The organism is Alteromonas sp. Cnat2-8 (assembly GCF_022348355.1).
In the GTDB taxonomy this organism is placed as follows: Bacteria; Pseudomonadota; Gammaproteobacteria; order Enterobacterales; family Alteromonadaceae; genus Alteromonas; species Alteromonas macleodii.
Genome location: NZ_JAKREX010000005.1, coordinates 230,686 through 288,356 on the forward strand (window position 1 = coordinate 230,686; position 57,671 = coordinate 288,356).

Annotated in this window: 46 protein-coding genes (1 of these 46 running past the window's edge); 30 read left to right on the forward strand and 16 right to left on the reverse strand. The window is 44.5% G+C overall.

Features of this window, described 5'->3' with window-relative positions; genetic code table 11:
- Positions 1–134: 134 nt before the first annotated feature.
- The 6 genes from MHN00_RS14595 (at position 135) to dkgB (ending at position 5,476) form a co-directional block, all read left to right on the forward strand.
- Complete coding sequence (locus MHN00_RS14595; protein WP_187446823.1) at positions 135–992, forward strand: PHP domain-containing protein; 858 nt, start codon at positions 135–137, stop codon at positions 990–992.
- 226 nt (positions 993–1,218) lie between these two features.
- Positions 1,219–1,839, forward strand: coding sequence for an L-threonylcarbamoyladenylate synthase (locus MHN00_RS14600; protein ID WP_014948946.1), 621 nt, complete (start codon positions 1,219–1,221; stop codon positions 1,837–1,839).
- Between the two features lie 224 nt (positions 1,840–2,063).
- On the forward strand, positions 2,064–2,927 hold the full coding sequence (locus tag MHN00_RS14605; protein WP_014976096.1) for a segregation/condensation protein A: 864 nt from the start codon (positions 2,064–2,066) through the stop codon (positions 2,925–2,927).
- Positions 2,914–3,507 carry an SMC-Scp complex subunit ScpB gene (scpB, locus tag MHN00_RS14610; protein WP_014948948.1) on the forward strand — a complete coding sequence of 198 codons (594 nt, stop codon included), beginning with the start codon at positions 2,914–2,916 and terminating at the stop codon, positions 3,505–3,507. The genes MHN00_RS14605 and scpB overlap by 14 nt, the downstream gene beginning before the upstream one ends.
- Before the next feature lie 40 nt (positions 3,508–3,547).
- Positions 3,548–4,444 carry a 23S rRNA pseudouridine(2605) synthase RluB gene (gene rluB / locus MHN00_RS14615; RefSeq protein WP_239301574.1) on the forward strand — a complete coding sequence of 299 codons (897 nt, stop codon included), beginning with the start codon at positions 3,548–3,550 and terminating at the stop codon, positions 4,442–4,444.
- 228 nt (positions 4,445–4,672) lie between these two features.
- Entirely contained in the window at positions 4,673–5,476 is an 804-nt protein-coding gene (dkgB, locus tag MHN00_RS14620; RefSeq protein ID WP_239301575.1) for a 2,5-didehydrogluconate reductase DkgB, read from the forward strand.
- Positions 5,477–5,698: 222 nt separating this feature from the next.
- Here dkgB and MHN00_RS14625 read toward each other — a convergent pair whose 3' ends face one another.
- Positions 5,699–6,262: a sugar O-acetyltransferase gene (locus MHN00_RS14625; protein ID WP_239301576.1), complete on the reverse strand. Its 564-nt coding sequence runs from the start codon at positions 6,260–6,262 to the stop codon at positions 5,699–5,701.
- 40 nt (positions 6,263–6,302) lie between these two features.
- Positions 6,303–6,974, reverse strand: a complete 672-nt coding sequence (locus tag MHN00_RS14630) for a hypothetical protein (RefSeq protein WP_239301577.1) — start codon at positions 6,972–6,974, stop codon at positions 6,303–6,305.
- A gap of 541 nt (positions 6,975–7,515) precedes the next feature.
- Here MHN00_RS14630 and MHN00_RS14635 point away from each other — a divergent pair.
- Together MHN00_RS14635 and MHN00_RS14640 are read left to right on the forward strand one after the other, a co-directional pair.
- Positions 7,516–8,010 (forward strand): arsenate reductase family protein, encoded by a 495-nt coding sequence (locus MHN00_RS14635; RefSeq protein WP_239301578.1) that lies wholly within the window; start codon positions 7,516–7,518, stop codon positions 8,008–8,010.
- A gap of 12 nt (positions 8,011–8,022) precedes the next feature.
- On the forward strand, positions 8,023–9,309 hold the full coding sequence (locus MHN00_RS14640) for a DUF445 family protein (RefSeq protein WP_239301579.1): 1,287 nt from the start codon (positions 8,023–8,025) through the stop codon (positions 9,307–9,309).
- Positions 9,310–9,424: 115 nt separating this feature from the next.
- Here MHN00_RS14640 and tmpT read toward each other — a convergent pair whose 3' ends face one another.
- The 6 genes from tmpT to MHN00_RS14670 all read right to left on the reverse strand — a co-directional run bounded on the left by tmpT (position 9,425) and on the right by MHN00_RS14670 (position 16,838).
- A complete protein-coding gene (tmpT, locus tag MHN00_RS14645; protein ID WP_239301581.1) occupies positions 9,425–10,078 on the reverse strand; it encodes a thiopurine S-methyltransferase in 654 nt (217 codons plus the stop codon).
- Between the two features lie 101 nt (positions 10,079–10,179).
- Entirely contained in the window at positions 10,180–10,536 is a 357-nt protein-coding gene (gene bamE / locus MHN00_RS14650) for an outer membrane protein assembly factor BamE (protein ID WP_071814311.1), read from the reverse strand.
- A 124-nt stretch (positions 10,537–10,660) separates the two neighbouring features.
- Positions 10,661–12,346 (reverse strand): DNA repair protein RecN, encoded by a 1,686-nt coding sequence (gene recN / locus MHN00_RS14655; protein ID WP_239301582.1) that lies wholly within the window; start codon positions 12,344–12,346, stop codon positions 10,661–10,663.
- Between the two features lie 412 nt (positions 12,347–12,758).
- Entirely contained in the window at positions 12,759–13,268 is a 510-nt protein-coding gene (gene dps / locus MHN00_RS14660) for a DNA starvation/stationary phase protection protein Dps (RefSeq protein ID WP_239301583.1), read from the reverse strand.
- Positions 13,269–13,529: 261 nt separating this feature from the next.
- Positions 13,530–14,405: an NAD(+) kinase gene (gene nadK / locus MHN00_RS14665; RefSeq protein ID WP_071814313.1), complete on the reverse strand. Its 876-nt coding sequence runs from the start codon at positions 14,403–14,405 to the stop codon at positions 13,530–13,532.
- A 90-nt stretch (positions 14,406–14,495) separates the two neighbouring features.
- Positions 14,496–16,838 (reverse strand): fatty acid cis/trans isomerase, encoded by a 2,343-nt coding sequence (locus MHN00_RS14670; protein WP_239301746.1) that lies wholly within the window; start codon positions 16,836–16,838, stop codon positions 14,496–14,498.
- Between the two features lie 237 nt (positions 16,839–17,075).
- On the opposite strand from MHN00_RS14670, the gene MHN00_RS14675 reads away from it, so the two are divergent.
- On the forward strand, positions 17,076–18,236 hold the full coding sequence (locus tag MHN00_RS14675; protein ID WP_239301584.1) for an iron-containing alcohol dehydrogenase: 1,161 nt from the start codon (positions 17,076–17,078) through the stop codon (positions 18,234–18,236).
- A 103-nt stretch (positions 18,237–18,339) separates the two neighbouring features.
- Here MHN00_RS14675 and MHN00_RS14680 read toward each other — a convergent pair whose 3' ends face one another.
- The 4 genes from MHN00_RS14680 to MHN00_RS14695 form a co-directional block, all read right to left on the reverse strand.
- Positions 18,340–19,107 carry a 3-hydroxybutyrate dehydrogenase gene (locus MHN00_RS14680; RefSeq protein WP_168533246.1) on the reverse strand — a complete coding sequence of 256 codons (768 nt, stop codon included), beginning with the start codon at positions 19,105–19,107 and terminating at the stop codon, positions 18,340–18,342.
- Positions 19,100–20,170, reverse strand: a complete 1,071-nt coding sequence (locus MHN00_RS14685) for a PHB depolymerase family esterase (RefSeq protein ID WP_187446826.1) — start codon at positions 20,168–20,170, stop codon at positions 19,100–19,102. The genes MHN00_RS14680 and MHN00_RS14685 overlap by 8 nt, the downstream gene beginning before the upstream one ends.
- A complete protein-coding gene (locus MHN00_RS14690; RefSeq protein ID WP_239301585.1) occupies positions 20,167–21,588 on the reverse strand; it encodes a homoserine O-acetyltransferase in 1,422 nt (473 codons plus the stop codon). Before MHN00_RS14690 ends, MHN00_RS14685 begins: the two co-directional genes overlap by 4 nt.
- 104 nt (positions 21,589–21,692) lie before the next feature.
- Positions 21,693–22,988 (reverse strand): SLC13 family permease, encoded by a 1,296-nt coding sequence (locus MHN00_RS14695; protein WP_014976110.1) that lies wholly within the window; start codon positions 22,986–22,988, stop codon positions 21,693–21,695.
- 263 nt (positions 22,989–23,251) lie between these two features.
- Between MHN00_RS14695 and MHN00_RS14700 the strand changes: the two genes are divergently transcribed.
- The 3 genes from MHN00_RS14700 to MHN00_RS14710 all read left to right on the forward strand — a co-directional run bounded on the left by MHN00_RS14700 (position 23,252) and on the right by MHN00_RS14710 (position 27,626).
- Positions 23,252–25,630 (forward strand): TonB-dependent receptor, encoded by a 2,379-nt coding sequence (locus MHN00_RS14700; RefSeq protein ID WP_014948966.1) that lies wholly within the window; start codon positions 23,252–23,254, stop codon positions 25,628–25,630.
- Between the two features lie 244 nt (positions 25,631–25,874).
- Positions 25,875–26,543, forward strand: a complete 669-nt coding sequence (locus tag MHN00_RS14705) for a response regulator transcription factor (protein ID WP_014948967.1) — start codon at positions 25,875–25,877, stop codon at positions 26,541–26,543.
- A gap of 189 nt (positions 26,544–26,732) precedes the next feature.
- Positions 26,733–27,626 (forward strand): aspartyl protease family protein, encoded by an 894-nt coding sequence (locus MHN00_RS14710; protein WP_239301586.1) that lies wholly within the window; start codon positions 26,733–26,735, stop codon positions 27,624–27,626.
- An 81-nt stretch (positions 27,627–27,707) separates the two neighbouring features.
- Here MHN00_RS14710 and MHN00_RS14715 read toward each other — a convergent pair whose 3' ends face one another.
- Positions 27,708–31,223: a PAS-domain containing protein gene (locus MHN00_RS14715; RefSeq protein ID WP_239301587.1), complete on the reverse strand. Its 3,516-nt coding sequence runs from the start codon at positions 31,221–31,223 to the stop codon at positions 27,708–27,710.
- A 246-nt stretch (positions 31,224–31,469) separates the two neighbouring features.
- On the opposite strand from MHN00_RS14715, the gene MHN00_RS14720 reads away from it, so the two are divergent.
- The 5 genes from MHN00_RS14720 to MHN00_RS14740 all read left to right on the forward strand — a co-directional run bounded on the left by MHN00_RS14720 (position 31,470) and on the right by MHN00_RS14740 (position 37,387).
- The gene (locus tag MHN00_RS14720; protein ID WP_049586796.1) at positions 31,470–32,375 is read left to right on the forward strand and encodes an SEL1-like repeat protein; all 906 of its coding nucleotides are present in this window, start codon (positions 31,470–31,472) and stop codon (positions 32,373–32,375) included.
- Between the two features lie 212 nt (positions 32,376–32,587).
- Positions 32,588–33,211 carry a nucleotide exchange factor GrpE gene (gene grpE, locus MHN00_RS14725; protein WP_014948971.1) on the forward strand — a complete coding sequence of 208 codons (624 nt, stop codon included), beginning with the start codon at positions 32,588–32,590 and terminating at the stop codon, positions 33,209–33,211.
- Between the two features lie 119 nt (positions 33,212–33,330).
- Positions 33,331–35,259, forward strand: coding sequence for a molecular chaperone DnaK (dnaK, locus tag MHN00_RS14730; RefSeq protein WP_014948972.1), 1,929 nt, complete (start codon positions 33,331–33,333; stop codon positions 35,257–35,259).
- Positions 35,260–35,459: 200 nt separating this feature from the next.
- Complete coding sequence (dnaJ, locus tag MHN00_RS14735; protein ID WP_014948973.1) at positions 35,460–36,590, forward strand: molecular chaperone DnaJ; 1,131 nt, start codon at positions 35,460–35,462, stop codon at positions 36,588–36,590.
- A gap of 311 nt (positions 36,591–36,901) precedes the next feature.
- On the forward strand, positions 36,902–37,387 hold the full coding sequence (locus MHN00_RS14740; RefSeq protein WP_014948974.1) for a cytochrome c: 486 nt from the start codon (positions 36,902–36,904) through the stop codon (positions 37,385–37,387).
- Positions 37,388–37,508: 121 nt separating this feature from the next.
- Here the strand turns inward: MHN00_RS14740 and MHN00_RS14745 are convergent, their stop codons facing one another.
- On the reverse strand, positions 37,509–37,655 hold the full coding sequence (locus tag MHN00_RS14745) for a hypothetical protein (protein ID WP_187289708.1): 147 nt from the start codon (positions 37,653–37,655) through the stop codon (positions 37,509–37,511).
- Positions 37,656–37,756: 101 nt separating this feature from the next.
- Here MHN00_RS14745 and MHN00_RS14750 point away from each other — a divergent pair, with 101 nt between their 5' ends.
- The 3 genes from MHN00_RS14750 to MHN00_RS14760 all read left to right on the forward strand — a co-directional run bounded on the left by MHN00_RS14750 (position 37,757) and on the right by MHN00_RS14760 (position 44,008).
- Positions 37,757–39,019: a hypothetical protein gene (locus MHN00_RS14750; RefSeq protein WP_239301588.1), complete on the forward strand. Its 1,263-nt coding sequence runs from the start codon at positions 37,757–37,759 to the stop codon at positions 39,017–39,019.
- A gap of 306 nt (positions 39,020–39,325) precedes the next feature.
- Positions 39,326–41,914: a bifunctional diguanylate cyclase/phosphodiesterase gene (locus MHN00_RS14755; protein ID WP_239301589.1), complete on the forward strand. Its 2,589-nt coding sequence runs from the start codon at positions 39,326–39,328 to the stop codon at positions 41,912–41,914.
- 189 nt (positions 41,915–42,103) lie between these two features.
- On the forward strand, positions 42,104–44,008 hold the full coding sequence (locus MHN00_RS14760; protein WP_239301591.1) for a propionyl-CoA synthetase: 1,905 nt from the start codon (positions 42,104–42,106) through the stop codon (positions 44,006–44,008).
- Here the strand turns inward: MHN00_RS14760 and MHN00_RS14765 are convergent, their stop codons facing one another.
- On the reverse strand, positions 44,009–44,692 hold the full coding sequence (locus MHN00_RS14765) for a cytochrome b/b6 domain-containing protein (protein WP_049586859.1): 684 nt from the start codon (positions 44,690–44,692) through the stop codon (positions 44,009–44,011).
- Between the two features lie 403 nt (positions 44,693–45,095).
- Here MHN00_RS14765 and dapB point away from each other — a divergent pair, with 403 nt between their 5' ends.
- From dapB to MHN00_RS14805, 8 genes are all read left to right on the forward strand, one after another.
- Positions 45,096–45,899 (forward strand): 4-hydroxy-tetrahydrodipicolinate reductase, encoded by an 804-nt coding sequence (gene dapB / locus MHN00_RS14770; RefSeq protein ID WP_014976121.1) that lies wholly within the window; start codon positions 45,096–45,098, stop codon positions 45,897–45,899.
- A gap of 371 nt (positions 45,900–46,270) precedes the next feature.
- Positions 46,271–47,401, forward strand: a complete 1,131-nt coding sequence (gene carA / locus MHN00_RS14775) for a glutamine-hydrolyzing carbamoyl-phosphate synthase small subunit (protein ID WP_014948979.1) — start codon at positions 46,271–46,273, stop codon at positions 47,399–47,401.
- 13 nt (positions 47,402–47,414) lie between these two features.
- Complete coding sequence (gene carB, locus MHN00_RS14780) at positions 47,415–50,636, forward strand: carbamoyl-phosphate synthase large subunit (RefSeq protein ID WP_075176286.1); 3,222 nt, start codon at positions 47,415–47,417, stop codon at positions 50,634–50,636.
- 117 nt (positions 50,637–50,753) lie between these two features.
- A complete protein-coding gene (greA, locus tag MHN00_RS14785) occupies positions 50,754–51,230 on the forward strand; it encodes a transcription elongation factor GreA (protein WP_014948981.1) in 477 nt (158 codons plus the stop codon).
- 408 nt (positions 51,231–51,638) lie between these two features.
- Positions 51,639–52,490, forward strand: a complete 852-nt coding sequence (locus MHN00_RS14790; protein ID WP_239301593.1) for a methyl-accepting chemotaxis protein — start codon at positions 51,639–51,641, stop codon at positions 52,488–52,490.
- A 124-nt stretch (positions 52,491–52,614) separates the two neighbouring features.
- Positions 52,615–54,465 carry a hypothetical protein gene (locus MHN00_RS14795; RefSeq protein ID WP_239301594.1) on the forward strand — a complete coding sequence of 617 codons (1,851 nt, stop codon included), beginning with the start codon at positions 52,615–52,617 and terminating at the stop codon, positions 54,463–54,465.
- 10 nt (positions 54,466–54,475) lie between these two features.
- A complete protein-coding gene (locus MHN00_RS14800) occupies positions 54,476–55,015 on the forward strand; it encodes an NUDIX hydrolase (protein ID WP_014976126.1) in 540 nt (179 codons plus the stop codon).
- Between the two features lie 91 nt (positions 55,016–55,106).
- Positions 55,107–55,499: a DUF3224 domain-containing protein gene (locus MHN00_RS14805; protein ID WP_014948986.1), complete on the forward strand. Its 393-nt coding sequence runs from the start codon at positions 55,107–55,109 to the stop codon at positions 55,497–55,499.
- 100 nt (positions 55,500–55,599) lie between these two features.
- Here the strand turns inward: MHN00_RS14805 and MHN00_RS14810 are convergent, their stop codons facing one another.
- Positions 55,600–56,049 carry an Hsp20 family protein gene (locus MHN00_RS14810; protein ID WP_014976128.1) on the reverse strand — a complete coding sequence of 150 codons (450 nt, stop codon included), beginning with the start codon at positions 56,047–56,049 and terminating at the stop codon, positions 55,600–55,602.
- A 389-nt stretch (positions 56,050–56,438) separates the two neighbouring features.
- Between MHN00_RS14810 and MHN00_RS14815 the strand changes: the two genes are divergently transcribed.
- Together MHN00_RS14815 and pta are read left to right on the forward strand one after the other, a co-directional pair.
- A complete protein-coding gene (locus MHN00_RS14815) occupies positions 56,439–57,620 on the forward strand; it encodes an acetate kinase (RefSeq protein ID WP_239301595.1) in 1,182 nt (393 codons plus the stop codon).
- A gap of 44 nt (positions 57,621–57,664) precedes the next feature.
- Positions 57,665–57,671, forward strand: partial view of a phosphate acetyltransferase gene (gene pta / locus MHN00_RS14820; RefSeq protein ID WP_075176291.1) — the start only. Its footprint extends 2,135 nt past the window's final position; only the first 7 of its 2,142 coding nucleotides appear in the window; it begins with the start codon at positions 57,665–57,667; the stop codon falls past the right edge of the window.

The following is a 57,671-nucleotide window of genomic DNA, read 5'->3' on the forward strand; positions in this document are numbered from 1 at the left end:
ATATTGTATGAATGCATGAATTACTCGTTGTTTTTCCAAACTTCAATAGGATTTGAAGCGGTTAGTACGTATACTTTGTGTGTATAGAAGAAAACAAATTGCCGTTTGTGTCAACCTAAAATTTGCATAAGACATTGAAAATAGATCTACACAGTCATACAAAATTCTCTGATGGCCACCTAACGCCAGAAGAATTAATCCTTCGCGCACACACCATGCAGGTGGATGCGCTTGCCGTTACCGACCACGATACCGTAGCCGGTTTGGAAGAAGCACATGCTACCCAATCGAAGCAAAAACGTGCTTTAACCATTATTGATGGTGTTGAAATTTCCACCACTTGGCACAGTTTCGATATCCATATAGTTGGATTAAATGTGGACAGACACTGCCCAACGTTTCTTGAGCGGCTGCAAGGCCAGTCTCAAACCCGAGAAGCCCGAGCTGAAAAAATTGCTGATAAGCTCGAAAAGTGTGGGTTTGAAGGTGTTCTAACGCGAGCAAAAGCGCTAGCGGGCGTTGGCCAGGTGACACGGGCGCACTTTGCGCGCGTATTAGTAAACAACTACGGTGTGCCAAGTATGGACGCCGCGTTTAAGAAGTATCTTGGCAAAGGCAAACGAGCTGCAGTTAAAGCAGAGTGGCCAAGTATCGAAACGGCTATCGAGTGGATACACGATGCAGGTGGACAAGCAGTACTGGCTCATCCTGCTCATTATGATATGACAGCGAAGTGGCTACGGCGTTTGGTGGCCTTGTTCGAACAAGCCGGTGGCGATGCCATTGAAACTGCGTTTCCAGGTATCAATAAAACCAAACAAGAGCTTATTAATGAGCTTGCACAAACCCATCAGTTACTAGCATCGGCGGGCTCTGATTTTCACTTTCCGTCTCGTTGGACTGAGCTGGGTAAGAACCTCGGCATTAGCAGTAAGCTCACACCCGTATGGCATAATTGGAAACAATTTGAAGGGCTGACGGCTGAAAGCTAAGAAAATCTAATTTGCTAAGCTCTGGGTATAAATGGGCAAGGTAAGGCAAATGGTTCACGTACGGTTGATGAGCGCTATAGCTAATTAAAATGCCGAGAGTTGGTTGGTAAAAAGCTTAAAAGCGAGTTTTACCCACGAGCTTAACCAGCAAGCTTTACGAGTGGACAGACACTTGCCTCGTTGGCAAAGTAGTATCGTTCTGCGCGTTTAAGAAAAGGAAGTAATTATGAGTCAATTTTTCTATGTGCACCCCGACAACCCGCAAAAGCGCCTTATTAGTCAGGCTTGTGAGTTAATTCGAGAGGGAGCAGTGGTGGTGTATCCGACAGACTCAGGCTACGCCATAGGTTGCCAAATGGAAGACAAAAAGGCGCTTGAGCAGTTGTGTCGTATTCGTCAAATCGATAAAGATCACAACTTTACCTTAATGTGTCGAGACATGTCTGAGCTATCAATTTACGCAAAGGTAGACAACACGGCGTTCAGGCAAATTAAGAACAACACACCAGGGCGATACACCTTCGTGTTGAAAGCGACCCGCGAAGTACCAAAGCGTTTGCAAAATCCTAAACGTAAAACCATAGGTATTCGCGTGCCCGATAACGCCATTGCACTTGCATTATTGGAAGAGCTGGGCGAACCATTGATGTCTACGTCTTTGATTTTGCCAGGTAACACCATGGCTGAGTCAGACCCAGATGTCATTCGCGACAACTTAGAAAAGCAAGTAGGGCTTATTATTCACGGTGGTTACATTGGAGAGCAGCCCACTACCGTGGTTGATTTGTCGGAAGACACGCCGGTAATTGTGCGACATGGCACGGGCGATCCGTCTCCCTTTGAGTAATTTTCGTTTTACTGTTTTTTTGAACAGATAGTTGTAGATAGCCTATTTTAACTAGTTTCTTTTGCTTGTTGCAGGTGAAAGTTATAGTAGGAAACCGTAAGCTATGTTGCGAGGGCCTGTAGCGCTTCGGTTTGCAGCGAAGCGCTGCAAGTTCTCGCGTGAACGCGTAAATAATAATATCAATAATCGCCGCTTTGCTAGCGCGTAAAAACGGTTGTGGAACTGTGTCAGAGCTTGTTGAAGAAAATAATAACGATAATGATGCCTCTGTTGAGAAGAGGCTTTCGACACCTGTTCAGCAGCCGTTGCCACTTGCGTTTATTAATGGCGAAGCGCTAATTGAAAAGCCTGAAGATCTCTTCATTCCCCCCGATGCCCTAGAGGTCATATTAGAAACCTTCGAAGGGCCGCTCGACTTACTACTTTATCTTATTAGAAAACAAAAGTTTGATATCACCACACTGCCCATCGCTGATGTTACCAAGCAGTATATGGAGTATGTGGATGCCATGATGTCGCTAAAATTAGAGCTGGCGGCAGAGTACTTGCTGATGGCAGCCATATTGGCAGAAATTAAGTCCAGGCTTCTATTGCCTAAACGCAGTGACGATTCCGACGAAGAAGAAGACCCTCGAGCAGAGCTTATTCGCCGATTAAAAGAATACGAGCTAGTAAAGCAAGCGGCAGAAGATTTAGATATTCAGCCTAGACTTGAACGGGATATTTTCACCACTCACGTTGAACTAAGTGAGAATGTGGCGCCAATTCGCATTGAGCCCGATGTATCTTTAGCTGAAATTGTATTGGCGTTCAGTGCGGCCATGAAGCGCGCTGAAGCGTTTGAACACCATACTATTGCACGGGAAGCACTGAGCACGCGAGAGCGCATGTCGCTCATCTTGTCGTTACTCACAACAACAGAATATACGCCACTTGAACGCCTATTTACCGTTGAAGAAGGTAAAGCTGGGGTAGTGGTTTGCTTCTTAGCAATTTTAGAATTAGTAAAAGAACAGCTAATTTTATGCATTCAGGCAGGTCCTTATGCAAAAATTCATGTAAAATTAGGTGCCCATGAAGAAAATTAACACGGCTCAGCTTAAACAATTGGTAGAGGCAGCAATATTTGTTGCTGATAAACCTATTTCAAAGCAGCATTTAAAAGAAACGGTACTCAATGAGTTTACCGTCGCTGATAGAACCTTGAGTAAGGTGATTAACGAGCTAAAGTTAGACTATCAGCCAAGAGGCATTCAGCTGGTGGAAGTAGCTAGTGGCTATCGCTTTCAATCGTTAGATGCGTTAAGCCCGTGGTTAAGCAAATTGTGGCAGGAAAATGCGCCAAAGTATTCTAGAGCAATGCTCGAAACCTTGGCACTCATTGCCTATCGTCAACCTATAACCCGCGGAGAAATAGAGCAGGTCAGGGGCGTGGCGGTAAGCAGTAATATTATAAAGACACTCACAGAACGAGACTGGGTAAAGGTAGTGGGCCACAAAGAAGTGCCTGGGCGACCAGCACTTTATGCAACTACCAAAGGCTTCTTAGACTATTTTTCGATGACGTCGTTGAGCGATTTGCCCAATGCTGATGCTTTCGAAAACATGGCTGAAAGCGTTGCGTCAGACTCGCCGCTTAAGGTGTTAAATGAGGCACCGTCCGAATAGACCGTGCGACCGTAAACAAGCAATTAAAGAGTGAAAACCCATGACTGAGAAGTTGCAAAAAGTACTGGCTAACCAAGGGCTAGGCTCGCGACGAGAAATGGAACGTTGGATTGAAGAAGGCCGAGTATCGGTCGATGGCACCAAAGCAACATTAGGAGATAGAGTCGACCACACCGCACAAATCCGTGTTGATGGTCATTTGCTATCTCGTCAAACAGAACAGCCAATTTGCCGAGTGTTGATGTACAACAAACCCGAAGGTGAATTGTGTAGCCGTCACGACCCTGAAGGTCGCGATACGGTATTTGACCGTCTACCCGCTATTCGACTAGGGCGCTGGATCACCGTTGGTCGTCTAGACATGAACACCAGTGGCCTGCTGTTATTCACTAACGATGGTGAACTAGCCAATCGCCTAATGCACCCTAAGTGCGAAGTAGAACGCGAATACGCAGTACGTGTATTCGGTGAGGTAACAGGCAAAACACTACATACCCTTCAAAAAGGTGTAGAGCTGGAAGACGGCGAAGCAAAGTTCCTGACAATTTCAGGTGCGCCTACGCCGCAGCATGCTGAAGATGAAAGCATGAACCGTTGGTACAACGTAACGTTGAAAGAAGGGCGTAACCGCGAAGTGCGTCGTCTTTGGGAGTCGCAGGGCGTGCAAGTTAGCCGCTTGATCCGCGTTAAATATGGCCCAATTGAACTGCAGAAGCGTCTACCGCAAGGTGCGTGGGTTGAACTAGGATTAGAAGACGTGAACGCGCTTCGTAGCCATGTTCAACTGCCGGATGAAACGCAAACTATGGTTAATGTACGCCAGGGCAAACTTGACCACGCGCGTTTAAGTCGCATGCGTCGCTCGGTTAAAAAGCATAAAGTGCGTAAGCAACAAGGCTTAAATAAACGGCCTGGGCGTCCCGCCAAACGTAAGTAATGTCTTATTTATCCATCACGTGTAAGTGATTACTCAAAGCCGCAAGCGTTCGCTAGCGGCTTTTTTATTTTAGTGACGTGTATTCTTCAACTTAATCACTAAGTTTGTTTCCCATTTAATTCTGATTTCAGTCTCGATGATTACGATCTTCTTTCTAAGCGATGGCGTAGCAAAGTGTGAAGCTGCTACGTCAAGTAGGTTAAGACCAACACGGAAAAGGAGAAAGTAATGAAAGATATGCCTCAGTTAGGAATGGGAACGTTTCGATTGAAAGGTGACGAGGCCCGTGAGTCAGTAAGTAAAGCGCTAGAGGTTGGTTTCAGACACATTGATACCGCACAATTTTATGACAACGAAGCACAAGTTGGCGATGCCATAAAAACCAGCGGGCTTGATAGAAGCGAACTGTTTGTCACCACAAAGGTGTGGCACGAGTCATTGGGCGATGCTCATTTTATTCCAAGTGTTCACGAAAGCTTAGAAAAGCTGAAGCTAGAATATGTTGATTTGCTTCTTATCCATTGGCCATATCCTGGTAATGATATTTCACTCGAAAGTTACTTAGGCAATCTTGCGAAGGCGAAAGAGCAAGGGCTTACTCGTCATATTGGGGGGTCTAATTTCACTATTGATTTGTTAGATAAGGCCGAAAAGGTTCTTGGTAAAGGCGAGATTTACACCAACCAAATTGAAATCCATCCTTTCATGCAAAATAAGAAAGTTGTTGAAGCGTGTAAGGAAAAAGGCATAAAAGCGACTGCATATATGCCATTTGCGGTAGGAAAAGTAATGAAGGACGAAACGTTATTGCGAATAGCGCAAAACCACGATGCGACGCCGGCGCAAGTTGTTCTGGCGTGGATGGAGAAACGTCACATTTACGCAATCCCTTCATCAACCAGTAAAGTACACTTGGCGGAGAATTTAGCTTACGGTGGTGTACATTTAACTGATTCAGAGCTCGCGCTTATTGATGATCTTGATAACGGCGACCGAATTGTAAACCCAGATTTTGCTCCAGACTGGGATTAACGATTTATAGAGCGCGTTTGTCTTTAGACTACTAACGGAATAGCGTTTAATTTTACCTAGCTCTGTGTACTAGGCTAAAACTAGGGGCCGCCTTTGAGGTACTAATGGCGGCCCTTGAAGAGTCTTTGAATTACGGTTCAGATTAAATCGATAGATGTGACTTGGTATGGACTCGTGTAAAGGTGCTTTTTAAGGCATGTGATACCGAAAACATCACATGCTCTATTCGGCTTGCTCTATTTCTTTGATGACTTTGGCAGGGTTACCACCAATGACCACATTGTCCCCAAAAGACTTAGTTACCACCGCGCCAGAGGCCACAACCACATTGTCTCCCAACGTTACGCCAGGGTTTATGACCGCCATACCACCAATCCAGCAATTGTCGCCAATAGTAATGGGCTTGGCGAACTCGATGCCGGTTGCCCTTTGTAAAGGATCTAATGGGTGCGTAGCGGTGTATAAACCGACTTGAGGCGCAATCATGCAGTTATCACCTATCGTGACCTTCGCTGCATCTAAAATCACACAATTGAAGTTAGCGAAAAAATTTTCGCCTACGTGAATATTTTCGCCGTAATCACATTTGAATGAAGACTCGATGTAAAGCCTTTTTCCAGTACTACCAAACAGCGCTTTTAGTAGTCTCGTACGCTTTTTGTGGTCACTTTGACAAGTTGTGTTGAGCTCGTCTAATTGCATACGGCATTGCTTGCGCAATGCCGATAATGTTTTGTCTGACGGAAAGTATAAATCGCCAGCAAGCATCTTTTCTTGTTCAGTCATGCATTTCCAGAATGTTAGCTTAAATGATTAAGCCAATACGTTACTGTGCACTGCCGTAGCTTACAATGACTTTTTGTTTTAGTTCATCGCTTTCAATGTCTAGGTTAACAGGGCGGTGCAAAACAATGCTGCCGTCTACAGTAACCGATGCACTAATCGATAGGGTTGGTTTGTTGTCTGATTTCTTGCCCCAAGCGCTTTCACTTTCCTTATATACGATATCGCCTAAAACGTGAGAAGAGCCAGATAAAGTAATATCGCCGTTGAGTGTTTTGATGTGTTTTTCAATGGTTGTATCGACGGCTGTTATGTCTCCATTCACTGTTTCAACGCTACCGCCAATTGCACTTTGCGTAGGAAGCGTAACATTTCCATTCACGGTCTCTACACCCTTAAGCACATTGAGGTGTGAAGCTGCACTTACATCGCCATTTACAATATCGATATTTCGGACAGACACATGGCTACCCATTTCAAGATTTCCGTTAACGATGCTGACTTCATCCGCGCCACCATGATCGCTAATTTCCACATTGCCATTAACAGAAGAAATATCACCAGCGTGTTTCCCTTCAGCTATGTCAATATTGCCTAGAATAGAACTGAAATCGCTGCCTTCTAATGCGCTAGCGTCGCCAACATGGATAACGCAGCCAGTAAGCAAAGAGGCTGAAAGCAACATAGCTGCACTAGCAATAATAGACTTTTTCATATTCTTTTATCCTTGATTGTTTCATAAATACTTAATAACACGCTTTAACGGTATTGATATCAAACACAAATTTTGTTGTGCATTTATAAAATACATATCACGTATCATGCCACTCTTAAAAAGCATTTAAAATCAAAAGGTTATTTTAATATGCTAAAGGGGGTAGACTGCATCAATGGTGTAATAACTAATTTTATAGTTTCATCTGCCACCGGATGGCGAATTTGACCATTTTGTACCACATGGCTCTAAGCTCAGAAGGGATTTCAGAAGGGGACAGACACTCGCTTGAAGAAATTATTTAAAGAAATGGACAGACACTCAATGTGAATACATCTTTTTGGTTACAAGCTGCTTTTTTGAGTGTGTGTCCGAGAAGTACAGGTAGCTATTTGAGTGTGTGTCCAAGAAGTACTGGTAGCTATTTGAGTGTGTGTCCAACGAGTACAGGCAAGGTTTTAGCCTTTGCGAGTGTCTGTCCTCGAATTTTAATAGTATGTTGGTATATGTGGTTTTTACTTTTTAGTGAGGTTAGGTGGAGATGATAAAGATTTATCACAACCCAGAGTGCGGCACGTCTAGGAATGTACTGGCGGTGATCAAGGCCGCTGGGTATGAGGTGCAGGTTATTGAGTATTTACGTGTTGGGTGGGAACGTGAACAACTAACTTATTTATTGAATGCAGCTAACCTTAACCCTCGACAAGCGCTTCGCACAACAAAGTCGCCTGCTGCTGAATTAGGGTTACTTGATGAAACAGTGAGTAACGAAATCATCTTTGAATTGATGCTGGAACATCCCGTTTTAGTGAATAGGCCTATTGTTTGCATTCCTCAAGATGAATATGAACACTCAGCTTCTTTGACCGAACAGCTGAAGAAGGGAAAGACGGTTTCTAATAACCTTAAAGAAACAGTAAAGCTATGCCGCCCAAGTGAGGTAGTACTGGATATTTTACCTTTATGGCCACAAGGCCCTTTTGCTAAAGAAGACGGCACATCACTTATAGATCAGTACGGTAGACGAGTAATTTAAACGGAGCAGTTTATGCAGGAAAAGTACACGCAGTTGAATAAGGCTAAAAGGCTCGCATTGGCCTGTTTGATTTTTGCCGCAAGTGTATTCGTCTTAACCGTATTACTCCCCAAGTTTTGCACGGGTTTGCAAGGTGTGTGGTGGTTAGGGCTTATTAAGATGGCGAGTGAAGCTGCCCTTATTGGTGGTCTTGCTGACTGGTTTGCTGTGACCGCCTTATTTAAGCCCATTCCTGCGCAGTACCCTATTCCTCACACCAATATCGTGGCTAGCAACAAATCCGTTATTGCTAATAATTTGTCATTGTTCGTTAAAGAGAAGTTCTTTCACCCCGAGGCAATAGAGAAGCTAATTCGGGATAGCGACCCTGCTAAGGGTGCTGGAAGGTGGTTGTCACAGGACAAAAACGCTACCCGTTTAAGCCGCTTTTTATGTGATGCTTTTGCAGGTGTTCTGCGCGTGCTTGATGATAAACCGGTAAAAGCATTTATCGCTAAAACCGCCCAAAAGGGCATTAACCAACTCGATCTTAGGCAATTAATGGCTACTTCGTTAGGCGCTGTAACAAAGGAGCGTCAGCACCAGGTCGTACTTGATAGGGTACTGGGGAAACTAGCGAAACTGCTCGCAGAGCCAGAAACCCAAATTTACATAGCAGATACGTTAGTGGTCTGGCTGAAAACCGAATACAGTAGAATTGAAAAGCTACTTCCTTCTAGCTGGCTAAGTGAGCAGGGTGCACTGATTGCTGTTAAAGCGGTTTCGAGTATTTTAGACGACATATACGAAGATGAGCATCACCCCATACGCCACGCATTTGACGAACAAGTGCATGAGTTCCTATATGAGTTACAACATAGCCCGTTAATGGAGAAAAAAGTTAACAGCTATCGTGAAAAAATCATTAATGACCCAGCGCTAAACGCGTATGTTCAGCAATCCTGGTCTAAGTTTCATCAATGGCTCTTAAAATCCCTTGAAGAACAAAATGGTAAAGCAGAAACAAAGGTGTCGGCCCTTCTAAAAGACTTGGGCACTACGTTGACCCAAGACAGTGAATTAGCCATGGCGTTCAACAAACACATAGGCGAAGCAGCTAAATATATGGCACCTGAATTGGCTGAGTTTCTGACCCGTCACATACGCGACACCATAAATAGCTGGGATGAACGCGAAATGGCTGAGCAGGTGGAATTAAATATCGGTCGCGACCTTCAAAAAGTACGAATTAATGGCACAATTGTAGGGGGACTAATAGGTGCGTTGTTGTTTGGCGTAGAGGCGCTGCTTGGCCTCTAGTCGACATGTAACGCACTGCTTTACCGAGTTGCTCGAGACGTACTTTGTGAAATTAAGCCGTAACTTGAACACCTTTTTTAACGATATTTGTTTGAAGTAAGCATCAGCAAAATGTCTATTTCGCCGTAAGCGCAAAGACCAAATTGTCAGCATCTACTTTGCCTTTTAACCCGCCTTCAAGTGTAGAGCGCTCAAGCCTTTTAATGTTGTAAGCCGCTGAGTAAAGAGCATCTACGGTTTTTTCATTCACACTAAAAGGCGGGCCCGCCATTTCGTTCTGATCATATTCAAAAGAAATAATAAGCTGCGGCGCACATTTCGTGATAGCCATAAGGTGAGCCGCGTATTTTTCGCGAAGCGGGCTGGGCAATGCTACTAATGCCGCTCTATCGTAAACACCCGAAACGTCGCCTACATCGCGAGACGTTAGTTTAAAAATATCACCAACGTAAACGGTTAAACCGTCTTTGGTATAAACTTTGCCATTGGTAGAGGTAGTGACAGTGGGAGTGACACCTAGCTCTTCAAATAGCTGTATAATCGCAATTTCACTAAGTTCAGCACCGACGACTTCGCTACCTTGCGAGAGTAGCCAACTTATATCACGGGTTTTGCCACACAGCGGAACGAAAACACGCGTTAACGATGAGCTAGCGTAATTGTGGCTAAGCAGAGAAGACGCATACTTCATCAGCAGTGTATTTCCAGCAGGTTCATGAAATCCAATTTCATTTTTTTGCCATTTACTATGCCAAAAACTATGCTCCATTTAGACCTCTACAATAAGTAAAAAGCTTCGAAAAATAAGTGTTTTAGTAAAAGCTATACATACAAAAAAGGTAGCCTGAGCTTGCTACCTTTTCTCTGCTACTAGTTATCGATTGGCGTATTGAAGTCTTCAGATAATTCGAAATCACCTTCAACCGTCGTTACTTTGTCGTCTACGAAGTTGATTATCATTTGCTTCTGAAAATCTTCGCCGCGCTTTTTCATACCGCGTTTCATATCGTAAACGTAGTACCACGTGTCATTATCAAATGAATCTTGAACTACTGGGTTCCCCAGAACATAGATAACTTGCTCTTTCGTCATCCCAACACGAAGCTTTTCAACGTCGCGTTGATCTAGAAAGTTACCTTGCGGAACATCGATTCGATAAATCCAATTCGAGCAAGCAGTTGATGTAAGTGTGATACCAAGAATTACTAATAAGTGTTGCAACTTCATGCGTTAATTTGTCCAGTATTGCCTTTGTTAGTGCCTATGAATTTCGATAGTGCGAATTTCGAGACTGTTTTATTGCAAGCGCGAAGGCATGCTACATTGACAACTAGGACCAATCAACTGCATTTTAGTTCGATGCTGCGCTTTTAAGCAGTTCTTTCGCATTAGCTAAGGCGGATTTGGTTATTTTGTCGCCAGCCAGTAGCCTTGCCAGCTCGTCAATTCTGTCTTGCTTAGTCAATGCAAGCATCTGTGTTTCTGTACTTTCTCCATCTGTGATTTTGGTAACAAATAATTGGTTATTCGCCTGCGCCGCTACCTGTGGTAGATGAGTTACACACATAACTTGCGATTGTTTGCCTAATTTCCGAAGGAGCCCACCAACAATTGATGCAGTAGGGCCACTAATTCCTGTATCCACTTCATCAAAAATCATCGTCGGTGTTGCGTGATGGTCGCTTGCAATAACTTGTATAGCCAAACCGATACGAGATAGTTCACCACCTGATACCACTCTTTCTAGCTTATCTGCGTCTTGACCAGGGTTAGTCGACACCCTAAATTCAACGGCATCTAGTCCTGTGCTTACGGGTTTTTTGAGTTCGTCGTACTGAATCTTTATGTCCACGCTTGCGTGCGGCATATTCATCTGGCGAATTTGTACTTCAATGTCGGCACTTAACTTATCCGCAGCCCGTTTCCTGCTCTCTGAAAGGCCTCTAGTTGCCGTTAGGTACGCTGCCCGAGCATTTTCGACTTCCCCTTCAAGCGTGCCTAACAGTGTTTCCTGATCTGACAAAGCATCAAATTCAGCGGACAATTCTTGGTGATGCTGATAGAGACCTTCAGGCATTACAGTGTGTTTTCGGGCAAGTTCCATCGCTTTCGCATAGCGCGCCTCAACTTGTTGTAAGCGAAGAGGATCGATTTCAAGGTGATCGCAGTAGCTACGTAGCTCTCCTGCCGCTTCTTCTACCTGAATTGCCGCATCATTAAGCATGGCAATGATTGGCGTAAGGCTTGCGTCATGAGCTTCTAATTCGCCTAAACGCTCAATGCTGCTTTGGATCACCGATAATGCGTTGCCCTCATCGCTTTCATACAAATTATACACGCTGGTCTGGGCGTGCTCTAAAAGGCTCTGGCCATTGCTTAGGCGCTTGTGCTCTACTTCTAACTCTTCAAATTCACCCTTTTCAATGGCAAATTCATCGAGCTCTTGCACTTGGTAAGTTAACAATTGAATTCTGTCTTCACGCTGTTGCGCTTGCTCTTGAAGCGTTTTCAACGTTCGCTGCTTGTCGTGCCAAAGAGCATAGGTTTCTTTAACTTGAGCTAATAGTTCATTGTGCTTTGCGTAGCCATCAACTAATTCCCTTTGATGGTCCTCTTTTAACAGTTGTAGGTGAGTATTTTGGCCGTGAATAGCTAATAAAAATTGACCTAAACCCTTCAGCTGCTGAAGCGAAGCTGGAATGCCGTTGATGAAAGCTTTTGAACGGCCTTCCTTCGAGATAACTCTACGAACAAAGCAGCTATTTTCGTCTTCGTCTGAGGTAAGCTCATGCTCGTCGAGAAAGGCTTTAGCTAATGTATTTCCGCTTAAAGAGAAATGAGCAATGATTTCGGCTTTCGCGCTCCCTTTACGCACCGCATTTGCATCAGCGCGCTCGCCTAAGCACAAACTTAAAGCATCAATGGCAATAGATTTACCTGCACCGGTTTCACCGGTTATAGCAGTCAACCCGTTTTCCAGTTGAACTGATAATTGTTTTACAACAGCAAAATTAGAAATAGAAAGATGCGCTAACATAACCACACTCGAAAAAGTTGAACATGATGATATATACAGTAACTGATAATATATACAGTATTTTTGTTGTGTAAAGTTAAGTCGTAAAATATTTACGCAAAAATCGACCAATATAAAAGGAAAGCCAATTATATCAAATGGATATGTTCTTTTTATGAGGGTGGGTTACGAGTAACCTACAACTAGCGTCGCAGTAAAGGAAGAGTTTACAGGGCTCTTTACAAGGCGTAAGTACAGTAGCGAAGTACTCTATTGTTGTCGCGTAAGATATTTTGAATGCGCCAAGCAATTTGCTGCTGTGCTTTTCACTCAAGTAAACGTTAAAAAGGAGAGCACAAGCTCTCCTTCGTATAATAACTGTAATCTATTGTAGATAGTTTACATATCAGCTTTGAATTTCGGTGTTAACCTATTACTGTTGTAATTCACCGCTGCCAGACTCAATGTGTGCGCGCACGAACCATTGAAACTGTTCTAAATCCGCAAGTTGGCCGGTAATCATATCTTCCGATACTGGGTCAATCTCACCTAAAATTTCTAGTGCTTTTCTATGGTCACCGTTTACACCATCATACACTGCATCCAGCGCTTTAAGGTGGTCAAGTACCAAACCTTTGCCCAATTCGTAATCATTCCAGCTTCGACCTTCAACAATGGCTTTCGGTGTACCTTTAGGTACGCCACCTAACGTGGCAATTCGCTCTGCAATTGTGTCGGTCATTTCGCGTACCGCATCAACTTGAGGATCTAACATTTCATGCACGCCGATAAAATTTGGTCCTACTACGTTCCAGTGAATGTGCTTCAACGTTAACTGTAAATCTAATAGTGCAACCAATCGCTGATCCAATACCTTGATTGTTTTGGCAGCTGCATCGTTATCCATTCCTGGGGCTGTAAATTTGATATTGGTGTTACTCATGATATCTCCTATTGAATGCAAACAAGTCAGCACGATATTAATTACTGATAAGGTCAACGTGTCACTGACCATGTGCTGACGGCTTACTTCAATAGTTGCAACAGATATGCCGCAATATGAAATTGCTATAACTACAGGTTTTCGCTAAGGAAATCTTATAAAATTAAAAAATCTTTATTTTTCAAGCCTGTAGCAACCAAGAAAATGCTACAGACTTATGTAATAAATGCACGTGGGGCGAATAAACTAGAGCAGGGGGGCTCAGTAAAGTTTACTGCCCCAACCTAACTTCTTACGAAGTACGTTGAAGTAGCTGTAGCCCTTGGGATGAACAAGGTGAAGTTTGTCTGCGCTCTTATTAATACGTATTTCATCGCCGGGTAACACGGGTAGAACGATGTGGCTATCACAGCTAACTTGTAGAGAATCACTATTAACCTTTGACACTTTCATTGATACCTGACTGTCAGCATCAACAACGATAGGTCGGCTGCTAAGGGTATGGGGAAACATGGGGACTAACGTAAGTGCATCTAGCTTTGGCATTATAATGGGGCCGCCCGCTGATAAAGAATAAGCGGTTGACCCCGTTGGTGTGGCTACTATTAATCCGTCGCTACGCTGACTAAATACAAATTGCTCATCAATGTAAATTTCAAATTCCATCATATGGGCAACTTTGCCGTGGTGCAGCACCACTTCGTTTACGGCAGAGTTGTTGCTTTTAAGCTTTTCATGTCGATAAACCTCTACCTCAAGTAAGAAGCGTTCTTCCACCACGCATTCACCGTTAAAGATAAGATCAAGTTGTTGAACAATATCATCAGGGTGGATATCTGTTAAAAAGCCAAGATTACCGCGGTTTACGCCGACTACGTGAATGTCAAAACGTGCAAGCACACGAGCTGCGCCAAGCATGCTGCCGTCTCCACCTACTACCACGGCAAGATCGGCCTCTTTTCCAATAGTGACAAGGTTACAGCTTTTAAAATTTTCGGTTTCAAGCTCTTCAGCAATACTTTCCTCGACCAATAACTTACAGCCTTTCGCTAGTAAATAATCGGCAAGAATGTTCAAGCTGTCATGAGTGGCAGCGTGCTGAGGTTTTCCAATTAAAGCAACGGTTTGATAGGGCATGGAATGCTAATGTCCTCTCATTTCCAATGATTGGACATTAGCACAGGTATTTTGCAAAAGAAAAGCGTAAAACGCTGTTAAGATGGAGGTTTACCGATCTTCTAATCGATTATAGTCGAGAAGACCGCCTTCAATAGGATAGCGCTCGCTAGACCATTGCATTAATTTATCACTAAACGCCCAAAAATTAGGGTTGGTTCGGCGCATGCCAACATCGTCGAGCAGGGCCTTGTAATCGGCTTCGCTTTTAATGGATTTGAGCTTCTCAATCGAAGACGTTATTTCTGAGGCATTGATATACCAGAATGCGTCAGGGTAACTACCTAACACACCATGAACTAGCGTGATTGAATCTTTAGAAGGCTCCCGGTTTTCCTCCTCTTCAAACAGGCTATTTACATTGTAATGCGCGCTATTTCTAAGGGCAGTGAATACATCAATGTTGTCTGGGTTTTTGTCGTCTTGAATCACAATCATGGTAGTTTCAGGCATCAAGGTCGCTTGTTGAGCAGGAAGTGAATCTAAGCGGTCTAATGCTTCGAACTGTTCAGCTGATAGCAAACGTTTATTGTAGGTTGAGGCGTTCGGTTGAACCTTAGCCAAGTATTGCGATAACAGTTGATAGAGTTCTTGTTGAGGATCATCTGTTTCGAACGCTATGCCAGAAGGTTGTTCGAAACTGTTGATATCACCTTCCAAGTAATCAGTCAGCTCTGGGCTAGCCTTTTGATACCAAGCGTTGAGAAGCGTGTGGCGGGTGGTAGGCGGTAGTAGATTAAGAAAGTTCGACTCACCCTCCATGCGTAAGAAATCCATATACAAACGAGTCATTAATTGGTGCCCATAGTTGCCGTAAACATCAAAGCCAGCTACCAGTAAATAATGAATTCGCTCTAGTAAAGCATAGTCAATCACCCATGCCGTTTTAGGTGGGTTGCCCACCATACCTTTAACGACAGTAGCATTATCGAAGTGGCGAAATACGGTCAAGCTGGCATTGGTATTACCGCCGTCGCCATCCCAAATGCTCGGAATGTTTAGGTGTTCACCGTCTTCGAACTCACTATTTAAAAAGGTGGTTCTTGCACGCATATATTCGCTTTGGCGCTTTGCATATTTAACCCAGTTTACCGCAAGGGCTGAACTGTCTTTTTCAGCTGGTAAGTGAAGGTTTTCTTTCTGAGAGGCGTAAAAAGCGTTCACTTTGCCAGATGTGGCAATGTCTGGGTCGACAAAGAAAACCCAGAATCGGTCGTTAATCACGTTGAGCGCGACTTGTCCTCTGCATACGGGACCTTTGATATAACCCATAATGGTGTTTTGCGCGCGCTCAAGCATAAATCGATAACGACTTTCTACTGGCAACAGAGTAAAAGCCGTTAATGGGTTGGCAGCCACTTCAGGTTTGTATGAAGGCAATGTTTCTACAGAAAAATCGGCGTCGACAAACCACGATTGCCATTTATCCATCAGTGTTTTATTAATGGCGTAAGCTTGATGTGTTTTACTCACGATAGTTGAGTGCACTGGCTGCAGACGATAATACACCCGTTTGACCTTGGGATCGTCGAAGGGTCTGCGAGTAGCAATAATATCTAACGCTTGTCCGGGTGGGGTACGCGAGCGCACGAGATTAAAAAACTGAGGCGTTTTACCTTTTTCTGAAATATCTTCGAAATAAAGGTGAGACGTAAACAAGTGTTCGTAAATATAACGTGCGGAAAGCTGCATCTTATTGCTATCGCCATTTAGCCATGCTTCTAAGTCAGATACTTTCTCATTCAGTTCTTGTGAGAGCTTTCTGGGCGAAGGTAACGGCGCACCATGGTTTAACCACTGAACAAGCGTAGTATGTTCAGAATCCGATAGCGCTGGCAGGGCGTATGGCATGCCTCCCAAGGGCTGGTCAGCTATATATTCGCCCATTTCATCTATGGTTGGGCATTGGTTTTGTCGGCTTAAGCTTATATCGAAATTGTCACCTAAATGAGCGGTGTTGGGCAAAGGGTGCTGTTTTTTTAGCAAAAGCATTTGCGCTAGCACCGAAGATTGGGTCGGCGAAGCGTTAGGTTTTTCTTTCGATTCGAGCACGTCGAAAAAGCCACGCTCTCGCCATGCGTCTACGTTGTGGGCGTCGAGAAACATTCTATTGGGTTGGGCAGCGGTGAGTCGTGTCCCTTCATAGACTTTTTCTTTGTTAGCACCTCTGGCTATACCTTCTGGAGATGACATCTTTAGTTGGCATGGCGCATCGTAACAGGCGTGGCAGACAACACAGCGCTGCGTTAGTACTGGGTTTACTTGTGTGTCAAAGAAATTGTCGGGCAAATTCTCCATGGCGGGCATGACGTTGTTTGATGAAAGTAAAGGAGCGTCAGGTTTCGGCCATTGCCATATCGCTATAGCGATAATTGCTATAAGCAACGAAATCATACCGAGTTTCTTCATAATCGTAGTCCACAGAAAAGTTCTAATCAGTTTATCACTCATTTCACGTACGGTGATGTTAATAATTAACCATTAACGCTTGGCAATGGAAACAACCACGCATTTGTATCTATTTGGAGGAAAGCTGGAGAGGTAGTGGGGCGGTAACATTATTTTTACATTGTCATTGCTTTGGGCGTTGTACTAGGTATGCTGATGAAAAGAATTCGCAGCGAGGGAAACATGTCTCATCAAATTATTCTGCCAAGAGTGATGCACATAGGGAAAGGGGCGAGTCAGCGGGTTGCTGAAACGCTAAAAGGACTCAACTGCCATAAACCTTTACTGGTTACCGATAAAGTTATGGTCGAGTTGGGATATAGTGCTGCCATAGTGCAAGTGCTGGAGGAGGCAGGAATAAGCGCCGATGTATTTTCAGATACGGTGCCAGAGCCCACGGTGAGGTCTATTTATCGCGGTGTTGATGCATTCAAAACCCACGCTTATGACAGCATCATTGCTTTAGGTGGTGGAAGCCCCATCGATAGCGCAAAAGCCATCGCTATTTTGGGTAAGTACGGTGGCGAAATGCGAGACTACAAATTCCCGCGGGTTGTAGATGAAGCGGGGCTGCCGATCATTGCTATTCCCACAACAGCGGGAACGGGCTCAGAAGCAACGCGATTTACCATTATCACCGACGAAGATACCACAGAAAAAATGTTGTGTGTTGGTTTAGGGTTTATGCCAACGGCAGCTTTAATCGATTATTCATTAACGCAAAGTTTGCCTGCCCGCGTGACAGCCGATACAGGCATTGATGCGCTTACTCACGCTATTGAAGCGTTTGTTAGCCGCAAAGCTAATCTTTACAGTGATGCACAGGCGTTGTCAGCCATGGCATTAGTTGCGCCTAATCTGCGTACGGTATTTGCAGACCCAACAAATGAAACGGCGAGAGAATCAATGATGCTGGGCTCAACGCTCGCGGGTATTGCCTTTTCAAATGCTTCAGTGGCTCTTGTTCACGGAATGAGCCGGCCTATCGGTGCGGCGTTCCATGTGCCTCACGGATTGTCGAATGCCATGTTGTTGCCCGCGGTTACCGCCTTTTCTATTCCAAGTGCATCAGTGCGTTATGCACAATGTGCTCGCGCCATGGGTGTTGCTACCCAAAGTGACTCTGATAAGGTGGCGAATCAAAAGCTTATCAACGAACTAAAAGCACTGAATGCAGATTTGCAGGTACCTACGCCTGCCGACTTCGGTATTGATAAAGAGGCATTTTTTGCAGCGACGTCAACAATGGCAGAACAAGCTCTGGCATCAGGTTCTCCCGGTAATAATCCACGCATCCCTACCATTGAAGAAATGGTTGCCATCTACGTATCTCTTTGGGAATAACGCTTTTGCGAAAACATTAAACGAAAAAAAGACTGCTCATTGCAGTCTTTTTTATGTGAAAAGAAATATTCTTTAAAAAACTAAGCGTTAAATCGCTTACGGGTTATCTAGCCGTCCAGCCCCCATCAAGTACCATAGTTTGCCCTGTTATATTGCGAGCACTGGGCGACATTAAGAAGCTTGCGGTATCTGCAAGTTCTTCAACGCTAACAAATTGCTTTTTAGGCATGGGTTCTAACATTATTTTTGTTATTACCTCTTCCTCGGTAAGGTTATTTTCTTTTGCCTGTGCTGCAATTTGTTTTTCCACCAATGGTGTTTTCACATAGGCAGGGCAAAGGGTATTGATAGTTACATCGCAATCTCCTGTTTCAAGAGCGATAGTCTTTGCGAACCCTAACAGCCCATGCTTCGCCGCTACATAAGCAGACTTATAGGGCGAGGCTACCAACGAGTGAATAGATCCTACATTGATAATGCGCCCGTAATTTTGCTTACGCATGGCAGGTAAAAAAGCTTGGGTTAAAAGAGCAGGTCCAACAAGCATGATATTTATAAGCTGCTGCCATTTATCTGCAGGGAAGTCCTCTATGCGTGAAACGTGCTGAATACCGGCATTGTTTATAAGTACATCAACGGTATGCTTCCCTAGTACCTCAGGTAGCGCTGCGACTTGCCCTGCATCGCACACGTCTACGGCTACTGCGCTGGCCGAACCGTCTAAATGCGCAAGTCGAGTCACAGCCTCTTTTGCTGCCTGTTCGTTTATGTCGGCGATGATCACATGGTGCCCTTGTTTCATCATTGACTCAGCAATGCCAAAGCCAATGCCGCTTGCTCCACCCGTGATAAATATTGTGCGCTTAGTCATTGTTACTTCCGTTGGATTTATTTAGTGAAGGTGCACTATTTAATGAAAACAGCAGCTGTTTTACTGCGTTTATTTGTGCGCCGTTCCTGTTGGCGTAATCGCCAGAGGCATAGCCCCACCAATCCCAACAGCCTTGTGGATTTAACGGCATGAATAACGACTTCTTAGTTTGCGGATAAAGCACAACAATATTGTTGTCATCAGCCCATTCATTCAGCCCTGTTTGGGTAGTGTAGGCATCGCCAACGGCATCGGCATACTGGTTACAGCCGTGGAAACTAATATGGGCTCTGCACGGCTCGCCTTGTGCACAGCTTTCAGGCACATACACAAAACCTTCACTTGCTAATGTTTTGGCATCGCCCCCCGCTATTTTTTGCTGATCAATTGAATGAATTTGCCCTGACAGTGACTCGTCAGGTGTCGAAACATTTTCAATAAGATGAGAGAGCATGGCACCTGCTGCATCGTAGTCGCAGTTCCCAATGAATGGGCTTTCTGACTTCATGCAGTTAACCCCATTGTTTTGGGTAGGAAAAAGGTGTGCCATCGGCTTGTCATTGATATAGGCAATATTTTGTGTGTCTGTCCACAATTTGTATTGCTCAAATAATAAATCGCTCACTGGTGCAATCACTCTGGTGTCTTGCGTACCGTGGAAAAGCCAGACTTTTGCGTCTTTCATACTGGAAAGCGACGCAATTTTTCCTTCAGTTTCATACTGTTTGGCTTTTTCATTCAGCGCTTCAAGGTTAATTTCTCCCTCTACCTTGTTCACGCACTGTGCCAGGGCAGTGGTTATATCACCTTGTGCACAGAAATACGGGCCGCCAGCAATAACGCCAACGCCTTTTACCCAGTCACTGTGTGCTAACTGAAATTGTGTTGCCATGTAACCGCCTGAGGATAAGCCAGATACGGTAACGTTCTTTAAATCAAGAGTGAGTGACGGAAGCGCGTCTTGCGCAGATGACTCGTTACCGAATACCGGTACACTAACGGCAAGTGCGCTTAATACAGACAGACAAAGCGCGTGGCGTAAAAAGGGGGTAGATTTCATCATTGCATTGCTGCCTTATCATTTTCTAAAAATTGGCGAATAGCCTGAGCCTGAGCGGATACATTCGTCACACCTTCCAAATGACCTAATTTGCCATTTAGCGTAACCAATGTGCTGTCGTTATTCATTGAAGTTAAACTTTGGTGTGCACTTTGCGATAAGTAGGGCATAAGAAGCAAATCAGTTTGAGCTGGAATAAACAGCGTTTTCGCCTTTATCGACGCCAGCCCTTGCTCAAGATTACCTTGATGTCCAGCAACGAAGAGCTGGCAAGCTCGAACCAAATATAAAAGGTGGTTTGCGTCCATAGATTTTGCCCGGGTCTTCGCTCGCTCACGTAGCCAGTTCACAATACTGTGTGATTGACGTATGTCATTAAGCGGCGCCGACTCAACATTTTTATACCCTAACGTGTTGCCGGTTTGGTTGAAAAAAGAAGGGGTAAGGGCATTTTGCGTAATTAACATGAGCGAGGCAGCTAAGCCATTAAGAGGGGCTTGCTCTTTGGAATAAGCGCCGTTGTTCCAGTTTTTATCTAGAGTGATTGGCGTTGCCCAGTGTTCCAATGCCGCGGTAGTCCATGCATCGCTTTGACCTGCGCCGATAACTGAAATCATACGTTCAACCCAGTCTGGGTAAGCGCTCGCCCAATCGATAGCCTGCATAGATCCCATAGAAGGCCCAATAACCGCATACAGTTTACTAATACCTAAACTTTCGAGAAGTGCTTTTTGAACATTGACAAAGTCACGTATTGTCACGACAGGAAAGTCTAAGCCATAGGGTTTTCCTGTATCTGGATTTATTGACGCAGGACCGGTTGTAATAACGTGAGGGTCGTAAGCATTTAAATTGGCCAGCGTATCAACGCTTATTACATAAAAGCGGTTTGTATCAATCGCTTTTCCAGGGCCGATAATACTATCCCAGTAACCGGGCACTGAGTCGTTTTCATTGTACTTTCCAGCGGCATGAGAAGATCCAGAAAAATAGTGGGTAATCAGTATAACGTTACTCTTAGCATCATTTAGTGTTCCGTACGCCTCCCAGCCAACTTTTACGTTTTTAATTTGTTTACCACCAAAGGTTGTGAAATGAGGCATTTCAAAAACGCGTTTTTCTACCATCAGCGAAGCGCTTGGCAAGGAAGAAACGGGCTCAGAAGTAGGTGCTTTTGAAGAACTGAGCAATGGCGATGTATCGCCGGATTCGCCAGCAATGCCCTGGCAATGTACCGTCAACATTAGTGTGGCAAATAATCCCACCAAGGAGCGCTGCTTTTTAACTAAATACACCTCAACCAAATTTGCTATTGCTAAGTGTTTCTGCACTCGTTGTGAGCTGAGCTGTTTCAATAGCTTATTGATGCCTTTGCTCTTACTCCACACTAGCGTGGAAGCAAGCGTCTTTTTCCAATTCATACTTTCTTATCCCTTTCTCTGGCCGCATTTTTAGATGGCAATGTTTTGCTAGAGTGACTTATATATCGTGCGGCCTTAGGCCATATCGTTGGCTTTGACTAATGCTACATAATGCTAAACAGGCCAATGGCCATGGCAAGGCCAATAACTGGCACCACAACTGTTAGCGCACCAACCGCCCAGTAGGCAGCCTGATGGGTTTCGTTACAAATGGCGCGTATGGTAGTAACCACATAGCCATTGTGAGGTAACGAATCTAATGCGCCTGATGATATAGACACAATTCTATGTAGCTGTTCTGGCTCTACGCCTTGGTCAAGGTAATGCGGAGCCACCAAGGGTAAGGCAATGGCTTGTCCGCCAGATGCACTTCCTGTTAATCCTGCAATCACGCTTACGGCAATGGCGGCACCAATAAGCTCGTTACCAGGAATTTGGGTCATAAGCGCTACTGTTGTTTGAAACGCTTCAGTGTTTTTTGCTATAGAGCCAAAACCTACAACAGCGGCGGTGTTACCTATGGCGATCAATGCGCCGGTGGTACCCGCATTTATGGCAACCGGTAAACTGTGAAAATGTTTGTAGTTAATCGCCAGCAAACACAGTACGCCGCCGCCTAACGCCAGAATAAGCGCAAGCTGAGCGAGTTCTTCATGGAATAGAAACGAAATGACTAACACCACGACTAACGGCACAATTCCGGTAAGCGGGTGGGGGAGCGCTCTGTCTCGCACTTCAGGGTCGCTTGCTCTGGCTTCAAACACCTCGCCGTTATTAACGGCTTTTCTGATCATCTTAGCAAGCCACCAGTAACCGAAGCATGCCATGAATATGGCGACGACAAGGCTAACTTCCCACGCGGCAAAAGGGGAGGTACCCAAATACTTTATAGGGATCCAGTTTTGGATTTCTGGCGAGCCCGCGGAGGTCATCGTAAATGTTACCGACCCGAATGCCATGGCAGCAGGTATGAAGCGACGGGGTAGGTTGGCATCTTTAAACAAACTCACCGCCATAGGGTAAACAGAAAACGCTACCACAAACACGCTTACACCACCGTAGGTCAAAATAGCGCAAGCTAGCACAACAGCTAATACGGCACGCTTGTAACCAATTTTGGTGATAATCCAGCGAGAAACAGCATCTGCTGCGCCTGTGTCTTCCATGAATTTACCGAATAACGCACCAAGCAAAAACATGAAAAACCAAGAGGCGATAAAGCCAGAGAAACCACTCATATAGGTTTGAACGAAGTTTACGTCGCCGGTGAAGACGCCGATATTATTGGTAATGGCAACTACAAGCGCACACAAAGGTGCGGCAATAAAGAGGTTCATTCCGCGTATTGTCAAAACAATAAGCAACAACAGACCGCCTACTAAGCCAATCATACTTAACATAGTTATTATTCCTTAAAAAATCTGTGACCGCAGATGATCCGAAACAGTTAAGTCGATTTAAGATTTGCTTACACTCAAAAACACAAAGTGTATACAAATCAGATAAAAAGCGTTCATAACAGACATAAAGTTTGACGTTACTTTTATCAAAATCCCATAGTACGATGGTACTACATACTATTAACAATTAATTAACTAAAGTGATTTTGACCGTAGGCAATACATCCGGCAGTGACCAGAACTTAGAACAACAAGGACTCACTATGTCTCAATCAATACACACAAATGGCTTGGTTTTACCCTACCAATCACATTCAGCCTCTGTTAGCACAGTAGAACGCAAAAGCGATTCAGTTAAGCTCCCCATTCGCAGCCTTTGTGCCCTAGCGGTGGCTAGCGTTTTAAGCACAGCGCCAGTATTTGCTCAGGATAGTCAAGCTGATGCCGATGCCGAAGCGCAAAAAGGAAAATTAGAACGCATTGAGGTGACAGCGCGAAAAACTGTAGAGTCATTACAGGAAACGCCGGTAGCTATCACGTCTATTGGTGCGGTTGAACTTGGAGAAAAAGGGATTAGCGTGCTGACTGAAGTGCAGCAGTTTTCGCCCAACACTACGCTACAAACCAGTCGCGGTACCAACTCCACCTTGACGGCATTTATTCGCGGATTGGGTCAGCAAGACCCGCTTTGGGGCTATGAACCAGGCGTGGGTATTTATGTAGATGATGTTTATATTGCTCGCCCACAAGGAGCCGTACTTGATTTGTTAGACGTACAGCGTATTGAGGTGTTACGTGGCCCGCAAGGGACGCTTTACGGAAAGAATACCATTGGTGGCGCGGTTAAATACGTTACGAAAGAAATGACCGGCGATACGCAGATGAACGTTGAAGCTACGGTAGGTAGTTACAGTCAGCGTGATATCAAAGTGACAGGTCAAATACCGCTGATTGAAGACACGGTGTATCTAGGCGTGGGTTATGCCAACTTGAACCGCGACGGCTTCGGCGAATATCTGGTAAGCGCGTTGCCCAATCAAGATAAAGAGAATTATAACAAAGATCTCTGGGCAGCCCGTGTAACGCTAGAAGTTCACCCGAGTGAAGATTTGTTTTTCCGTATTGGGTGGGATAAGACCGAAGACACATCAAATGCGAAAGGCGGCTACCGTTTAATCCCAAGTATATTAACTGATGCGCCCGTGCCTGATTCGGTTTTCGATTCGTACACCAGCTTACCTACATGGAATAAAGTCGAGTTAGAAGGCTATAACTGGCTGGCACGATACAGAGTGAATGATGATTTAGAGCTTAAATATATTGGTTCGCATAGAGAGAGCTATTCACCTACCAACATTGATTTTGACAATACGCCCCTGCCTATTTTTGATGTACCGGCAGAGTATGACGACAGTAATGATACTCACGAGATTCAAGCGAATTATACCGGGAACGCGTTTAGCTTAGTGTCAGGGCTCTACTTTTACGATGGTGAAAGTTGCGGTAATTTTGATGCCATTTTAGGTGTGTTGGGTCAATCGCTTGGTGCCTCAGGGTTAACGCGGGAAGTGACGGGTTGTAATAACTCAGAAAGCTGGGCTGCCTATGCGCAAATGAACTATGACGTAACCGATAAGCTATCGCTTTCGCTTGGTGCCCGATACACCGATGAAGAAAAGACCGCGTTTGTAAATAACGGTCTGGTATTCGCCAATGTTTATCCTTATACAGACTGGATTGATGGGTACGTGCGTCCCGACGGACAATTAGTGCCTCAAGTACTTGGGACAGACACCGATGGCGATGAAGTGTTAGACGCGCCAGCGGTAGAGAGTTGGTCGCGCTTTACCCCGCGAGTGGGCGTGGAGTATCAAATGGACCGCGATACCATGTTCTTCGCGAGCTATTCACAAGGCTTCAAATCGGGCACGTTTAACCCTCGCGCTCAGACTAACGAGCCTGGTGTTGAACCAGAAGTCGTTGACAGCTTCGAAGTGGGTGTGAAGAGTGACTTAACCGACGCACTTCGTATGAATATCACATTGTTCTCTTACGACCACAAAGATCGTCAGTATATTGGTGTAGAAGGAGATTTGTCTGATCCAACAGCCCTCGACCAGCGACTGCGCAATGCTGCAGAAACGGCTGCAAAAGGCGCCGAGTTGGAGATGACGTGGGTAGCCACGGATAACCTTCAGTTTGACGTTGCTTATGGTTATATTGACTTTGAGATTAAGAAAAACAATGCAATCCCTCCGTTGATTGGTCTAGCAAGTACGCCAGAGAATACCTTTAATCTTAATGCCAACTACCTACTAGAAACGAGTTTTGGGGATATTACTTTCAACGCCAACTACTACTATCGCGATGATTATCTTATCTTTGAAACCAGCGATCTTATTCAACAAGATGCCTATGGTATGGTGAACTTAAGCGCGCGCTGGGAAAGCGTTGAAGGCGACTGGTATGCTGGACTACACGTCAAAAACCTGACCGATGAAGAGTACCTGGTTGGTGGTTATGACTTTGTCACGCAAGACGATGAAGGTAACTTTGGTCCGGGCCTTGGTGGTGATACGACACTTATCGGTTATTACGGTGACCCACGTACAGTTCACCTTACGGTAGGTTATCGATTCTAAACGGTATGTTCTGAAGAAGACCAGCAACACGTTTCACGCCTAGGCCATTGCGCTTAGGCGTGCTCACGTTTGCTCGACCTCTTTCGATTGTGTTGGCCGGCGGATATGTCGAGCAGTGAAGGGCGTGGTGCAGAGCCTTACTCAATAACAGATGCACCAATAACAGATACGCCAATAAGATTAACCTTTTTTTGCCGGCGTGATAGTATGTTGATTAACAAGGTAGTTACAAGTTGATAGCATTATGTCTGTGAAAATCTTGATTGCTGACGATCATCCTCTGTTCAGGGCTGCGATGTGCCATGCGTTAGCTAGTGTGGAGCATATCGAACTTGTAGAAACTTCCACGTTCCCCGATACGCTCACTAGTCTTGAAGAAAATGACGACATCGATCTGCTTTTCTTAGATCTCACTATGCCAGGCAATGAAGGGTTAAATGGCCTTGCTGAGGTACATGCGCTCTATCCTGATGTACTTGTTGTCGTTATTACTGCACAAGAAGAGCCTGATGTTATGGCAAAATCGTTTGCGTTAGGCGCAAGCGGTTTTATACCCAAATCAGCTTCGGTCGATTGCATTATTGACGCGGTAAATACGGTGTTAGACGGTGAAACTTGGATCCCGCCTTCAGTTCACAATGCATCAGCTACGATGCCAAATGCCACTGCATCGAATGCGAATGGCCACTCTGGCCAAGATGATTTCACAAACCGATTAAAGCAACTTACCCCTCACCAACTTAAAGTGTTGCGAATGGTATCAGACGGCTTGCTTAACAAGCAGATTGCTTACGAACTGGCCATTTCTGAGTCCACCGTTAAACAGCATGTATCTGCAGTATTGAGAAAGCTTGGTGTTATTAACAGAACCAAGGCCGGTATCGCGTTCAAAAATGCAATGCATTTAAGCTAAACGGAAAGCGATAGCCGTCTTCAAGACTATGATCATATTGATATAGTTTAAGCACTAACATGTATTAGATGCTTTCCACTAGATTAGGGATTTTTACGCGTTCGGTTCATCGTGCTAATTCGCTCTCAATCAGCTCATGTGCTAGCGTAAGATTTCAAAGGATTAGTTTACTGGCGTAAAAGGATATTTATGACGCGATTTATTTTACTTTCCCTTCTTTTTTGTTCTTTCAATGCGTTTAGTGCCGTTACAGCATGGACAGATTTCACCCTGGACAACGGTCACGTTTTTTTGCCTGTTACCATAGAAGGCATCGAATCTCGGGTCATGCTGGATTCAGGAGCACAAATAAACAGTATCAATCGCGCGTTTATCGGGAAGCATGATTTAGACCTTGATAAAGGGCGCCCCGTGACCGTTAAAGGGGTGTACGACGTTGAAAGGCGTAACGCTTACAACAATGTAAACGTTGAAATATTTGGTAGTGATTTCGAGCTGGATTCACTTGTCGAATCCAGCTTAGGTCATCACTCTAATGGTATGTTACTGGGGGCAGGTTTTTTCAATAACTTCATCGTTCAATTGGACTATCCCCACAGAAAAATTCGTTTGGTAACGCGTGATTCGATAGATATGGGGGAGGTGGCAAATGTTCGAGCCAACTCTCAACAGGGTAGTGGAATGCCTATCGCGCAAGTAGAAATTAACGGTGTTGCGTTGTGGCTATTAGTCGATACTGGTAACGCCGGTACAATTTTGATTAACCGTCGAGCGGCGTCCAAGGTTGGGTTGCTTGAAAAAGTGGAAGGCGCAAGCACGTCATTTGGTGCCAATAGTTCTGGGGTCAATGAGTTCGCTACGTCTGATGTCGTGAAGTTTGGTCCATTCGAGATTAGTGACGTTAAGGTTAGCTTTCCTGCTGAAGGGCAAAAGACAAACTTAGAAAGCCAGTATGAAAGAACCGGTAGCCGGATAGGTGGAAAGCGGGTAGTAGGCTTAATAGGCTATGATTTGTTGAAAGACTTCGTTGTAACACTTGATTATCGTTACGGGAAACTTCACATCGCGTTACCGCAAAAGTAAAACGCATCTTGATGCAAACCAGCTACCAAAAGAAGACGAAATACCTACTGCCGTACTATAAATGCGATCACGAGTTCTCTATTAAACAAGCGATTGCTTTAGCAGTCGCTTAAGTGCCGCAGGCTTTAAGGGTTTTGGCAGGTAGCTAAATTGTTGCTCCGCCGCTTCCTCTCTTATGTCGTTACTTCTGTTGGCAGTGACTAAAATCTTTAAGGCAAAACGCACGTTATTTTCAGAAAGAATCGCTGCAACGTCAAAACCGGTTTCGCCATAATTTAGGTGGTAATCGGCGACGAGCACATCAAAGTGTTCTTGTGAAATACTCGACACTTCTGCTCCGCCCGCTATCAATGTTGTACTCCCTCCCCAATCTCTCAGTAAGGTACACATTGCATTTGCCACTTGCTCGTCATTTTCTACGAGTAGAAAACGGGTGTCTTTTAAAAATGCATTGTTGTTTTTATTCGCTGAGTCTAAAGAGGGCATTTGATGAGAGTGCGAGGAGACAGGGCGAGAACGGCTGTCTAATGCGCTTTTTTGAACGCTTACTGAATTATTTGGCGCACTTGCTGAGTTCTTCGATAATACCGAGTTATTAAAAGGAGAGTCAACATGATTAGTGTTACTTGCGTGCGCGGTGAGTATCGAGGCTTCGCTTTGAAATGCTCTAGATACAGCCACACTGAAGCAGCTTCCTTTATTTGGCGATGAAGTCAGTCCGACTTCATGACCGAGTAGTCGACATATCTTATCTACAATAGTCAGGCCTAATCCAATTCCTTCGCCTTTGTTGTTGCTCTCTAGCTGGTGGAATTCACTAAATATTTCATGCTGTTGGTGGACGGCGATACCTAGTCCGGTATCGTAAACACAAAGCTTTATAACCTGCTCGGTATTTGTGACTCTTGTGCGTCTCACGCCCACCAAAATACGGCCTTTTGCGGTATAGCGGACTGCGTTGGACAGCAAGTTTTGAAGCACCCGTCGCAGTAGTACTTTGTCCGAGTACACCATAACTCTGGTCGGTACATACCTGAGCTCAATACCTTTTTGCTTTGCAATGACACTAAATTCCTGCACCAATGAAGACAACATATCACTGACTGGAAATTCAGTCTTTTGAGGGGTAAGTACGCCAGCGTCTAATTTCGTCATATCAAGTAGCATTGAAAGTAAGCTCTGAGCATTGTCCAAAGAATTCACCACGCCTTCAGATAGTGTGGCCAGTTCACTGCCTTGCGTCTTTTTGCTGAGCATGCTGGCAAATAATGTTGCGGCGTTGAAAGGTTGCATGAGATCGTGCCCAGCCGCAGCCAGAAATTTGGTTTTGCTCTCGTTAGCTTTGTCAGCGTGTTGTTTGGCTTCTTCTAATTCTGCTGTACGCTGCGCAACCCTTGCCTCCAAGTCTTCTTTTGCACTTTCTAATTCTTTTTGAATTGCTATGTATTCAGTGATATCGCTATAGGTAGTCACGTAGCCGCCACCAGGTAGCGGCGCGCCGTTAAGTTCAATCACTTTTCCGTCAGGCTGTTTGCGAATATGTTTATGACGGGTGCCTTCCAGCATGTAGCTAACGCGCTTTTCGATAGATGAGGGGCTAAACAACCCTCGGTTTGCATTGTAGCTAAGTATATCGGTAATGGGCATGCCCGCTTTTAGAAATCCTTTAGGGTAGGCAAATAACTCCACGTAACGTTCGTTCCACGCTAGTAGCTGCAGTTTGTCATCAAGCACACTTATGCCTTGCTCAATGTTTTGCACTGACGATTGAAGTACCTCGTGGTTAAACTGAAATGACTGAGAAGCTTCTTCTACCCAGTCAACCAGTTCTGGAAAGCTATCGCTGCCTGTATCTGCGATGGCACCCAGTAATATACGAGCACTAGGTGCTCCTACTTGTGCGGCAAGCAACTTGTTTACCCTGTCGATAAGCGCCTGACTGGCATAACCACTGCTAGCGGCGCGATTGACGTCAACTGATAGCTGCTTAACCAGTTGAGAGTGCGTGGCACTTTCGAGCACACGTTCGGTGAGTGCAATTAAGTCCCTCACTTTTACCAGTAAACGAGGTGTGTCGTGATCTGTGAGGAGCGTATCATTTGGCTTCATGCCACGTCTTGATGTAATTAATGCAACCGTAACGAATGTTAGGCAATTAGCCAATAAGGAAAAGGCAAAGCCCAAACCAAGCGCTTGGTCAGTGGGTGCTGGGTTGAAATAATAACTCGACAGTAAGCTTGGGTAGAGGAGGAATGCTGCCCAACATGTAAACCCTACCAATAAGGCGCAAATAGCGGCAGCTTTGTTGCTTTTCGTCCAGTAAAGACCAAACATAAGTGCAGGCATGCACTGTGCTAATAATGCTATAGCAATCACCCCGCTTTTAACCAGAGGTGCAGCCTGACTTATATTCAAGTGATACCAGAGCGCAATACTAAGTACGACCACAACGGTAATACGACGTATAGACAGTATTTTGTTTGGCTGCATTGAACGGTTGGGCGAAGTCTTTAGTCTCGCTTTTAGCCAAAGTGGCGTGACAACATTGTTCGAGATCATTATTCCCAGCGCCAAGGTTGCAACAATCACCATGCTGGTGGTTGCAGAAAGACCTCCTATGAAAGCAAATGACGACAGCGCGATATTTTCAGCATGTAAAGGTAGGGCAAGCACATACGCATCAGAGCTCGTATCCACTGGCAGCAGCATTTTTCCTGCAAGTGCAATAGGAATAATAAAAAGGGTCATGCCAAATAAATAGAGGGGAAATAGCCACCTTGCTGTTCTAAGCTCCCCCTCACCGTTCTGCTCAACGAAGTTCATATGAAACTGTCGTGGCAAAACGAACATAGAGCAAACGCCCAAAACAACATGCGATACATAAACCCAGGGTGCGCTATCAGCATAAATGACTTCTCGAGCACTGGCATTTGAAGCGGCGTTAGACACCAAATCCAACACACCATCAAACAGATAGAAGCAAACGAAAACACCTACAGCGCACAGGGCAACAAGCTTTATAACCGATTCAAACGCTATAGTAAGTAGCAGACCGGGGTGTTTGTCGGTCAAGTTGAGTGTACGGGTACCGAAGATAATGGCAAATAATGCGAGCAAGATAGCTACGTAGATACTTAACCATGGCGTGCTTGTATGCGCGTCGTCAGTCAACAAATTTATTGATTTCGTAATGGCGTCTAACTGCAGGGCGATGTAGGGCACTACACCGAAAAAACACAGTAAAGTGATAAGCGCGGCAATCAAGTGGGAGTGCTGGTATTTAAGTGAGATGAGGTCTGCTAAAGAGCTGATGTTGTGTTGTTGACACAGTCTGCTTATATGAAGCACCACAGGAAACGCAAATGCCATAGTCAGCATAATCCCTAAATAAGTAGGGATAACTGCCCAGCCATATTGTGCTGCTTGAGAGGTAGTGCCGAAAAATGCCCAAGATGTACAATGCACGCCCAATCCAAGGCTGTACAATATTGGGTGTTGCCGGTTGTCACGTAAACGCTTATCGCCCCAAAATGCTAAAGCGAAAAGCGCGAGGAGATAACAACCAACAATAGTGCCAACCGTCCAGATACTTAGCATAGATATTCCGTGTAGTTGAACGCATTTATTAGCGCAATTGAAAGCGCGTTTTATTGTTGATTTACATTAACATAGTTTTCACATGCGAGGTATCTTCTGTTGGTACACAAGCAATATTTCGGAGTTAATTATTTGCAATTTGAACTATAAGTGATAGGTTTTAATACAAGGCGACGTCTTTTTGAGCAGTAGGATTTACACATAAGTCGGTCTTAGCCATGACCGAAATAATAAAAAGGGAATTTAATGAAACAAAACTCAGCAAGCACACGTATTCTGCGAATCTCACTACTAATTTCAACTATAATATCTGCATCTGTTTGGGCTATTCCGAATCAACCTGAATGCGCAGACGAAGATTGTTCACTTGCTAAGCTGAATACACTTCGAGCTTTGGCGTCCAGAGGTCATGAACAAACCAGCTTCTCCCTTGGCCATATCTTTATGAACCCTGAATCTGGGGTAAAGACAGATTTAGAAAATGCCTATTATTATTTTGATAAGTCTGCCAAACAGGGCTTCCTGCCAGCTTACCGACAAGCAGCGGGGATGGCTGCACAGGGAATTGGTACACAAAAGAATATGGCTGAAGCCAAGCGATTGATGAAATTTGCTGCAGATGAAGGCGTTAATAGAACGGCAGAGGAATATGCTGTTCTCGTCTTTTCTGATAATGAATCTACCGACGAAGAAAAAGCGACTGCGGTTGAATTTTTGGAAGCCGAAGTTGAAGAAGGAATGAGCTACCTCGCTAACTATGTATTAGCCGTTCTTTATATCAATGGAGAGTTTGTGGAAAAGGATATGGTGAAAGCGAAGTCTCTATTAGCATTTCCAGCGTCAGGTAAATACGCCAATTCGGTAGAGCTACTTCAACAATTAAGTGGAGAGAAAGTTATAGCGCAGGATAATGAGAACCCTAAGTCTACTGCTGGTCTCGATAGCAGCATTGAAACTATTACGGTGACTGGAATTAGTATCAATATGGGCGATGTTCACGGGTTGATGCTAAGTGAACTCAGAAAGCACCATGGGCAAACGGGAAGCAGGATAAAAGGGAATGGTTGCAAAAGAGGTGACCCTCAGTGTGTTATCCTAGATAGTGGTTCAATACGAACGCCAACATTTTGGCAAGTTGGTACCACTAGGTAACTAAATTAAAGAAACTCATTAAAGCGTTAGGAAGCCAAACTTAGTATTGAAGTTTGGCTTTTTTTATATTTTTTTAAAATCACCCACAAAAATAATGTGGATACCCTTGATCACCTTAAATCTAGCCCCATAACTAAGCGCAACAGACTTATTCCCAATAATTTTAACGTTATTGGGCAATGCCTAATTAAGAAAAACGTTTGGAGGTAGGCATGAGCGATAATCGCGACGTGCAGGCAGAACAAGAAAATACAGTTGATCAAACTGTACAAAATGCTGAAGAAGCGCAAGTAGAAGCGTCACAAGCAGAAGGCGTAGAGCTTGATGAAAATGCACAACGCATTTACGAGCTAGAAACGGCACTTTCTGAGGCGCAAGCCACAATCAAAGAGCAGCAAGATGGCGTGCTTCGCGCGCGTGCAGATGCTGACAACGCACGTCGTCGTGCTGAAGGTGAAGTAGAAAAGGCGCGTAAATTTGCCCTTGAACGCTTTGCTGGCGAGTTGCTTCCGGTTATCGATAACCTAGAGCGTGCTATCGAAATGACCGATGGCGACAATGAAGCGGTTAAGCCGCTTTTAGAAGGTGTGGAAATGACCCACAAAACTTTCTTAAGCACTATTGAGAAATTTGGATTAAGCCTTATTGATCCGCAGGGCGAAACCTTCAACCCTGACTTGCATCAGGCAATGTCTATGCAAGAAAGTGCAGACCACGAGCCAAATACGGTGATGGCGGTTATGCAGAAAGGTTATCAAATTAACGGCCGCTTGTTACGCCCTGCCATGGTTATGGTATCGCGTGCGCCAAGTGGTGGTGTGGACACGCAAGCGTAAGTCACGCTTTTTGCGATAAACACACAAAAATGTCAGTTTTTTTACTGACATCTATTGAAAAGGCTGGGGAATAACCCCACTAAAAGTACAGAATTAAGAAACTTTTTCGGAGACACGAAATGGGTAGAATCATTGGTATCGATTTAGGTACAACGAATTCATGTGTCGCAGTTCTAGACGGCGACAAACCTCGCGTAATTGAAAACGCGGAAGGCGATCGTACAACCCCTTCAATCATCGCTTACACAAATGATGGGGAAACATTAGTTGGTCAGTCTGCAAAGCGTCAGGCGGTAACTAACCCGACTAACACATTATTCGCAATTAAGCGTCTAATTGGTCGTCGCTTTCAAGATAAAGAAGTACAGCGTGACATCGACATCATGCCTTTCAAAATTGTAGGTGCTGATAATGGTGATGCGTGGGTAGAAGCGAAAGGCGAGAAAATGGCGCCTCCGCAGATTTCTGCTGAAGTACTTAAGAAAATGAAAAAGACAGCTGAAGATTATCTTGGTGAAGAAGTTACTGGCGCAGTTATCACTGTTCCTGCTTACTTCAACGATTCTCAGCGTCAAGCAACTAAAGACGCGGGTCGCATCGCTGGTCTTGAAGTTAAGCGTATTATCAACGAGCCAACTGCTGCTGCTCTTGCCTACGGCATGGACAAAAAGCAAGGCGACAACGTTGTTGCAGTATACGACTTAGGTGGTGGTACGTTCGATATCTCTATCATCGAAATCGATGAAGTAGACGGCGAACACACGTTTGAAGTACTAGCAACTAATGGTGATACTCACCTTGGTGGTGAAGACTTCGATAACCGTGTTATCAACTACCTAGTTGAAGAGTTTAAGAAAGACCAAGGTATCGACCTTCGTAAAGATCCGCTTGCTATGCAGCGTCTTAAAGAAGCCGGTGAAAAAGCGAAGATTGAGCTTTCTTCTTCTCAACAGACCGAAGTTAACCTGCCATACATCACTGCAGATGCAACAGGTCCTAAGCACTTAGCTATTAAGCTTACTCGTGCAAAACTTGAGTCTTTGGTTGAAGACCTAGTTAAGAATTCACTTGAGCCGCTTAAGAAGGCACTAGCTGATTCAGATCTTTCTGTAGGCGACATCAACGACATCATCCTAGTTGGTGGTCAAACTCGTATGCCGCTAGTACAGAAGTACGTGACTGAATTCTTTGGCAAAGAGCCACGTAAAGACGTAAACCCTGACGAAGCAGTTGCAGTAGGCGCAGCAATTCAAGGTGGCGTACTGTCAGGTGACGTTAAAGACGTACTACTTCTAGACGTTACACCTCTGTCTCTAGGTATCGAGACTATGGGTGGCGTGATGACTGTGCTTATCGAGAAGAACACGACAATTCCAACGAAGAAGTCGCAAACGTTCTCAACTGCTGAAGACAACCAGTCTGCGGTAACAGTACACGTACTACAGGGTGAGCGTAAGCAATCAAGTGGCAACAAGTCTCTTGGTCAGTTCAACCTAGAAGGTATTCGTCCAGCAGCACGCGGTGTACCGCAAATCGAAGTAACATTCGATCTTGATGCTGACGGTATCCTACACGTGTCTGCGAAAGACAAAGACACAGGTAAAGAGCAGAAGATCACTATCAAAGCCTCTTCAGGCCTAAGCGATGAAGAAGTAGAAAAAATGGTAGCTGACGCGGAAGCGAATAAAGAGTCTGATAAGAAGTTTGAAGAGCTGATTCAAGCGCGTAACCAAGCTGACGGTATGGTTCACGCCACACGTAAACAGCTTGAAGAAGTTGGCGATGCACTAAGTGCAGAAGACAAAGCGCCAATCGAAGAAGCACTTTCAGCACTTGAAACTGCAGTTAAAGGCGAAGACAAAGCGGACATCGAAGCGAAAACGCAAGAGCTTATCCAAGCATCTAGCAAGCTGATGGAAGCGGCGCAAGCTCAGCAAGCTGCAGCCGGTGGCGCAGAAGGTGCAGAGCAGCAAGCTTCTTCTGGTAAAGCAGACGATGACGTTGTTGACGCTGAATTCGAAGAAGTGAAAGACGACGACAAGAAGTAAACTGTTGTGTCAGGCCCGTTACATAGCATGTTAGCGGGCCGTGTAAGCAGTTCAGGCGCAGCAGGAATTTCTTGTTGCGCCTTTGTTGTGTAAATGACTTGGCTTTATTGAATGTGTGTTCAGGTTATTTTCACAACAGTCAGATGTAGATTCGATGAGCATAAAATGCTTATCGACAAAAAGTAGGATATGTAAACGATATGTCGAAACGAGACTACTACGAAGTACTCGGGGTAGATAAAAGCGCAGGCGAACGCGAAATTAAAAAGGCGTATAAGAAGCTGGCGATGAAATATCACCCTGACCGTACGCAAGGCGATAAAGGCCTGGAAGATAAATTTAAAGAAATCCAGGAAGCCTACGAAATTCTGTCAGATTCGCAGAAACGTGCAGCATACGACCAATATGGCCACGCGGGAGTAGATCCTAACCGTGGTGGCGGTGGCTTCGGTGGTGGTGCCGATTTCGGCGATATTTTTGGTGATGTATTTGGTGATATCTTCGGCGGTGGCCGAGGAGGTCGTCAATCTCGCGCACGTCAAGGTTCAGACCTCCGCTACAACTTAGAGCTAACGCTTGAAGAAGCGGTTCGTGGCAAGAGCGTAGATATTCGCGTACCAACTTTGGTCGAGTGTGAAGTCTGTGATGGTTCTGGTGCGAAGAAAGGCTCTTCACCTAAGACCTGTCCAACCTGTCACGGCAATGGCCAAGTTCAAATGCGCCAAGGTTTCTTTGCTGTTCAGCAGACTTGCCCTACGTGTTCGGGCAAAGGCAAGATCATTGAAGATCCTTGTAACAGCTGTCATGGCCACGGTCGTAAAGAAAAGACTAAGACCCTTAACGTTAAAATTCCAGCTGGCGTAGATACCGGTGATCGTATTCGTCTATCAGGCGAAGGTGAAGCTGGAGAGAACGGTGCACCTCCAGGTGATTTATACGTTCAGGTCCACGTACGTGAGCACGATATCTTTAAGCGCGATGGCAACAATTTGTACTGTGAAGTACCGTTGAGCTTCACTACGGCAGCCCTTGGCGGCGAGCTAGAAGTGCCAACGCTAGATGGGAAAGTAAAACTGAAAATCAGCCCTGAAACGCAGACTGGCCGAATGTTCCGTCTACGTGGTAAAGGTGTTAAATCAGTGCGAAGCGGTGCCATGGGCGACTTAATGTGTAAGGTTGTGGTCGAAACACCAGTAAACTTATCATCTCGCCAAAAAGAACTACTTCAAGAGCTTGAAGAGTCGATGGGTAAAGCGTCAAGTAAGCATAGCCCGAAAGCGCAAGGCTTCTTTGACGGCGTTAAAAAGTTCTTTGACGACTTAACGAACTAATTGCTTAGTAGTACATACTTCATTTGAAAGCCCTCAGTTGAGGGCTTTTTTATTTTTGAAAGGCACTTAAACGCGCTCTTATGAGTGGCCAATTATCCATGCAGATTGGTATTTGTAATAGAAAGTGCTCACTTTAAGAAGGAAAGGGGGAGTTAGTCTTTTCTTTACTTACTTTTACCGCTAAAAATCTTGCGCATCATCCGACTATTCGTCACGATAACCCAAGTATCGGGACTTTTAGCTTGCAGATCACAAGGCTTAAAAGCCCGTTTGAGACCAATGAATAATATTTACCTAACAAGGGAACAGGCATGAAATTTTCAAGTAAATTGCTACTGAGCGCTGCCACGGCAGGCGCAATCTTATCAGGCTCGGTATTAGCTGCTGACGTGACAGAAGCAACGTCAGAAAAACACGCGGGAGCTGCAACACAATATCGCCAGGCCGTTTTTCAGTTAGTACGCAGTAACATGGGACCGTTAGGTGGCATGGCAAAAGGTGCTCTACCTTTTGACGAAAGCGTTATGGAAACAAATGCCGTACGTCTAGAACAACTTGCTGACATGATGGGCGATTATTTATCAGTTGATACCCGTAAGTTTGACGTTGAAACTGGCGCAAAAGATGAAATTTGGGAAAATTTCTCAGATGTAGAAAAGAAAGTGATGGCACTTAAAACGGCAGCGCAAGGGCTTCAAGCAGCTGTTAAAGCGGGTGATGAAAGCGCGTACAGAGGTGCAATCGGTAAAATTGGTGCAAGTTGTAAATCATGCCATGACGACTATAAGAAGGACTAGCCCAAGCTTGTTTTTCAACACGTGAAAGCGCTCTAATATCGGGTCAGTAAGAATGTACTATTGCATTTTACTGACCCAAAACCTCGATTAGTACTTCGATGTGTTAATTAGTATTTTATAATTAAATCATACAGATAAATTGAGAGTGGCGCTGAAGCGCAGACTCGCAACCTTCCTCAAACAGTAGTGTACTTTTTCGTCCAGGGCTTTGTAGGTAATAAGCATCAGGCATCGCCACACACTTAGCCACCTCAGAAATTGACTTCATTATAGCCTTGTAGAACGTGTCTACGAGAGTACATCGTTAAGACCCATACGCTGTGGTATATTCGTAAGTGCTTAACAACAGATTTTTAATATGGAGATAAGATGCGACCCTCGCTAACGTATGTAGGTACACTGGACGATGTTGTAGAGCGTTTTCCTTGGCAATTCGACGCTGATATAAACTACTTTAATCAATTGCTAGTGAGGAAGGCTATATTAGGAGAGAAGATACTTATCAATGATGGGTATTTACTTAATAATAGTGCGGCAAGGCAAGCTATTCTAAACCCCAGTTGTTCTCCGCTCACGTCACTAATTGAGCAAGGTTTTGTAAGGATCTTATCGCGGAACGCCGATTTAGTCTCCTTACCAGAGAAAATGGCGGATCAAGGTGTTGCCAGTTTCAACGTTTTGAAAAATTCTGCCGAATGGCCAAGTTTGAAGCGAGAATTACGTAAGTGGCAGCCACTGTTAGAAGAAACGGATAATTTTATACCTTGGCCAGAAAAACACATCAGTCATGGCTTTGATCAAATGATCATGCGGTTGGCTGAACGCACACCAGAAGACTTATCAATTGGCAGTGTCAGTCATGACCAGTGGCGACGAGTGTTTGATTTGTATGAACAATCAAATCGATACGACAAAGAGGCTACCCGAACCCGTTGGGAGTCTGCGGTCACTGAGTGCTTAGCTGATAACCATCAAGGGCGTCTAGCTATGATGCACCTGGCCTGTGAGGCGTATCACTACAATTTCGGTGTTTGCTTGGGCAGCCAGACGTCTTTGTCGAAACAGCAAATTTTGGTCGAAACACGGTTTAGCTCAGCGTTTGCTGATTTATCCAAAGTAGATCAAGAGTTACAAATGCAGCACGTTTCAATACCCGGATTGCGTGTACCGCAAAATATATCAATGAATAGCGGGCCAAAATGGGCGGAACTAGTATCTCCGTTTAGCGATGTCGGCAAACAGTTGAGAGCATACCGTCAAGCTCAAGATGACTATTTTTCTGGGCAAGGTACAGAAGAGTGTTTAACTGCTGAGGCTCGTGCCTATTCGAAGCAGTTGTCATCGTTGTTTGGTGAAAAGCAATCGGAATCTGCAGTTGCGAGGGTCGCTATTGGCGTAGGCTTTTTCGCTGCGGGTCTTATGGCGGCGGGTCCAGAAGTAGCGGCAGTCCTTTGGCTGACAGAAAATTACTTGTATCCGACAATAACGCGTAAATTCAAGTTGCGTGACCGTGAATTTTTTAGCAAGAATACAGCCCTTCCCACGCAAACTGTTTCTAGCGCGCTAAGCTCAGTAGTGTTAGATCCTGTTCAGATAAAAGAGCTCTCAAGTACTATCCCGGATTTCAAATAGTTAATTCGTAATAATAAGAACTTTCCACGGGTTCGAAACGTTTCAATGGGTTTTTGCTGGAAATTTGTACAATTCTTGGCTATGTTAAACACTCAGGCTTGGCGATAATTTTCTTCGACTGAAGGTACGCGTTTAGGTACCCAATCTTCGCAGGTCCTGCTTTTAAAAAATATAAAACAGCTCGTAGACAACTGAAACAGCAAAACTTGTAAAGCGCTTAAAACCACGACACAACTTTTCATCCTTTTATTGTCGTGCTGCTATCGTTTGTGCTGAATTCGAAGAGATATCAAAAGGTTTGCTTAGATGGATTTACGCAGTGAACGCATGTTGTCAACCATGCGCACAACACAGCAAAACATTTCGGTGTTGCTCAATGAAAGTCGAACGAAAACAGAGGCTCTGTGTATATTACTTGCCTCGGTAAACCCTAGCAATGGAAGAGCAACGGTATTATCTTGCGACGTAAACCACCTATCATTAGAAGCCGAGAGTGTTGTTTTTCCTTCACATGTATTGCTCATGCTCCCGCTTACACCTTTGAGCGCTCCAATACCTTGCAAAGATTTTATCTTTCCCCCTTCACTCGAACATTATGCTGATAGCTATGTAGTAGTTGCTACCGTGCGAGATATGCAAAATGAAGTAATGGGTGTTGTTCTCACTTTTGTACGCCACAGTGTATTGAGCCCTCTACAACATACATTGATAGATATTACGCGCCAAAAAGTAGAGCTTAGTTACCAATATGAGCTGGCGCGTCATCCCTATTCAGACAAGTTATCCGAACAGCTTGCCTTGTTAGAAGAGGTGAGTTCAATTTCTAAAGTGGGCGCGTGGGAGATTGACAGATTCACAGGCGTACTCTCTCTGACTGAGGTGATGAAAGCCTTATTAGGCTTACCTCGTGTAAAAAGCGTCGGCATTAATGAAGTGCTCGATATGCTTACCTCGAGTGATAGAAGAGACTTAAAGCAGCGCGTTTTTAAAGCGCTTAAAGAAGATAGAGAGTTCGTAAAGCACTTTGAATTTCACGACAAGCAAGGTCGCAGAAAAAGTATAAAACTAACCGTGTTCTTACAAGTTCAGCGAGGAAATGCTAGCGGAATTAAATTAACCCGGCTTTATGGCGCAGTGCAGGATGAAACGGAAATACAGCGTCTATCGGATTCACAACATAACTACACAGATTATCTGACCAGTTTATTGAATAATGTGGATAGCGTGGTGTTAAGCATAGATGAACATGGCACTATTCTAACTGCAAATGAACGCGTTTATTCTGTATTAGGCTTTGAGCCCGAAGAGCTGATTGGGCAAGATATAAAATTAATATCAACCAAGGTGCAAAATACCGATGCGCCTTCTTGTTTCATAAACATACCAGCGGGTTTAGCATGGTGTAGCGAAAATGGCTCGGTAAACGAATGTCTTCGCCATAAAAATGGTAAACGTATTGCCTGTGAAGTTAATTTGTCGAAATGCTCTGTACATAATCAACAATTAATTATCGCCTCAGTGCGCGATATCACTAATCAAAACCACGAAATTGAGCATTACAAACAACTCGCTTTAATCGATACGGTGACAGGTCTTCCGAACTTACACCAATTTGAGCGATACCTTGGCGATAAAGCTCATGACGACAAGTCATCTAAACCATTTGCCACGTTTATGCGCGTTGCTATCTGTAACATAAAAGAATACGAAAATGCGTTTGGAGAGCCAACGATAGACTATATTCTGAGAATTTTGGCTAGTCGCTTCATTCGCATATTCGAAATTAACAAGCGCAATTCAGCCAGTATATTCAAATGTGAGAGAGGCGCTTTTTATATTCATCTTCATCAATATTTTAGTGAAGAAGCACAGTCTCTAAATGCTGCACACGATTGCGCTATTCTTATCCACGATCACGTGCTAGCGCCAATAACCCTGCACAACAGCCTCTTAAATATTGAAACGCAAACCATAAGTTGCACGGTTCCAACGAAGCATTTTTCGTTTAAAAAGATAAAAGAACTATTGTCGAGAAAACCTTTAAGAGAGGTAAAAAATACTTCTACTTTTAATTCGGAGCACGAGTATTTTCATGTTAATGCAATTGATATCGAGCGGTACAATTACATTAAACACTCTCTGAGCAGGGCTATTTCTAACAACGAGTTATATATTGAGCTACAACCTCAATACGATGCAACGAAGAACGTTATAAGCTCAGAGGTGTTGTTAAGGTGGAAGCATCCTCATATGGGTACAGTAAGCCCTTCTGAATTCATTCCTATTGCCGAAGAGAATGATTTTATTGCTGAACTCGGGCTGTGGGTGTGTAACGAAGCCTGCGGGTTACTTAGTGAATGCCAGTCAAAGAAAATTAACACTAAGTTGTCTGTTAATATCAGTGCAAAGCACTTAGCGCGAGCTGATTTTGTTAAGAAGTTCGTCGCAATAGTAAATAAGTGGCGCGTGTCACACAAAAATTTAACTCTAGAGCTCACTGAAGGTGCATTGATAAGAGGGGTGAGCGTTATTCAACGTCGCGTTAGAGAGTTAGCGGAACAAGGGTTTAGTTTGTCTATCGACGATTTTGGCCTTGGTGACTCAAATTTAAATTATCTTCAAGATTTGCCAATTACCGAACTGAAAGTAGACAGGGTATTTGTCGAAGCGATGGAATGCTCGCAGCAAAAAACATTATTGGTTACAAGTATTTGCAACATGGCCAAAGCGTTACACATAAATACCGTAGCTGAGGGAATAGAAACAACGGGTCAATTAGATCAAGCTAAGGCATGTGGTTGCGGAGCATTTCAGGGATATTACTTAGATAAACCCATGAGTGTAGATGATTGGAAAAGTAAAATTAGTGAGAAGCAATATAAAGAAGGTAGTTAACCTTACGCAGTTGAGGGTTTATTCAAGTATGCATTGAAACAACCGCTTCGATACCTCTTGTTATCAAATATGGAGATAAAGTTTAAATTTATGTAAATCAGTTTGTTAGTCGATCTACGCCTGAAGTCTTATTAGTAGATGTCATGTAACTATCGTAGGGTGAAGATAAACCCTACTCAGGACATGGTTATGACTTATAAAGATGAATATATTGCCTCGACCCAGCACCCCGATGAGTTTTGGTTAGAACAATCACAAAAGCTAGCGTGGTTTCAACCTCCTCAAAAAGGATGCCAACCTACAGATAATGGTTACTTCGACTGGTTTAGGGGAGGGCAGCTTAACACCAGCTATTTAGCGCTTGATCATCACGTAAAAAATGGTCGTGGCGATAAAACCGCGCTTATATATGACTCACCTGTTACACAAACCACTCAGCACTTTACTTACAAAGAGCTATTAAACCGTGTTGCCGAGTTCGCAGGCGGCTTATCTCGCTTGGGTGTGACGAAAGGCGACCGCGTGATTATCTACATGCCCATGATCCCGCAAGCAGTGATCGCGATGCTTGCTTGCGCCCGTTTGGGAGCTGTGCACTCTGTGGTGTTTGGTGGCTTTGCCGCAAATGAGCTTGCAGTACGAATAGATGACGCAAAACCGGTAGTTATTGTTACTGCGTCATGTGGCATTGAAGGCAATAAAGTTCTACCGTACAAACCTCTTGTTGATGAAGCAATATCATTGGCAGAGCACAAACCACAGGCATGCGTGTTGTATCAACGCCCTCAGCTAATTGCTGAGTTAAATGAAGCAATTGACCACGATTGGCTCTCTCTGGTTGAAGCTAGCGTGCCAGCTTCTCCTGTTGCCGTCGATGCAACTGACCCGCTTTATGTTCTTTATACTTCAGGTACAACCGGCAAACCCAAGGGGGTCGTTCGAGATAATGGCGGGCACGCGGTTGCTCTTCATTATTCAATGGGCGCGATTTACGGTATTAGTGAGAACGATATTTTTTGGGCTGCATCGGATGTTGGTTGGGTGGTCGGTCATTCATATATTGTCTATGGCCCGCTCATAAAAGGCGCAACGACGGTACTGTACGAAGGAAAGCCCATTGGCACTCCTGATGCCGGTGCATTTTGGCGTATGATAGAGTCTCACAAAGTGAATGTGCTTTTTGCAGCTCCAACAGCATTTAGAGCGATACGAAAAGCGGACCCTGATGCTGAGTTTTTATCTAAATACAATACGTCGAGCTTGCGTACCTTATTTATGGCGGGTGAACGTCTAGATCCGCCAACATATTTCTGGGCGAGCGAGAAGGTTGGTGTTCCCGTTATCGACCATTGGTGGCAAACCGAAACTGGCTGGCCAATTTGTTCAAACCCGATGGGGCTTGAACCATTGGCCACGAAACCCGGTTCATCAAGCGTGCCTACGCCTGGATTTAACGTAAAGGTATTGCAAGGTGGTGATGAACAGCAAGTAACCGGTGAAAAAGGCGCTATTGCTATCAAGTTACCGCTTCCCCCAGGTTGTTTGACTACGATTTGGCAAGACCATCAACGGTTTGTCGATGGCTATTTACGAGAATTCGAAGGGTATTACAGTACCGGAGATAACGGGTACGTAGATGAAGATGGCTACGTATTTATTATGGGTCGCACCGACGATGTCATAAACGTTGCCGGGCACCGGTTATCTACCGGTGAAATGGAAGAAGTGCTTGCAGGACATCCTGCCATTGCTGAATGTAGTGTAATAGGCATCCATGATGCACTGAAAGGGCAATTGCCAGTTGGCTTGGTACTGCTAAAAGATGGCGTTACCGTTGATGAACAGGCACTTGAACAAGATTTGGTTCAACGGGTTCGTGATAAAATTGGGCCAGTGGCGTGCTTTAAGCGAGCCATCGTCGTCAATCGTTTACCCAAAACCCGGTCAGGTAAAATTCTCCGAAAACTGCTGCGTCAAATTGCAGCCAATGAATCTGTTGCCGTACCCTCAACCATCGATGATCCGTCAAGCGTAAGTGAGATTGAGACGCTCATGCGAGAGAAGGGCTTGGTCAACAAGCCCACGGCTGTTTAGCTAGTAGTAATATTCATCTGCCTGTGGGGCTGGCGGGTATACTTCAATAGCCACATATACAGCTGCTGCGGCGATGAGCGCCACAACAAAAGCACGTAGAATTCGCGAGTCAGTAATACCTGCTGTTGCTGACTCCTTATTGCCATGCACCATGGCGGGAACCAATTTTTGCTTCTTATACACGCTGTAAAATATTACCGCGCCTATATGAAGTGCGATAACGTAAAGTAACACATCAAAGGCAAGGTGATGCAGAGTGTTCATTAGCGCTAGTGTTTCTTCTCCGGCTAGCTGGCGATAGGGACCGTCTAAGAAAATATCATCGGTCATGAACAATCCCGATACCGCTTGTATAGCAAGCAACACTAGCATAACGACCACAAACCATCCGCCTAAAGGGTTGTGGCCAATAGCGGGTTCGGACTGCCTATTAAATAAGGTTTTTATATAATTGAAAACCTTTCTGGGACCAGTAATAAAGCTACTGAACTTGGCGTGTTGCGTACCAACAAATCCCCAGATTATGCGGAAAACGATAAGGAATAAGGTGAAGTACCCAATGTAAAAGTGCCATTGCACTTTGTTTTCAAGCCATTCTACTGTTGCATATTGCGCTAAAAGGCTCGCTACAATAAGCCAGTGAAAAAGCCGGGTGGGAATATCCCATATAAGAGTTTTTTGCATAGTAAATTTAGTTGGGTTGTATTCTGACTTATCCACACTTGCCGCTCAGCGGTGACGAACAAGTACTCGGTCATCTGTTAATTGCCATAGCGTCGCTTAACTTACTCTATAAAACAAGTAGGCCCAACGGCAGAAAACCTCTGTTTGTCTTAGTGTTGCAATTAGGACATGTTGATCTTTGCATCAAAAATGCGCAGTAAAGCTCAACATGTCCTAAGCATCGTGTACTGAATTTTTTTACATCCGAGCTTGAAGTTTTGGCAAAGAACTATGCAGATTGGTAGTAGTTAAATCTTACCGATTCCTTGTTATGCCTATTTAATATGAATCTCACATTGCAATAGTGACGGCATTTGGCAAAATGCCTCACAGTTGAAGGTTTATAAAAGTGTAAAACGAAAAAATGAAAGTAGGATTATTTGGCGCCAACGGGCGTATGGGACGGGTTTTAGTTGAAGCGCTAGATTTAAGTGACGATGCACAACTTAGCGTGGCAACGGTACGCGATGATTCACCTTGGGTTGGACTAAATGTGGGCGAACTTGCAGGCATTGGCAAAAAAGACGTTGATTGTACTGCGCTATCAGATTTAAGTGGTAATGATGCAGATGTAATGATCGATTTCACCCTGCCTTCGGTTATTGAAAGTAATCTTACGTGGTGCGTTAAAAATAAAATGCCTGTTGTTATTGGAACTACTGGATTAAACGATTCACAGTTAGCGGCACTCGACGAAGCAGCAAAGCATATACCTATCGTATTTGCGGCTAATTACAGTGTGGGCGTAAATTTAATGCTTTCCCTAGTTCGACAAGCTGCAAGTGTGCTGGGTGAAACGGCTGACATCGAAATAACAGAAGCACATCACAGATTTAAACAAGACGCGCCTTCTGGTACAGCCATGGCCATTGGTGAAGCCATTGCTGACGAATTGGGCCGTGATTTAAAAACCTGCGCTGTATACGGCAGAGAAGGAAAAGAGCCTGAACGCGACCAAGGTACTATTGGCTTCGCAACAATTCGAGCCGGAGACATTGTCGGTGAACACACAGCCTTATTTGCAGATATTGGTGAGCGCCTGGAGATTACGCACAAGGCATCAAGTCGACTTACTTTTGCGAAAGGTGCAGTGCATGCAGCAAAGTGGTTGTATGGAAAAGAACCTGGTCTATACTCCATGGTTGATGTACTGGATTTAAAGCTATAGGCGTTTTTATGCCAGCATGCTGTAGCTAAATTAGCAGGCGAGCTTGAGGGCGTTATCAAAGTGTTAAACTAAAGTTGCACTTTAAATGAGCAATAAGCCGTACTTTCGGTGGTTCTGCGCAAAAATGGTGGTATAAGCGGTATTTTAGTAAATTATTACAAATAAATTTGCCATTTTCGGTCAGTGATGTATACTCGCCGGAATTTGCCAGAATTTCGTATTCTGAGGCCGCCAAAATGGCTGAAGAGTGCGGTTTTATTAGCTGCAAAGATCGTAAAACGGGATGTATTGTTATCAATAACTCCCGTTTTTTGTGGGGTTTGTGCAGAAAACTGCACAAACACATAGTTATCCTTAATCTGGAGGTTGACTTGGCTAATTCTGCCCTTTTGGTGTTAGAGGATGGTTCTGTTTTTAAAGGTACGGCGATAGGCGCTACAGGCTCCGCCGTTGGGGAAGTCGTTTTTAATACTTCCATGACCGGCTATCAAGAAATTCTCACCGACCCATCCTACGCTGAACAACTCATCACCCTTACTTATCCACACATTGGCAACACCGGCACTAACGAAGAAGACGTCGAAGCAGATAAAATCTGGTCGAAAGGTCTAATCATCCGTGACCTACCTCTTGTTGCTAGTAACTTTCGTCAACAGCAAACTTTGTCTGAATACCTTAAAGCGAAAGGCGTTGTGGGTATTGCCGACATTGATACACGTCGCTTAACGCGTATCTTGCGAGACAAAGGTGCACAAAACGGCTGCATTATTTGCTCTGATGAATTAGACGAGTCTAGCGCACTAGCGCAAGCAAAAGCTTTCCCCGGCCTTAAAGGCATGGATTTGGCAAAAGTAGTAAGTATTACTGAGCCAAAAACATGGACAGAAGGCAGTTGGGAACTTGGTAAAGGTTATGTAACACCAAGCGAGTTCAAATATCACGTTGTTGCTTTTGACTACGGTGTTAAAAATAATATTCTTCGCATGCTAGCTGACCGCGGTTGTAAAGTTACGCTAGTACCAGCGCAAACGCCTGCTGAAGACGTACTAGCCATGAATCCTGATGGTGTATTTTTGTCAAATGGCCCAGGCGACCCAGAGCCATGTGACTACGCAGTAACCGCAATCAAAACTATCGTCGAAACCGGTACGCCTGTATTTGGTATTTGTCTTGGTCACCAGCTACTTGCTATCGCAAGTGGTGCGAAGACAGTGAAGATGAAGTTTGGTCACCACGGTGCAAACCACCCGGTTAAAGACCTTAAGCGCAATGTAGTTATGATCACTAGCCAAAACCACGGTTTTGCAGTTGATGAGTCTAGCTTGCCAGATAACCTAGAAGTAACTCACATTTCGTTGTTCGACAAGTCGCTGCAGGGTATTCACCGCACCGACAAGCCTGCGTTCAGCTTCCAGGGTCACCCTGAAGCCAGCCCAGGTCCTCATGAAGCGGCACCGTTATTCGACCACTTCATCGAACTTATTGAACAACACAAGCAGTAGGAATTAGCCCGCTATGCCAAAACGTACCGACATACAAAGTATTCTTATCATTGGTGCTGGCCCTATTGTTATCGGCCAGGCTTGTGAATTCGATTATTCAGGCGCGCAAGCGTGTAAAGCCCTTCGAGAAGAAGGCTACCGTGTTATTTTGGTTAACTCTAACCCAGCAACCATTATGACCGACCCAGAAATGGCAGATGCGACTTATATCGAGCCTATTCACTGGGAAGTAGTTCGCAAGATCATCGAAAAAGAACGTCCAGATGCCATCTTACCTACAATGGGTGGACAAACTGCACTTAACTGTGCGCTTGAGCTAGACAAGCACGGCGTACTAGAAGAGTTCGGTTGTGAGCTTATCGGTGCAACGGCAGATGCAATCGATAAAGCAGAAAACCGCGAGCGCTTTGACAAAGCAATGAAAAACATCGGCCTTGAGTGTCCACGTGCGGAAATCGCGCACAGCATGGATGAAGCGCACGATGTACTAAGCCGCATCGGCTTCCCTTGTATCATTCGTCCGTCTTTCACCATGGGTGGAACCGGCGGCGGTATCGCGTACAACATTGATGAATTTAATGAAATTTGTCACCGTGGCTTAGACCTTTCTCCTACCAACGAGCTTCTTATCGATGAATCGTTGCTAGGTTGGAAAGAGTACGAAATGGAAGTAGTACGCGATAAAGCAGATAACTGCATTATTGTTTGTACTATTGAAAACTTCGACCCTATGGGCGTGCATACCGGCGACTCAATCACAGTTGCTCCAGCACAAACCCTGACTGACAAAGAATTCCAGCTAATGCGTAATGCAGCGATGGCTGTACTGCGCGAAATTGGCGTTGAAACCGGTGGTTCAAACGTACAGTTCGGTGTAGATCCGAAAACTGGTCGTGTAGTAATCATCGAGATGAATCCTCGCGTATCGCGTTCATCAGCACTTGCTTCGAAAGCAACAGGTTTCCCAATTGCGAAAGTAGCAGCGAAACTTGCGGTAGGTTATACGCTAGATGAATTAGCAAACGACATTACAGGTGGCCTTACGCCAGCATCTTTCGAGCCGTCTATCGACTACGTAGTGACTAAGATCCCACGCTTTAACTTTGAGAAGTTTGCCGGTGCTAACGACCGACTGACTACTCAAATGAAGTCGGTAGGTGAAGTGATGGCCATTGGCCGTAACCAGCAAGAATCACTGCAAAAAGCCCTTCGCGGTCTTGAAGTAGGTGCGACAGGCCTTAACCCAATGGTTGACCTTGAAGACCCTGAATCACGCAATAAAGTGGTTTATGAACTTCGTCAGCCTGGTGCAGAGCGCATTTGGTACATCGGTGATGCATTCCGTATGGGCATGACGGTTGAAGAGGTATTTAACCTTACCAATATCGACCGCTGGTACCTTGTACAGCTTGAAGATCTTATTCTTCTTGAAGCTAAAGTAGCAGAGCTTGGTTTACCAGGTATTGATGCTGACTTTATGCGCGCACTTAAGCGTAAAGGCTTCTCTGATGCGCGTCTTGCTGAGCTAACCAAAGTGGCAGAAAGCGATATTCGTGAAACCCGTCGTGACTTTGGTATTTCCCCTGTCTACAAGCGTGTAGATACTTGTGCAGCAGAATTCTCTACCAGTACAGCTTACATGTACTCAACGTATGACGAAGAGTGTGAAGCAGCGCCAACTGACAAGGACAAGATCATGGTTTTGGGCGGCGGTCCAAACCGAATTGGTCAAGGTATTGAGTTCGACTACTGCTGTGTTCACGCGGCGCTTTCAATGCGTGAAGACGGTTACGAGACTATTATGGTTAACTGTAACCCTGAGACAGTATCTACCGATTACGACACATCAGACCGTCTGTACTTCGAGCCAGTAACGTTGGAAGATGTACTTGAAATCGTTGCTAAAGAGCAGCCTAAAGGCGTTATCGTGCAGTATGGTGGTCAAACGCCACTTAAACTTGCGCGTGCACTAGAGGCGGCGGGTGTACCGGTTATCGGTACCTCACCAGAAGCGATTGACCGTGCCGAAGACCGTGAGCGCTTCCAGCAAATGGTGAACAAGCTTAACCTCAAGCAGCCTGCGAATGCCACGGTAACTAACGTTGAGCAAGCGCTAACTATGGCTGAAGAGATTGGCTTCCCGCTAGTGGTTCGTCCAAGCTACGTGCTAGGTGGTCGTGCGATGGAAATCGTGTATGACCTCAAAGATCTTAAGCGTTACCTTAATGAAGCGGTTAAAGTGTCCAACGACGCGCCAGTATTGCTAGACCGTTTCTTGGATGATGCTATTGAAGTTGATATCGACGCTATTTGCGACGGCAAAGACGTAGTGATTGGCGGCATCATGGAACACATTGAACAAGCGGGTGTTCACTCTGGTGACTCTGCGTGTTCATTACCTCCACACTCGCTTTCAAAAGAGATTCAAGATGTCATGCGCGAACAAGTTAAAGCCATGGCGCTTGAACTTGGCGTAGTCGGTCTGATGAACACACAGTTTGCGATTAAAGATGGTGAAGTATACCTAATCGAGGTTAACCCTCGTGCAGCACGTACCGTTCCATTCGTTTCTAAGGCAACGGGTGTACCTCTTGCTAAAGTTGCAGCACGTGTAATGGCTGGCGTGAGCCTAGCCGAGCAGGGCGTAACAGAAGAAGTGATTCCACCTTTCTACTCTGTGAAAGAAGTGGTGCTTCCATTTGCTAAGTTCCAAGGTGTTGACCCACTGCTAGGCCCAGAGATGCGCTCAACGGGTGAAGTAATGGGCGTTGGCGATACCTTCGAAGAAGCCTATGCTAAAGCTAACTTAGGTGCGGGTGCGCCACTACCTAAGCAAGGTAAAGCGCTTATTTCAGTACGTGATACCGACAAGCCTCGTATGATTGCTCTGGCAAAAGCGTTGGTTGAAGCGGGCTTCAGCATTGAAGCTACCCGCGGTACAGCTACCGAGCTTTATGATGCAGGCATCATGAGTACTGTGGTTAATAAGATGTCTGAAGGCCGCCCTAATATTGTTGATGCAATCAAAAATGGCGAATACGCGTATTTGATTAATACAACAGAAGGTCGTCAAGCCATCACCGACTCAGTGTACATTCGTCGTGAAGCCTTGCTAAACAAGGTAACCTACACCACGACAATGAACGCAGCGTTCGCAACTATCCGTGCTAAGTCTGCTGATGACCGCAATAAAGTGGCGTCAGTGCAAGAACTACACGCTAGACTCAAACACTAATGACATACGCTAGGATACGAGGTATCCTAGCAATATTACATTTGTGTGAACGAATAAAAAGTGCGCCTTCGCGGCGCACTTTTCTGTTTAAATTATTAGCTAAGTGAGACGGTATTCATGAGTCAGTATCCAATGACAGCGCGCGGCGCTCAAATGCTGCGTGACGAATTAAATGAGCTAAAAACCAAAACACGCCCACGTATTATCGAGTCTATTGCCGAAGCACGTGAACATGGTGACTTAAAAGAAAATGCTGAGTATCACGCGGCCCGTGAGCAGCAAAGCTTCTGTGAAGGCCGCATTCAAGATATTGAAGGCAAGCTATCAAATGCACAGATTATCGACGTTACCAAAATGGAAAATACGGGTAAGGTTATTTTCGGTACTACCGTAACCATTCTAAACGTCGATACCGATGAAGAAACCACCTACCGTATTGTTGGTGATGACGAAGCTGATATTAAGAACAACTTGATTTCGGTTAATTCACCTATCGCTCGTGGCCTAATAGGCAAAGAGCTTGATGACATGGTAACGATTCAAACGCCAGCCGGCGCAGTTGAAGTTGAAATCATCGAAGTAGAATATATCTAACTACGCAAGCCAGCAGAGTCCTTCTGCTGGCTATATTTTCCGTCACAAAACTTCTGAATCCGATCATGGTTTTGTAATCTGTTAAGCCAAAGCGTTTTTTAATTTTCTTGCCTGTGTATTGTTGTTTATTAAGCATTGATTGAACTCAACGGTTAGCCCTGTTCCTGCTGCGCTAGTACTTTAAGTATGAAATTAAGTGATGACGCTGTCCCGCTAGCTCACTTTTGCGTTTTCCTATCCCAAAATACATGCGATTTTTAGTATGAAAATCTACCGCTTTTACAAAGAGGCCTATACTTAGCTCTGGAACCAGTTGTAGATGTATAGGTTTTATCACCTTTTCATTAATCCGTTGCTTCGAAAGAAGTGATGCATCTCGTACTGTTAACACAACCATCTTAGCTTTACGTGACCTTATTCGGGGGGTTAGGCCAGTCGATAAGCACAAGCTCTCGATTATCAAACAATTTAGAAACGGCGTGCGCTGAAATGCTAGGTGACGCTGGGAGTACTCAGCAACTCATCACTAATATTGCATCGGCGGTTGAAGAGGTGGCGGTAACAAGCCGTGAGATTGCCAGTTCTTCGTTGGCAACGCTTTATGCGAGTCAAAGCCTAGGTCGTTTAGCTGACCATTCGCTCTTAGCCAACGACAATATACGAAAGAGCATGGTAGTGCTTTCTGATGATATTCGAAATGTTCAATCTAATGCCGCTCAAATGGAAATGAAAGTCAGCGAAATAGGAAATATACTGGAAACTATCAATACCCTTTCCGACCAAACTAATCTTCTCGCACTTAATGCAGCAATTGAAGCTGCTAGAGCAGGGGAGCATGGCCGAGGCTTTGCCGTCGTTGCTGACGAAGTAAGAAAGCTTGCACAAAGTAGCAGGGAATCGTCAGATAAAATATCTACGCTGTTAGTGAGCCTAAAGGACGCTAGCGTAATTGTTGTCGATGATATCAACAAGAATGTTGTATCTATAGAAGCGTCAATGAATACAACTATTGAAGGGCGGCAAACTGCGGAAAAGGTGAAAGAAGCAGCGTGCGAGCTCGAGCTTATGGCGAATAATATGTCGTCTGCGGCCGAGCAACAGTCAGTGACCACGGAAGTGGTAGCTAAAGATGTAGTAGTGGTTAAGGAAGCCGCGCGGCACGAACTTCACATAGCACAACAATTGTCTGAGCTGTCTGATGAAATGCAGCGCAACAACCAGTTACTGCAACGCACTATTGCAGGGTTTAACGTAGATTAAGAACGGTAAATAGCCCGAGTTTAAAAAATTGTAGTCTCTGACTGGCGGGCGCTCTACTTAAAATCATTGCTCAATCTACTTACACTAAGTATGATTTTTCCTTTTGTTTTCGAAAGGATGCATCATGGCTTATGATTTTGGTTCTCAGACGCTAGGGATAAAGAACCCATTTAAGACAGAAGGAGCGCTTAGAACACTGGGTGGTGTCTTAACGCTATTGTTAGCGGTTTACGTTGTTTTCACAGTGCCGGCAATATTTGACGCCAACAAGGTGAAAGGCTATACCTTGCTAGCGGTTGGTTTTGTTTTAGTGGTATCGGGAATACGCCATACGGCGGTTGGTATCCTTCAACTTATGCGCTTTTTTGTAGGTAGAACGGTTCCCACTTCACTGGCCTACAACTTCTCAAAATCTGAACAAGATGCTGCTCACGCAGAGCAAAAATCCCTGCTTTACTCAAAAGAGTCACTGCACTCTATGCTTATGGGAAGACGAAATACTACCTTTGAGGAGCCAAAAGGCTGGCTCGCTCGGCTAGTTCACAGCGTTTTTCCTAAGCTTGTTTTCTTACCTTACCCGCTACGCCATCTTGCCCAAGAAATTTTAGCCATGGGGGCGACACTTATCGTGGGCTTAGTTACCTACGCCATCGTTTATTTTTTAGTAAGTAATGGCTTTGCAGGTGAAGTCGCAAAAATTGTCGTTATGCCTGTTCTTTCTTTGGTATTGCTTATCTATTTTGTTGCCAACTGGACCTCTACGGCAAAGGGCATCCATAACGAAGGAAACTCGCAACTTGCTAAAGCGGGAGGGTTGTCAATTGGTGTAATCATTGGATTAGCACTAGTCGTTCCTCTTGGTGCGGGTGTGTTTCTCGATGGTGTGGTGGGAAGTAATATCAATGAACTTAAAACCTGGTCTGAAGAACACGCTTTTTTTAGCGCTTGGCTGAACTTTGTATACCTTTTCATCAGTATCGGCGTGGTGATAGGTCTTGTATTTCCATTACTTAAAAAGCGCATGGATTTAGTGACACCACAAACTGAAGTCAGCGAATTTCGAGCAAACATGCAAGAGTCTGTTCATCCCAATGAGATTTTTATCAATATAGAAAACATCGTGCTTGCCAACCGTCGTTACAAGGAAGTCCCAAACAGAATATACGCAGACTTTGTTCCTAAGCTTAAAGAGCAGGCTGAAGGGAAGGGTAGTTTCGAAGGGGAATTACTGATAGAAACTCAGCCAACCCTCAGTGAGGGGTTGGCATTACCCAGAGGGGCTAAAGTAGCGCTGAGCGCCATTGCGCAAGTTGCCGTCGTTGTTGCCGCGGTATTGTTTTACTCATCTGGCGTACAGCTCGCTGAGCTACTACATCTGGTTATCAATATCGGTGTAGATAACAGCGCACTGTTGAACAATGCTTTCTCTATGGTCAATAATTTGCTCATGCTGATATTCGCTTGGCTTACTTTCAGAGCGGCAGGAAGTATTTTAAACAACGCGTCTCACATGTTTTGGGGCGAGCTGAACTTTAACTCTTTGCTTATGTACATGAAAACCGAAGGCACGTATACCGAGTCTAGAGTTTCAACAGGTATGGCAATTCACGATTCTACACGGTCTGAAAATGTCGTAGTTAGAAGCAGTATCACACCGTGGATCATTACTAGCCGAATTAACACTTCTATATTCGCCACTAGCGGTATGAACAATCTGGAAGCCCCGCGCTTTGTAATGGGAATGAACAAAAACGACGGAGAATTGAAGGAAATCGTCGACGAAATTAAAGCATTCTTACGCGGTAGAGAGACCATCGCTTCAATCACTAATGAATCAGACTTAGCCAATGCAAGTACCATTCATCAAGTTAATCAACAAACCCGAGCGTTTAACAAAAACCCTGACGATCGCCTAACACTTAAAGAGACGGAAGAAAGTGCAGGTTTTCTTCGAAACGAAAAAGACAGTGAGTGAGGAGTGAGGCATGGCTGATATTAAAACACTAGATACAAAAGTTGTGTACGAAAACAAATGGCTTCGCGTAAGAGAAGACAAAATACAACGCAGCAGTGGAAACGAAGGCATTTACGGCGTGGTGGAAAAGCCTGACTTCGCTATTATTTTGCCGATAGAAGGCGATACGGTTTACATGGTTGAGCAATATCGCTATACCATAAAAGAGCGCCAGCTTGAGTTGCCTCAAGGTGCATGGGAAAGTAACCCTGATGTCGACCCTGTTGAATTGGCGAAAGGTGAACTTAAAGAAGAGACTGGCTTAACTGCAGATTCAATGGAATATGTGGGATTTCAATATTTAGCATACGGTTTTTGTAATCAGGGTTATCACATTTATGTAGCTAAAGGCCTCACCCAAGGCGCACAAAAGCTCGATGTCGAGGAAGAAGACTTGCGCGTTGTTTCACTCTCCTTAAATGAGTTAAAGGAGAAAATAAAACGTGGAGAAATCAAGGACGCAAGCACCTGTAACGCAGTGGGGTTAGCCATGCTTAAGGGGATTATCTAAACACCCTGTTACAATTTGCTGACTGTTTTTTTCTTTCTGAGAAGCTAGGGTTTACAGTTTATAACTAAAAACCATTTATAAAGAGATATTTATGGCATTCAAAGGAAGTTTTTCCATTACTCAATGGGACGAAGACACACTTAGTGAAAGATCAGAGGGAATTAAGGTATCTCACGCTAGTATTAAGCAGGTGTATTCTGGTGAAATGAGTGGCGAATCTAATGTCGAGTTTTTGATGTCTTATCAATCTCAGATGTCTGCCAAATTTACCGGGTTTGAAACCTTCGTTGGTGTAGTAAACGGTATGCGCGGCACGGTTACTTTTCAGCATGCCGGTAAGTTTGAGAATGGAGTTGCAAGCAGCGAATTTATATCAATTGAAGGGTCTGCTACAGGTGAACTGACGGGAAAAAACCTTCGAGGTAACTTTAAGTCTGGTGAATCGGGTAAAGCTGATTACGCCATTGAAATCGACAACGCGTGAGTAACGGGTAAGCGGCAACGAAAAGCGATTTTTTTAAGCCCAAAAAAACGGCGCCGAAAGGCGCCGCTAAAAGTTGGGAAACAAACCAAGAAACTAACTATTAATTTTCAATTAAACGAGAACCAATCTCTATTTGACGAGGCTTCTTGGCTTCAGGAATGACTCGCTCCATATCGATGTGTAACAGACCGTTTTCCATATCTGCAGCTAGCACTTTTACATGGTCGCCAAGTTGGAATTTACGCTCAAAGTTACGCTCTGAAATGCCCTTGTGTAAGAACTTACGCTCTTTGCTTTCTTTATCGTCCGCTTCCGTTTTCTTCGTGCCCGTAATCGTCAACGTGTTTTCTTCAACCTGAATAGAAACGTCGTCTTTACTAAAGCCGGCAATAGCCATGGTTACACGATACTTGTCATCGCCAAGTAACTCTATGTTATACGGCGGGTAGGTACTTTGCTTCTCAGCACGAGATGCTGCATCAATTAATGACGCTAGGTGATCAGAACCAATGAATGAACGGTAAAGTGGAGATAGATCGATAGTACGCATAGTCATATCCTCAAAATTAAGCAATATGTTAAAAGTTTAAATGCCCCGACTCTGCGGCGGCGGTTTTGTCGACCTGACCTTTCAGCGCCGACAAAATATATATAGGAATGGCCCAAATACTTTTCAAGAAAGAAAATGCATATTTTTTCCAAAAAACTTGGATTTAATTTTAAGTGTATGTATTTATTGGTTTTATTTGTTTCTTTTTTTACGGCATGAAATGAATCGCGTGCTTTTCAATAAATATTGAGAAAAAACCTCACATACAATAAGTGTATGCGATGTTTTTTATAAAACATTTAGCAATTGTTTAACCAATCCGGTTGTTTATAAATGCTACAATTTGGTTAAGCAAAATGTCTTACCACTTTTATTTGTAAATCTAAAAAATGAAGAAAGAAGTTATAGTTTTAAATTGCGGCAGTTCGTCCGTAAAGTTCGCGATAATTGACGCTGACACTGGAGAGGCTGGACTGTCTGGTATTGCTGAAGCACTAGGTAATAGTGATGCTAGTTTGTCTTACAAGTTAAACGGCAAAAAAGAAAAACGCGCACTACCTGAAAAAGCTGGCCATACCGAAGCGTTAAGCGCAATTTCAGAAGTTATCGCTAGTACGGGCGTTAAGCCTATCGCAATAGGGCATCGTGTTGTTCATGGTGGTGAAAAGTTTAAGCAGGCTGCACTTGTCGATGATAGCGTACTAAAAGCAATTGAAGATTATGCAAGCATGGCTCCGCTTCATAATATGGCGAACCTAAAGGGGATCGTCACGGCGCAAGAGGCTTACCCTGACCTGCCTCACGTAGTCGTATTTGATACTTCTTTCTTTCAAACCTTACCCCAAAAAGCCTTTATTTATGCTTTACCCATGTCGCTTTATCGCGAGCACGGCATAAGACGCTACGGATTCCATGGAACCAGTCACAAGTTCATACTTGATAGCATGGCAAAAATTCTTGAGAAGCCGGTTTCAGATACCAGCATTATCAGTGCCCACCTAGGCAATGGCTGCAGTGTGTCGGCTATAGAAAAAGGTGTGGCGGTAGACACAAGCCTTGGCTTTATTCCTCTTGAAGGCTTAGTTATGGGCACTCGCTGTGGCGACTTAGATCCGAGTCTACCGGGAACGCTGCAGAAGAAGCTTGGCAAAACCGCAGATGAGATAAGTGATTTACTGAACAAACAGTCTGGATTACTTGGTATCTCAGAGCTGAGTAACGACTGTCGAACCCTTGAAGATGCGGCGCTTGAAGGTCACGAAGGTGCATTATTGGCCATTGAAATTTTTTGCTATCGCTTAGCTAAATACATCGCGGGTTATATGGTAGCCGTGCCCACGTTAGACGCTATTGTATTTACAGGCGGAATAGGGGAGAACTCATCGCTTATTCGTGAGACAACTATGGGGTATTTCGCCCACTTTGGAATTAGCTTAAATGAGCAAAGAAATGCCGACGCGCGATTTGGTCAAGGTGGAAAGATTACCGCTGATACCGCATCAACGGCAGTTTATGTTGTGCCTACAAATGAAGAATGGGTGATAGCCGCAGAAGCTGCAACCTTCGCGTAAATTATACAAGCAACGCCAACGCGTTAGCAAAAGCAGGAGTAACTATGTCTC

Coding starts and splice junctions, on each gene's coding strand:
- MHN00_RS14600 (WP_014948946.1), top strand. CDS start 1,219: ATGAGTCAATTTTTCTATGTGCACCCCGACAACCCGCAAAAGCGCCTT.
- scpB (WP_014948948.1), top strand. CDS start 2,914: ATGAAGAAAATTAACACGGCTCAGCTTAAACAATTGGTAGAGGCAGCA.
- rluB (WP_239301574.1), top strand. CDS start 3,548: ATGACTGAGAAGTTGCAAAAAGTACTGGCTAACCAAGGGCTAGGCTCG.
- dkgB (WP_239301575.1), top strand. CDS start 4,673: ATGAAAGATATGCCTCAGTTAGGAATGGGAACGTTTCGATTGAAAGGT.
- MHN00_RS14625 (WP_239301576.1), bottom strand. CDS start 6,262: ATGACTGAACAAGAAAAGATGCTTGCTGGCGATTTATACTTTCCGTCA.
- MHN00_RS14630 (WP_239301577.1), bottom strand. CDS start 6,974: ATGAAAAAGTCTATTATTGCTAGTGCAGCTATGTTGCTTTCAGCCTCT.
- MHN00_RS14635 (WP_239301578.1), top strand. CDS start 7,516: ATGATAAAGATTTATCACAACCCAGAGTGCGGCACGTCTAGGAATGTA.
- MHN00_RS14640 (WP_239301579.1), top strand. CDS start 8,023: ATGCAGGAAAAGTACACGCAGTTGAATAAGGCTAAAAGGCTCGCATTG.
- tmpT (WP_239301581.1), bottom strand. CDS start 10,078: ATGGAGCATAGTTTTTGGCATAGTAAATGGCAAAAAAATGAAATTGGA.
- bamE (WP_071814311.1), bottom strand. CDS start 10,536: ATGAAGTTGCAACACTTATTAGTAATTCTTGGTATCACACTTACATCA.
- recN (WP_239301582.1), bottom strand. CDS start 12,346: ATGTTAGCGCATCTTTCTATTTCTAATTTTGCTGTTGTAAAACAATTA.
- dps (WP_239301583.1), bottom strand. CDS start 13,268: ATGAGTAACACCAATATCAAATTTACAGCCCCAGGAATGGATAACGAT.
- nadK (WP_071814313.1), bottom strand. CDS start 14,405: ATGCCCTATCAAACCGTTGCTTTAATTGGAAAACCTCAGCACGCTGCC.
- MHN00_RS14670 (WP_239301746.1), bottom strand. CDS start 16,838: ATGATTTCGTTGCTTATAGCAATTATCGCTATAGCGATATGGCAATGG.
- MHN00_RS14675 (WP_239301584.1), top strand. CDS start 17,076: ATGTCTCATCAAATTATTCTGCCAAGAGTGATGCACATAGGGAAAGGG.
- MHN00_RS14680 (WP_168533246.1), bottom strand. CDS start 19,107: ATGACTAAGCGCACAATATTTATCACGGGTGGAGCAAGCGGCATTGGC.
- MHN00_RS14685 (WP_187446826.1), bottom strand. CDS start 20,170: ATGATGAAATCTACCCCCTTTTTACGCCACGCGCTTTGTCTGTCTGTA.
- MHN00_RS14690 (WP_239301585.1), bottom strand. CDS start 21,588: ATGAATTGGAAAAAGACGCTTGCTTCCACGCTAGTGTGGAGTAAGAGC.
- MHN00_RS14695 (WP_014976110.1), bottom strand. CDS start 22,988: ATGTTAAGTATGATTGGCTTAGTAGGCGGTCTGTTGTTGCTTATTGTT.
- MHN00_RS14700 (WP_014948966.1), top strand. CDS start 23,252: ATGTCTCAATCAATACACACAAATGGCTTGGTTTTACCCTACCAATCA.
- MHN00_RS14705 (WP_014948967.1), top strand. CDS start 25,875: ATGTCTGTGAAAATCTTGATTGCTGACGATCATCCTCTGTTCAGGGCT.
- MHN00_RS14710 (WP_239301586.1), top strand. CDS start 26,733: ATGACGCGATTTATTTTACTTTCCCTTCTTTTTTGTTCTTTCAATGCG.
- MHN00_RS14715 (WP_239301587.1), bottom strand. CDS start 31,223: ATGCTAAGTATCTGGACGGTTGGCACTATTGTTGGTTGTTATCTCCTC.
- MHN00_RS14720 (WP_049586796.1), top strand. CDS start 31,470: ATGAAACAAAACTCAGCAAGCACACGTATTCTGCGAATCTCACTACTA.
- grpE (WP_014948971.1), top strand. CDS start 32,588: ATGAGCGATAATCGCGACGTGCAGGCAGAACAAGAAAATACAGTTGAT.
- dnaK (WP_014948972.1), top strand. CDS start 33,331: ATGGGTAGAATCATTGGTATCGATTTAGGTACAACGAATTCATGTGTC.
- dnaJ (WP_014948973.1), top strand. CDS start 35,460: ATGTCGAAACGAGACTACTACGAAGTACTCGGGGTAGATAAAAGCGCA.
- MHN00_RS14740 (WP_014948974.1), top strand. CDS start 36,902: ATGAAATTTTCAAGTAAATTGCTACTGAGCGCTGCCACGGCAGGCGCA.
- MHN00_RS14745 (WP_187289708.1), bottom strand. CDS start 37,655: ATGAAGTCAATTTCTGAGGTGGCTAAGTGTGTGGCGATGCCTGATGCT.
- MHN00_RS14750 (WP_239301588.1), top strand. CDS start 37,757: ATGCGACCCTCGCTAACGTATGTAGGTACACTGGACGATGTTGTAGAG.
- MHN00_RS14755 (WP_239301589.1), top strand. CDS start 39,326: ATGGATTTACGCAGTGAACGCATGTTGTCAACCATGCGCACAACACAG.
- MHN00_RS14760 (WP_239301591.1), top strand. CDS start 42,104: ATGACTTATAAAGATGAATATATTGCCTCGACCCAGCACCCCGATGAG.
- MHN00_RS14765 (WP_049586859.1), bottom strand. CDS start 44,692: ATGCAAAAAACTCTTATATGGGATATTCCCACCCGGCTTTTTCACTGG.
- dapB (WP_014976121.1), top strand. CDS start 45,096: ATGAAAGTAGGATTATTTGGCGCCAACGGGCGTATGGGACGGGTTTTA.
- carB (WP_075176286.1), top strand. CDS start 47,415: ATGCCAAAACGTACCGACATACAAAGTATTCTTATCATTGGTGCTGGC.
- greA (WP_014948981.1), top strand. CDS start 50,754: ATGAGTCAGTATCCAATGACAGCGCGCGGCGCTCAAATGCTGCGTGAC.
- MHN00_RS14795 (WP_239301594.1), top strand. CDS start 52,615: ATGGCTTATGATTTTGGTTCTCAGACGCTAGGGATAAAGAACCCATTT.
- MHN00_RS14800 (WP_014976126.1), top strand. CDS start 54,476: ATGGCTGATATTAAAACACTAGATACAAAAGTTGTGTACGAAAACAAA.
- MHN00_RS14805 (WP_014948986.1), top strand. CDS start 55,107: ATGGCATTCAAAGGAAGTTTTTCCATTACTCAATGGGACGAAGACACA.
- MHN00_RS14810 (WP_014976128.1), bottom strand. CDS start 56,049: ATGCGTACTATCGATCTATCTCCACTTTACCGTTCATTCATTGGTTCT.
- MHN00_RS14815 (WP_239301595.1), top strand. CDS start 56,439: ATGAAGAAAGAAGTTATAGTTTTAAATTGCGGCAGTTCGTCCGTAAAG.